The sequence below is a fragment of the Salmonella enterica subsp. diarizonae genome (assembly GCF_008692785.1).
Taxonomy (GTDB): domain Bacteria; phylum Pseudomonadota; class Gammaproteobacteria; order Enterobacterales; family Enterobacteriaceae; genus Salmonella; species Salmonella diarizonae.
The window spans coordinates 1-57,671 of the sequence record NZ_VXJV01000013.1 but is presented as its reverse complement, the minus strand read 5'-3'; the positions used below and the strand labels follow the sequence as shown (position 1 = coordinate 57,671).

43 protein-coding genes and 6 pseudogenes (1 of these 49 running past the window's edge) are annotated in these 57,671 nt (G+C 49.5%); 12 read left to right on the top strand and 37 right to left on the bottom strand.

The genetic code is table 11. The features are described from left to right. The 19 genes and pseudogenes from yjcO to F4V72_RS21610 form a co-directional block, all read right to left on the bottom strand. On the bottom strand, positions 1 to 317 hold the 5' portion of the coding sequence (gene yjcO / locus F4V72_RS21700; protein WP_023249500.1) for a Sel1 family TPR-like repeat protein YjcO. 373 nt of this gene lie to the left of the window's left edge; the window shows 317 of its 690 coding nt (coding positions 1-317); it begins with the start codon at positions 315 to 317; its stop codon lies off the left edge, out of view. 203 nt (positions 318 to 520) lie between these two features. Then, positions 521 to 2,668, bottom strand: a complete 2,148-nt coding sequence (fdhF, locus tag F4V72_RS21695) for a formate dehydrogenase subunit alpha (protein ID WP_077910253.1) — start codon at positions 2,666 to 2,668, stop codon at positions 521 to 523. Between the two features lie 181 nt (positions 2,669 to 2,849). After that, positions 2,850 to 3,353: pseudogene (locus tag F4V72_RS21690) on the bottom strand (TolC family protein); the annotation flags it as partial. Next, positions 3,344 to 3,640: pseudogene (locus tag F4V72_RS21685) on the bottom strand (MBL fold metallo-hydrolase); the annotation flags it as partial. The pseudogenes F4V72_RS21690 and F4V72_RS21685, both read right to left, overlap by 10 nt. A gap of 228 nt (positions 3,641 to 3,868) precedes the next feature. Next, a complete protein-coding gene (gene phnP / locus F4V72_RS21680; protein WP_023249503.1) occupies positions 3,869 to 4,627 on the bottom strand; it encodes a phosphonate metabolism protein PhnP in 759 nt (252 codons plus the stop codon). 7 nt (positions 4,628 to 4,634) lie between these two features. Further along, entirely contained in the window at positions 4,635 to 5,069 is a 435-nt protein-coding gene (phnO, locus tag F4V72_RS21675) for an aminoalkylphosphonate N-acetyltransferase (RefSeq protein ID WP_053529149.1), read from the bottom strand. Further along, a complete protein-coding gene (gene phnN / locus F4V72_RS21670) occupies positions 5,056 to 5,610 on the bottom strand; it encodes a ribose 1,5-bisphosphokinase (RefSeq protein ID WP_053509212.1) in 555 nt (184 codons plus the stop codon). The genes phnO and phnN overlap by 14 nt, the downstream gene beginning before the upstream one ends. A 2-nt stretch (positions 5,611 to 5,612) precedes the next feature. Next, positions 5,613 to 6,749, bottom strand: coding sequence for an alpha-D-ribose 1-methylphosphonate 5-triphosphate diphosphatase (phnM, locus tag F4V72_RS21665; protein WP_114049189.1), 1,137 nt, complete (start codon positions 6,747 to 6,749; stop codon positions 5,613 to 5,615). Next, positions 6,746 to 7,426 (bottom strand): phosphonate C-P lyase system protein PhnL, encoded by a 681-nt coding sequence (phnL, locus tag F4V72_RS21660; protein WP_023249507.1) that lies wholly within the window; start codon positions 7,424 to 7,426, stop codon positions 6,746 to 6,748. The genes phnM and phnL overlap by 4 nt, the downstream gene beginning before the upstream one ends. 9 nt (positions 7,427 to 7,435) lie before the next feature. After that, positions 7,436 to 8,194: a phosphonate C-P lyase system protein PhnK gene (gene phnK, locus F4V72_RS21655; RefSeq protein WP_023249508.1), complete on the bottom strand. Its 759-nt coding sequence runs from the start codon at positions 8,192 to 8,194 to the stop codon at positions 7,436 to 7,438. Further along, the gene (gene phnJ, locus F4V72_RS21650; RefSeq protein ID WP_053509252.1) at positions 8,191 to 8,982 is read right to left on the bottom strand and encodes an alpha-D-ribose 1-methylphosphonate 5-phosphate C-P-lyase PhnJ; all 792 of its coding nucleotides are present in this window, start codon (positions 8,980 to 8,982) and stop codon (positions 8,191 to 8,193) included. Before phnJ ends, phnK begins: the two co-directional genes overlap by 4 nt. A gap of 46 nt (positions 8,983 to 9,028) precedes the next feature. After that, complete coding sequence (locus F4V72_RS21645) at positions 9,029 to 10,096, bottom strand: carbon-phosphorus lyase complex subunit PhnI (protein WP_070804290.1); 1,068 nt, start codon at positions 10,094 to 10,096, stop codon at positions 9,029 to 9,031. Continuing rightward, positions 10,096 to 10,692 carry a phosphonate C-P lyase system protein PhnH gene (gene phnH / locus F4V72_RS21640; RefSeq protein ID WP_023249511.1) on the bottom strand — a complete coding sequence of 199 codons (597 nt, stop codon included), beginning with the start codon at positions 10,690 to 10,692 and terminating at the stop codon, positions 10,096 to 10,098. Before phnH ends, F4V72_RS21645 begins: the two co-directional genes overlap by 1 nt. Continuing rightward, positions 10,689 to 11,141, bottom strand: coding sequence for a phosphonate C-P lyase system protein PhnG (phnG, locus tag F4V72_RS21635; protein WP_053529147.1), 453 nt, complete (start codon positions 11,139 to 11,141; stop codon positions 10,689 to 10,691). Before phnG ends, phnH begins: the two co-directional genes overlap by 4 nt. 20 nt (positions 11,142 to 11,161) lie before the next feature. Then, positions 11,162 to 11,941 carry a phosphonate ABC transporter, permease protein PhnE gene (gene phnE / locus F4V72_RS21630; RefSeq protein WP_023249513.1) on the bottom strand — a complete coding sequence of 260 codons (780 nt, stop codon included), beginning with the start codon at positions 11,939 to 11,941 and terminating at the stop codon, positions 11,162 to 11,164. A gap of 69 nt (positions 11,942 to 12,010) precedes the next feature. Continuing rightward, positions 12,011 to 13,012 (bottom strand): phosphonate ABC transporter substrate-binding protein, encoded by a 1,002-nt coding sequence (gene phnD, locus F4V72_RS21625; RefSeq protein WP_136058554.1) that lies wholly within the window; start codon positions 13,010 to 13,012, stop codon positions 12,011 to 12,013. Positions 13,013 to 13,035: 23 nt separating this feature from the next. Next, entirely contained in the window at positions 13,036 to 13,824 is a 789-nt protein-coding gene (gene phnC, locus F4V72_RS21620) for a phosphonate ABC transporter ATP-binding protein (RefSeq protein ID WP_023249515.1), read from the bottom strand. 132 nt (positions 13,825 to 13,956) lie between these two features. Further along, entirely contained in the window at positions 13,957 to 14,400 is a 444-nt protein-coding gene (yjdN, locus tag F4V72_RS21615; RefSeq protein WP_136058553.1) for a VOC family metalloprotein YjdN, read from the bottom strand. A 119-nt stretch (positions 14,401 to 14,519) separates the two neighbouring features. Beyond that, a complete protein-coding gene (locus tag F4V72_RS21610) occupies positions 14,520 to 14,855 on the bottom strand; it encodes a zinc ribbon domain-containing protein YjdM (RefSeq protein WP_000056482.1) in 336 nt (111 codons plus the stop codon). A gap of 466 nt (positions 14,856 to 15,321) precedes the next feature. Here F4V72_RS21610 and proP point away from each other — a divergent pair, with 466 nt between their 5' ends. Together proP and pmrR are read left to right on the top strand one after the other, a co-directional pair. Then, complete coding sequence (proP, locus tag F4V72_RS21605) at positions 15,322 to 16,824, top strand: glycine betaine/L-proline transporter ProP (RefSeq protein ID WP_053509223.1); 1,503 nt, start codon at positions 15,322 to 15,324, stop codon at positions 16,822 to 16,824. Between the two features lie 69 nt (positions 16,825 to 16,893). Next, positions 16,894 to 16,983: an LpxT activity modulator PmrR gene (gene pmrR, locus F4V72_RS21600; protein ID WP_000844399.1), complete on the top strand. Its 90-nt coding sequence runs from the start codon at positions 16,894 to 16,896 to the stop codon at positions 16,981 to 16,983. An 8-nt stretch (positions 16,984 to 16,991) separates the two neighbouring features. Here pmrR and pmrB read toward each other — a convergent pair whose 3' ends face one another. The 7 genes from pmrB to melR form a co-directional block, all read right to left on the bottom strand. Further along, the gene (pmrB, locus tag F4V72_RS21595; protein WP_077918513.1) at positions 16,992 to 18,062 is read right to left on the bottom strand and encodes a two-component system sensor histidine kinase PmrB; all 1,071 of its coding nucleotides are present in this window, start codon (positions 18,060 to 18,062) and stop codon (positions 16,992 to 16,994) included. A gap of 9 nt (positions 18,063 to 18,071) precedes the next feature. Then, positions 18,072 to 18,740, bottom strand: a complete 669-nt coding sequence (pmrA, locus tag F4V72_RS21590; protein ID WP_023249519.1) for a two-component system response regulator PmrA — start codon at positions 18,738 to 18,740, stop codon at positions 18,072 to 18,074. After that, positions 18,737 to 20,380, bottom strand: coding sequence for a phosphoethanolamine transferase EptA (gene eptA / locus F4V72_RS21585; protein WP_023249520.1), 1,644 nt, complete (start codon positions 20,378 to 20,380; stop codon positions 18,737 to 18,739). The genes pmrA and eptA overlap by 4 nt, the downstream gene beginning before the upstream one ends. 131 nt (positions 20,381 to 20,511) lie before the next feature. Further along, the gene (adiC, locus tag F4V72_RS21580) at positions 20,512 to 21,849 is read right to left on the bottom strand and encodes an arginine/agmatine antiporter (protein ID WP_023249521.1); all 1,338 of its coding nucleotides are present in this window, start codon (positions 21,847 to 21,849) and stop codon (positions 20,512 to 20,514) included. Positions 21,850 to 21,988: 139 nt separating this feature from the next. After that, positions 21,989 to 22,750, bottom strand: coding sequence for an AraC family transcriptional regulator (locus F4V72_RS21575; protein ID WP_023249522.1), 762 nt, complete (start codon positions 22,748 to 22,750; stop codon positions 21,989 to 21,991). Positions 22,751 to 23,047: 297 nt separating this feature from the next. Beyond that, a complete protein-coding gene (gene adiA, locus F4V72_RS21570; protein WP_150342506.1) occupies positions 23,048 to 25,315 on the bottom strand; it encodes an arginine decarboxylase in 2,268 nt (755 codons plus the stop codon). Positions 25,316 to 25,547: 232 nt separating this feature from the next. Continuing rightward, entirely contained in the window at positions 25,548 to 26,480 is a 933-nt protein-coding gene (gene melR / locus F4V72_RS21565; protein ID WP_023249523.1) for a transcriptional regulator MelR, read from the bottom strand. 268 nt (positions 26,481 to 26,748) lie between these two features. Here melR and melA point away from each other — a divergent pair, with 268 nt between their 5' ends. Further along, entirely contained in the window at positions 26,749 to 28,104 is a 1,356-nt protein-coding gene (melA, locus tag F4V72_RS21560; protein WP_077944567.1) for an alpha-galactosidase, read from the top strand. A gap of 83 nt (positions 28,105 to 28,187) precedes the next feature. After that, positions 28,188 to 29,618, top strand: a complete 1,431-nt coding sequence (gene melB / locus F4V72_RS21555; RefSeq protein ID WP_114049186.1) for a melibiose:sodium transporter MelB — start codon at positions 28,188 to 28,190, stop codon at positions 29,616 to 29,618. An 88-nt stretch (positions 29,619 to 29,706) separates the two neighbouring features. Here melB and fumA read toward each other — a convergent pair whose 3' ends face one another. The 4 genes from fumA to F4V72_RS21530 all read right to left on the bottom strand — a co-directional run bounded on the left by fumA (position 29,707) and on the right by F4V72_RS21530 (position 35,854). Then, positions 29,707 to 31,353: a class I fumarate hydratase FumA gene (gene fumA, locus F4V72_RS21550; RefSeq protein ID WP_088734555.1), complete on the bottom strand. Its 1,647-nt coding sequence runs from the start codon at positions 31,351 to 31,353 to the stop codon at positions 29,707 to 29,709. A 95-nt stretch (positions 31,354 to 31,448) separates the two neighbouring features. Beyond that, positions 31,449 to 32,789, bottom strand: coding sequence for an anaerobic C4-dicarboxylate transporter DcuB (dcuB, locus tag F4V72_RS21545; protein WP_000899152.1), 1,341 nt, complete (start codon positions 32,787 to 32,789; stop codon positions 31,449 to 31,451). Between the two features lie 717 nt (positions 32,790 to 33,506). Further along, complete coding sequence (dcuR, locus tag F4V72_RS21535; RefSeq protein ID WP_000611307.1) at positions 33,507 to 34,226, bottom strand: two-component system response regulator DcuR; 720 nt, start codon at positions 34,224 to 34,226, stop codon at positions 33,507 to 33,509. Further along, positions 34,223 to 35,854, bottom strand: coding sequence for a sensor histidine kinase (locus tag F4V72_RS21530; RefSeq protein ID WP_023249527.1), 1,632 nt, complete (start codon positions 35,852 to 35,854; stop codon positions 34,223 to 34,225). Before F4V72_RS21530 ends, dcuR begins: the two co-directional genes overlap by 4 nt. A 249-nt stretch (positions 35,855 to 36,103) precedes the next feature. Between F4V72_RS21530 and F4V72_RS21525 the strand changes: the two are divergent. Beyond that, positions 36,104 to 36,373: pseudogene (locus tag F4V72_RS21525) on the top strand (TorD/DmsD family molecular chaperone); the annotation flags it as partial. A gap of 83 nt (positions 36,374 to 36,456) precedes the next feature. Here the strand turns inward: F4V72_RS21525 and F4V72_RS21520 are convergent. Then, positions 36,457 to 37,857 (bottom strand): DUF7594 domain-containing protein, encoded by a 1,401-nt coding sequence (locus F4V72_RS21520; protein ID WP_053509238.1) that lies wholly within the window; start codon positions 37,855 to 37,857, stop codon positions 36,457 to 36,459. 301 nt (positions 37,858 to 38,158) lie between these two features. Here F4V72_RS21520 and F4V72_RS21515 point away from each other — a divergent pair, with 301 nt between their 5' ends. Continuing rightward, positions 38,159 to 39,112 (top strand): SdiA-regulated domain-containing protein, encoded by a 954-nt coding sequence (locus F4V72_RS21515; protein ID WP_023249530.1) that lies wholly within the window; start codon positions 38,159 to 38,161, stop codon positions 39,110 to 39,112. 256 nt (positions 39,113 to 39,368) lie between these two features. Here F4V72_RS21515 and F4V72_RS24695 read toward each other — a convergent pair. The 3 pseudogenes from F4V72_RS24695 to F4V72_RS21510 form a co-directional block, all read right to left on the bottom strand. Further along, positions 39,369 to 39,506, bottom strand: a pseudogene (locus tag F4V72_RS24695) (hypothetical protein); the annotation flags it as partial. A 15-nt stretch (positions 39,507 to 39,521) separates the two neighbouring features. Next, positions 39,522 to 39,758: pseudogene (locus tag F4V72_RS24885) on the bottom strand (hypothetical protein); the annotation flags it as partial. Positions 39,759 to 39,809: 51 nt separating this feature from the next. Beyond that, positions 39,810 to 48,947, bottom strand: a pseudogene (locus tag F4V72_RS21510) (Ig-like domain-containing protein); the annotation flags it as partial. A gap of 234 nt (positions 48,948 to 49,181) precedes the next feature. On the opposite strand from F4V72_RS21510, the gene F4V72_RS21505 reads away from it, so the two are divergent. Genes F4V72_RS21505 through F4V72_RS21480 form a run of 6 tightly spaced genes read left to right on the top strand, consistent with a single transcriptional unit; the run spans position 49,182 to position 55,461 of the window. Then, positions 49,182 to 49,628, top strand: a complete 447-nt coding sequence (locus F4V72_RS21505; RefSeq protein ID WP_001271664.1) for a hypothetical protein — start codon at positions 49,182 to 49,184, stop codon at positions 49,626 to 49,628. Positions 49,629 to 49,632: 4 nt separating this feature from the next. After that, positions 49,633 to 50,640 (top strand): hypothetical protein, encoded by a 1,008-nt coding sequence (locus F4V72_RS21500; RefSeq protein ID WP_053509242.1) that lies wholly within the window; start codon positions 49,633 to 49,635, stop codon positions 50,638 to 50,640. After that, positions 50,630 to 51,847, top strand: coding sequence for a TolC family protein (locus tag F4V72_RS21495; RefSeq protein WP_023249533.1), 1,218 nt, complete (start codon positions 50,630 to 50,632; stop codon positions 51,845 to 51,847). Before F4V72_RS21500 ends, F4V72_RS21495 begins: the two co-directional genes overlap by 11 nt. 43 nt (positions 51,848 to 51,890) lie before the next feature. Then, complete coding sequence (locus F4V72_RS21490) at positions 51,891 to 53,084, top strand: HlyD family efflux transporter periplasmic adaptor subunit (protein WP_227005871.1); 1,194 nt, start codon at positions 51,891 to 51,893, stop codon at positions 53,082 to 53,084. Between the two features lie 8 nt (positions 53,085 to 53,092). After that, entirely contained in the window at positions 53,093 to 53,494 is a 402-nt protein-coding gene (locus F4V72_RS21485) for a hypothetical protein (protein ID WP_023249535.1), read from the top strand. Next, on the top strand, positions 53,491 to 55,461 hold the full coding sequence (locus F4V72_RS21480) for an ATP-binding cassette domain-containing protein (RefSeq protein ID WP_053529136.1): 1,971 nt from the start codon (positions 53,491 to 53,493) through the stop codon (positions 55,459 to 55,461). Before F4V72_RS21485 ends, F4V72_RS21480 begins: the two co-directional genes overlap by 4 nt. A 322-nt stretch (positions 55,462 to 55,783) precedes the next feature. On the opposite strand, the gene rtsB is transcribed toward F4V72_RS21480, so the two are convergent. The 3 genes from rtsB to F4V72_RS21460 form a co-directional block, all read right to left on the bottom strand. Beyond that, positions 55,784 to 56,071, bottom strand: coding sequence for a transcriptional regulator RtsB (rtsB, locus tag F4V72_RS21475; RefSeq protein ID WP_072158706.1), 288 nt, complete (start codon positions 56,069 to 56,071; stop codon positions 55,784 to 55,786). Continuing rightward, positions 56,068 to 56,943 carry an AraC family transcriptional regulator gene (locus tag F4V72_RS21470; protein ID WP_053509246.1) on the bottom strand — a complete coding sequence of 292 codons (876 nt, stop codon included), beginning with the start codon at positions 56,941 to 56,943 and terminating at the stop codon, positions 56,068 to 56,070. Before F4V72_RS21470 ends, rtsB begins: the two co-directional genes overlap by 4 nt. Positions 56,944 to 57,543: 600 nt before the next feature. Continuing rightward, on the bottom strand, positions 57,544 to 57,671 hold a 128-nt coding region (locus F4V72_RS21460), incomplete at its 5' end, for an IS3 family transposase (protein WP_150342504.1).

Below are 57,671 nucleotides of genomic sequence, written 5' to 3'. Positions count from 1 at the left end.
ATTTCCCCCGTTTTACTGCCCGCATTTACCGCCTTTTCAGCCAGCTTTTTCGCGTCGGGATAATCCAGGCTTACCGGATTAGTGATTTTGATTTGCGCCAGTAATGCGCAGGCGTCAGCATCGCCATTGTCGGCGGCTTTTTGCGCCCAGTATTCGGCTTTGTTCAAATCGCCATAGCTCAACCAACTGTCGGCCAGAAAATATTGTGCGCGTCTGTCACCTGCCTCTGCTGCCTGCAAATACTGGCTACCTGGCTCAGGATCTGCGGCATGGGCAAAGAATGTCATAAACAACATCAATGCAAGAAGTGGTTTCATTTTGAATTTTATTTAGGGTACGGAAAAGACAGTATAAAGAGATCGTATGGATAAAAAAACAGCCTCTTGGAATGGACTGTCCAACTTTATGGGGTCAGTCCAGAACGAGGCTGTTTTCAATGTTAAAGATGCCACCTATCCGACCTACAGTGAGATGTTCGCCTGTAAGCCTGATAAGGCGTAGCGCCATCAGGCAATTCTCATCACCCCATTGCGCTTTCGCGCAGGCGGGTTTTCAGCTTGTTGTACTCATCAATCACATACTGCTCGGCGGCTCGCTGATCGGCGATCGGCTCAACGCGTACGGCGCAGTATTTGTACTCCGGCGTTTTCGTAATCGGGCTTAGGTTTTCAGTCACCAGCTCGTTACAGGCGCCAATCCACCACTGGTAGGTCATGTAAATCGCCCCTTTGTTCGGGCGATCGCTGACCTGCGCGCGGGTGATGATTTTGCCTTTGCGCGAATGAACCCACACCAGCGCTTCATCTTCAATGCCCAGACGCGCGGCGTCGGCGGTATTGATTTGCGCATAGCCCGGTTCGTCCGCCAGCGCGGCCAGCGCTGCACAGTTACCGGTCATCGAACGGCAGGAGTAGTGGCCGACTTCGCGCACCGTCGACAGTACCATCGGGTACTCTTCGGTGAGTTTATCGATAGGTGCTACCCAGTCGCAGGTGAAGAACTGCGCCAGACCGTTGGGGGTATCGAACTTCTCTTTAAAGAGGTACGAGGTTCCCTGATCGGCATCCGAGGTGTCACGGCATGGCCACTGGATATAGCCCAGTTCACCCATTTTCTCGTAAGTGGCCCCGTAGAAATCCGGGCACAGATGACGCAACTCATCCCAGATCTCCTGGGTGTTGTTGTAGTGCATCGGATAGCCCATCCGGGTGGCGATCTCACTGATAATCTGCCAGTCGGTTTTCAGATCCCACTTAGGCTCAACGGCTTTAAAGAAGCGCTGGAAACCACGGTCAGCCGCCGAGAAGACGCCTTCATGCTCGCCCCACGAGGTAGACGGTAAAATCACATCCGCCGCCGACGCGGTTTTGGTCATGAAGATGTCCTGCACGATGACCAGTTCCAGATCTTCAAACGCTTTACGTACCGCAGAGAGCTCCGCATCGGTTTGCAGCGGATCTTCACCCATAATGTACGCCGCGCGTACTTCGCCATGCGCCGCACGGTGCGGCAGCTCGCTGATGCGATAGCCGGTATGCGCAGGCAGACTTTCTACGCCCCAGGCTTTAGCGAATTTCTCACGATTTTCCGGGAACTTAACGTACTGGTAGCCCGGATACGTATCCGGCAACGCGCCCATATCGCACGCGCCCTGAACGTTGTTCTGGCCGCGAACCGGGTTAACGCCCGCGCTTGGTTTGCCGAGGTTGCCGGTCAGCATCGCGAGGCTGGTCAGTGAACGCACGGTTTCCACACCCTGATAGAACTGGGTGACGCCCATACCCCACAAGATCGCCGCGCTTTTCGCGCTGGCATACATCCGCGCCGCCTGACGAATTTCCTGTGCGCTCACGCCAGTAATCTCTTCGACGGACTCCGGCGTATAGCCTTCGACAATCTTACGGTACTCTTCAAAACCTTCGGTACGGCTGGCGACAAACGCTTTGTCGTACAGGTTTTCTTCAATAATGACATGACCCATGGCGTTGAGCAGCGCGATATTCGAGCCGTTTTTCAACGCGATATGCATGTCAGCGATGCGCGCGGTTTCAATTTTTCGCGGATCGCAGACGATAATTTTCGCCCCGTTGCGTTTAGCGTTAATCACGTGATTCGCCACGATAGGGTGGGAATCCGCCGGGTTATACCCGAAGACGAACACTAAATCGGTGTTATCAATTTCGTTAATCGCATTACTCATTGCGCCGTTACCGACCGATTGGTGCAGACCTGCAACCGATGGGCCGTGTCAGACGCGAGCGCAGCAGTCAACGTTATTGGTACCAATAACGGCGCGCGCGAATTTTTGCATTACATAGTTGGTTTCATTTCCGGTACCGCGAGAGGAGCCGGTCGTCTGGATTGCATCCGGACCGTACTTCGCTTTGATGGCGCTCAAACGTTCAGCGACGTAATTGAGTGCTTCATCCCAGGAAACAGATTCCAGTTTGCCGCCACGCTGGCGACGGATCATTGGGGTTTTCAGGCGCGGGGTCAGGATCTGGGTATCATTAATAAAATCCCAGCCGTAGTAGCCCTTCAGACACAGGGTACCCTGGTTGGTTTTCCCCTGCGCCGCCTCAGCCCGGACGATTTTGCCGTTATCGACCACCAGGTTGATTTTGCAACCTGATGCGCAATACGGGCAAACCGTGACGACTTTTTTCATCGGTTTCGCTCCAGTTAATCAAATCGCGCATACGCGCTGTCGCCCTCAGTATGCATGTTTTATGCCACTTTTTTAGTGTGGACTTCCCCTGATATTACGGGCGAATTTTGCTCAAGACCCTGACGAAAAACAGGCTATCGTCAGTTTTGACGTGTCGAAAGAAAATGCCGCATGACATTTATCAGTCCTGCTCGGTTTTTGCGGCCTGATAGCCGCCGCCCGGTGATTTGATAAGCTGGATACTCTGAATAATGCGTAGGGTATCCAACATCAGCAGCGAAACTTGTTCGCTCAACACGGGAAGTCTGGCTTCGGTGGCCTGTAATCGACTTCCCGGCCCCTGTTTTAACGCCGCCTCGGCGGAGGCCTGGGTATAACGCGTGGCGTCTACCCGCTGTGCCTGTATGGCGCGCTGATCATTAAGCGTTTGCAGATGGGTGCCGTTGATCGCCACATTACGCACGGCGTTGAGTACGGACTGGTTATACCGTTCCATCAATATATTGCTGGTGGCCCTGGTGCTTGCCAGGTTGGCATTCAGGCGTCCTCCGTCGAAAAGCGGCAGGCGTAAGCCCGGAATGAAGTTGATTTGTTTACTGGTGTTTTTAAACAAATTATCCAGATGGATAGAATCAAGACCAAAGAAGGCTTTGATATCAAAGCTGGGATAGAACAGGGCGCTGGCGCGTTGATATCAAATTTGTAGTCTTCGGCACGATAGAATGGTTTCCCGCTGGCGGTTTTTAGAATACCCTGCCCCAGCAGGGGAGCGATAAACCCGCGCTGCACATCGGCAAAGTCCTGCCGATCGCTGAACGGCAGGTTCTTCGTGTATTATTGATTAACCTGTTGGGTATAGGCGGTAGCATCTTTCGCAGATTCAGCCGCGAAAGCGGTATGAATAAAAAGACCAGATGCGCAGATAACAGCAATAAACATCCTGCTTAAACGGAATAACTTCTCGTTATTCATATAAGTCTCCATTTAACATTTGTGTAGTGAATTTATTTATTCGAAGGGAATTCGGTCTGGTGGTCCCTGCTATCATAAAACCGAATTTATTATTTTTATATTCAATGTGTTTTGGCGGATTAACACCAGCACAGCGCGTATTTATTTTTTAAGATTAAAGCGTGAAAGCAAGAAATCTGTTTTTCAGATTGTGGCGAAATAAGGTATACCCGAGCCCGACAAGCGGGCTTACTCCAGAACGATTTCCATCCCGTCATAGCCAGCTTCAATACCATCAGGCAGCATGTTCGCCATCATCCACGTATCAAATTGATGGCTGATATGAGTAACAATGACCCGCGGGCAACGAATCACCTCCTTAATAGCAATAACTCTGTTTAAGTCGTTGTGGTTACGCGGCGGCGCGGGGAGTGGTTCATGGCTACAGTCGATCACGACTACCTGTAGGGCGTTGTTGAGGAGAAATTTTAGGGTGTTATCGGGTAAGCCAGCGGTATCAGATAACCATGCTACGCGACGGTGTGCCGATTCCAGCAGGTAGCCAAAGGTCAGTTTTGAGTGGTTGAGCGGTAGTGGCGTTACCTGCAATCCCTGTAAATCAAACGTTACAAAAGGCTCAACGGTGTAGCTGAAATCAAGGATGCCAGGGTGCTTAAACAGATCGTCGCACCCCTGCTCATCCGGCGGGCCATAAACCGGGATCGATGCCCCGACACCCCAGCGTAACGGAAACAATCCCTGCACATGATCCATATGATAATGGGTGAGCAAAAACTGCCGGAACGAGCCGGCGGGCCAGCGATCTGTCAGATCGTGGAGACCCGCATCGATCAAGGTGACGGCATCGTTGAATTTGACCACGCCGCTACAGGGGCGACGGCGAAACCGGGGCTGCATTTGCGCCCGACGGCAGGCAGGGCAGTCGCAGCCGTATGCCGGTACGCCCTGCGCGCCGCCGGTGCCTGTCAGCGTAATGATAAAACTCATCAATGCCTCACAGCATTTTGGTGAAGCGGAAGTGGCTCTGCGCATAACCTTCGCGTAGATAGAATCGATGAGCGTCGTGGCGCTTAATGCTGGTGGAAAGCTCCGTCATCTCCGCGCCCGCCCGACGCGCTTCCTCTTCCGCCCAGGCCAACAGTGTGCTCCCCACCTTCAACCCACGCGCCTGCGGCATCACCACCAGCTCCTGAATTTCGCCGATCCAGTTCGCATGATGAAGGTGAAACTGTATATGCAGGCCGATCATGCCAACCACCTCTCCATTGTAAAGCGCTAAATGATATCGAAAATGGGGGTCCTGCAAGTTAGCGGCGAATCCTTCTCTAAGGGCTTGATAATTAATTTCATCTTGCTTCAGCTCACAGATAAGCGCGTAAACGGAATCGATATCCTCTGCCGTTGCGCGACGTAATTCACAGACTGGCATAATGTTCCTCCTTACGTCCCATCAAAATGAGCAGTCTTTCGACAGACTGTAGCAAACTTCCGTCATTATTAACGGTAGGACAGTTAAACGGCGGATAATGCGCCGCTCGCTCCAGACGGGCGGCGATTTCGGCGTCATTTTCTCGCCCGCGCATCTGCAGTCGCTGGCGTAAAATATCGGGTGAAACCGTCAAGCAAACCGGTAATAGAGAAACGCCGTAGCGCGCCTGCGCCTGCGGCAGATGTGCGCGTGAACCGTTGACCACCACGTCAAAACCGGCGTGCAGCCAGAGATCGATTTCAATACCGAGACCGTAATAAAAACCGTTAGCATACCAGCTCAGCGCCAGCAGGTTTTGTCCCGCACGAATGAAAAACTCTTTTTCACTCAACGCGATATGGTTTTCATTACCCGCATTGGCCGCCCGAGTAATGTAGCGGTGAGCGATAAGCAACTGTTCATGTTCCTGCTGACGAAGTTCCGCCAGCAAACTGTCTTTACCGGAGCCGGATGGCCCCATTAACCAGATCAGTTTTCCCATCGTTAAAACACCCTTTTCCCCTGACGCCAGACATGATCGATATGGACGTGATCGCCTTTACGGTGCGCCAGCACCAGATCGGCGCGTTTCCCTTGCGCGACGACGCCGCGATCATCCAGCTTGAGCGCCCGCGCGGGATTGCGTGTTACCAGACAAATGGCCTGCGGCAGGGTAAACGTGTTACTGGCGTCATCCGTGACGCGAAACGCCGCATCCAGCAGGCTGGCGGGGTAATAGTCGGAAGAGAGAATATCCAGCAGCCCCAGTTCAGCCAGCTTATGGGCTGCCACGTTGCCGGAGTGCGAACCGCCGCGCACGATATTCGGCGCGCCCATCAGTACATTCATCCCATGCTGACGTGAGGCTTTTGCGGCTTCAAAGGTGGTAGGAAATTCGGCGATTACGCTGCCCATCAGATGCGATTCATGCACATGTGCGTAAGTGGCGTCATCGTGGCTTGCCAGGGCGATATGACGTGCCTGACACATCGCGGCGATGGACTGACGATTCGGGGTGGACCATCGTTCGGCCAGCGCGATCTGTTCCGCTTCAAAACGATCCATTTCGTCGTCGGTCAGATGATATTTTCCCTGGTAATACTCGCGATATTTCTCAAGACTGACGTACTGGCGCTGACCTGGCGAGTGATCCATCAGCGACACCAGGGTGACGGCGTCGCGATCGGCTAGCTTTTCAAACAGCGGCAGGGTGGTGTGATGCGGTAGCTCGCAGCGCAGATGTAAACGATGTTCGGCGCGGTTGAGTCCGCGTTTTTGCGTCTCTTCCACGGCATTGATCATCTTCTCCAGGTTTTCCAGACGGTCGCCGCCGTCGCGCACATCACCAATGGCGACAGCGTCCAGCACGGTAGTAATGCCGCTGGCGACCATCAGCGCATCATGGCTGCTCATCGCCGAATGAGCAGGCCAGTCGACCTTAGGACGCGGGGTGAAGAATTTGTCGAGGTTATCGGTATGCAGCTCTATTAACCCCGGCAGCAGCCAGCCGCCTTCGCCATCCAGCGCTGCAGGAAGGCGGCTACGGCTTTCAGCGAAGGCACGGATAACTCCGTCCTGCATTTCCAGCGAACCCTGTACCACATCATCTTCCAGTACCAGTTTTACATTATTGATAATCATGAGGTGATTCCCATCGCATGCAAACGATCCGCCACGCGGTCGCGCACGGCCTGGTCATGAAAAATACCGACGATGGCCGCGCCGCGCGCTTTGGCTTCGGTAATCAGCGTGACCACAGCGGCACTGTTGTTGGCGTCCAGCGAGGCGGTAGGTTCATCCAGCAACAAAATCGGATAATCGACGATAAATCCGCGCGCGATGTTCACGCGCTGCTGTTCGCCGCCGGAAAAGGTGGAAGGGGCTAGATGCCATAGCGGTTCCGGCACATTCAGACGGGTGAGCAGCCGGGCGGCTTTGGCGGCGCAAACGTCACGCGGGACGCCCAGTTCCAGCAGCGGCTGCATGACGACATCCAGCGCGGAGATGCGCGGAATGACGCGTAAAAACTGGCTTACCCAGCCGATGGTCGAGCGACGGACTTCCAGCACCTTACGCGTCGGCGCCTGCACCAGATCTACCCACTCATTGCCGTGACGAATCCGGATATGCCCCTCATCGGGCAGATAATTGGCGTACAGCGAGCGCAGTAGCGTCGATTTACCGCTGCCGGAGTGACCGTGGAGCACCACGCATTCGCCGCTTTTCACTGCCAGAGTGGCGTTTTTCAGTACCGGCAGACGCACGCCGTTTTGCTGGTGGAGCACGAAGGTTTTACTGACGTTTTCAACGTGAATCATGTTGGCCTCTTAATTTTGCAATACCGACGACACGAGCAACTGGGTATACGGGTGATGCGGATCGTCGAGTACCCGGTCGGTTAACCCACTTTCCACCACTTGTCCCTGTTTCATCACCAGCAGACGATCCGCCAGCAGGCGGGCGACCCCTAAATCATGGGTGACAATTACCACCGCCAGATCCAGCTCCACCACCAGACCGCGCAGCAGATCGAGCAGACGCGCCTGTACGGAGACGTCCAGCCCGCCGGTGGGCTCGTCCATAAATACCAGTCTGGGGTGGGTGACCAGGTTACGGGCAATCTGCAAACGTTGCTGCATCCCGCCGGAAAAGGTGGTGGGTAGGTCGTCGATGCGCGAGGCGGGAATTTCAACCTCCTCCAGCCAGCGCCGGGCGGTAGCGCGGATTTCTCCGTAGTGACGCGCACCTGTCGCCATCAGACGCTCGCCGATATTGCCGCCCGCTGAAACCTGACGGCGCAGACCGTCCAGCGGATGCTGATGCACCACGCCCCATTCGGTACGCAACAGACGGCGGCGATCGGCTTCACTCATGCCATACAGCGAACGGTTCTGATACTGAACCTCACCGGACTGCGGTATCAGACGTGAAGAGATCGATTTCAGCAGAGTGGTTTTGCCGGAGCCGGACTCCCCGACGATACCCAACACTTCGCCAGGCCACAGATCAAAAGAGACATTGTTGAAGCCTTTGCCCGGCGCGTAGAGATGCGTCAGGTTATTGACCGAAAGCAGCGGTTGCGTCATGGGTTGAGAGCCTCGCTCTGTTGGCGGCAGTAATCGGTGTCGGAGCAGACAAACATCCGTTTGCCGCTATCATCCAGCACCACTTCGTCGAGATAGCTGTGCGTCGAGCCGCAGATAGCGCAGGGTTCGTCCCAGCTCTGTACGCGGAACGGATGGTCGTCGAAATCGAGACTTTCCACCCGTGTATACGGCGGTACGGCATAGATGCGTTTTTCCCGTCCCGCGCCGAACAGTTGCAGCGCGGGCATCCTGTCCATCTTAGGGTTATCGAATTTCGGGATGGGCGATGGGTCCATGACGTAGCGCCCGTTCACCTTCACCGGATAGGCGTAGGTAGTGGCGATATGGCCGAAGCGGGCGATATCTTCATACAACTTCACCTGCATCACGCCGTACTCTTCCAGCGCGTGCATGGTGCGGGTCTCCGTTTCACGGGGTTCGATAAAGCGCAACGGTTCCGGGATTGGTACCTGATAGATAAGGATCTGATCTTCCACCAGCGGTGTTTCCGGGATTCGATGACGGGTCTGGATCAGCGTCGCGTCTTCGGTGCGCTCCGTCGTAGCTACGCCCGTGACGCGCTTGAAGAAGTTGCGGATAGACACCGCGTTGGTGGTGTCGTCCGCCCCCTGGTCGATCACTTTCAGCACGTCCGCTTCGCCAATCACACTGGCGGTTAGCTGAATACCCCCAGTACCCCAGCCGTAAGGCATCGGCATTTCGCGACCGCCAAACGGCACCTGATAGCCAGGAATCGCCACCGCTTTTAAAATCGCGCGGCGGATCATGCGTTTAGTCTGCTCGTCCAGATAGGCAAAGTTGTAGCCAGAGAGATTAGTGGTCACGGACGGCCTCCTGTTGCAGGCGTTTGAGCAGTTCCAGCTCGGCCTGGAAATCGACGTAATGGGGGAGCTTGAGATGCGAAACAAAACCCGCCGCCTCGACGTTATCCGCATGCGCCAGTACGAACTCTTCGTCCTGCGCCGGGCCTGTGACCGCTTCATCGTAGTCGGGCGCCTGTAGGGCTCTGTCCATCAGCGCCATTGCCATTGCTTTACGTTCGCTCATGCCGAAGACCAGTCCGTAGCCGCGGGTAAAATGCGGCGTGTCGTTTTCCGGCGCGACAAAGCCGTTCACCATTTCGCATTCTGTCATCAGCAGTTCGCCGACGTTTACTGCAAATCCCAGCTCTTCTGCTACCGTTTCCAGCGCCACATAACCGCTGCGGATCTCCGCCGCGAACGGGTGGTTGCGCCCGTAGCCGCGCTGGGTGGAGTAGGCCAGCGCCAGTAGGTAACCTTCGTCGCCGCGCATGAGCTGTTGCAGACGCGAGGCGCGGGAACAGGGGTAAACCGGCGGCGTGCGGGTGATATCATCCGGCTCTGCGCCGTTATCTTCTTCGCGCTTCGCCAGGTTCTGATTCGCCAGCAGTGAAAAGACATGCGGAGCGGCTTCTGATGCGTTATCGGCGGTGCGTAGCGGCGGCGTTTCACCCTTCGCCAGCAACGTAAAATCTAACAGACGATGGGTGTAATCATACGTTGGGCCTAATAACTGCCCGCCAGGAATATCTTTGTAGACCGCGGAGATGCGGCGTTCCAGGCGCATGTTTGCGGTATTCATCGGCTCGCTCACCGCCAGCTTCGCCAGAGTGGTGCGATAAGCGCGCAGCAGAAAAATAGCCTCAACGTTATCGCCGCTGGCCTGTTTCAGCGCCAGCGCCGCCAGCTCGCGGTCAGCAATGCCGCCTTCGGTCATCACGCGATCTACGGCGAGGCCCATCTGCTGCTCGATTTGCGCCACGCTGAGTTCGGCGATGGCGCTGTCGCCCCGGCGGCGGTTCTCCTGTAACGCGTGGGCGTTGGCTATCGCTTTTTCGCCCCCTTTGACAGCGACGTACATCAGCACACCTCCACATGGGTGGTTCGCGGGATGGCCAGCAGCCGTTCGCCGCAGGTAAGGAGTAAATCGACTCCCAGCGGGAAGGGATGCGGACGCTCGGTCAGTTCGTGAAGCAGGCAGTCCGGCAACTGCGGGGCAATCATCCGCTCTTCGGCGATCCCCGCGCCGGTCAGGCGCAACATCCGGCCACCGCTCAGAGCGGAAAGCTGGACAATCAGCGTGGCGCTGGTTTCCGGCGCGACGGCGGAACCGGCGGAAAGCGCGTTAAGCTGCTCGCCGCTGATGCGCGCGTCGGCGACGGCGAAGGTGGCCTGCTGCGGTTGTTCAACCAGCAGCGCGTTGGTGTGGAAGCGCAGGTTCTGGCGGGCGATATCGTTATTAACGGCAGGCGATAGCCAGACCGGGGTGTCGCCGTCAACCAGCGTCAGCAAGACGCTGGTCGTGGCAAGATTTAGCGGCTGCCAGCCATGGTTCAGTTGATGCAAGCCAACAATCACGCCCGGTTCGCTCATCGCTTTCAGCAGGCGGCGAAAGCTCTGTTGCGCGTCCTGGACGGGCAGGTTAAAGGCGGTCTGTAGTGCCGTAGATGGTGTCATGCGTTATCCCCGCGTACCAGCGTGAAGAAGTCGACCCGGCTGGCGTTGACTTCGGCAGCACGAGCGCGAATTTGCGCCTCACGCTCCGCCTCCAGCGGGGCAATTAAGGTTTCCATCAGCGTCTGAAAATGAGACGGCTCCTGAAGCAGGGCGTCGATGACGGCACACTGTTCGGCGTGCGGTTTGTTGCGACCCAGCAGATAGCTGTAGCCCAGCGTGCCGCTTTTCAGGCGCACGACTGCCCGCGTCAGAGTGGTGTCGCCAGCAAAGAAGCGGCTGCCGGTGCCGCCCATTCGCGCCTGAATCTGCATCAGTCCGGTTTCCGGGGCGCGAATCAGTTCATAGGTTGGGGTCAGTTTTAACGCCTGCATACGGGCGTTCAGCGCATCGGCATTGCTGTAAGCCAGCGCGCGCATCCAGCGCTGGCGGGTGGGGGTATCGAAGTGCATGGCAAGCAGTGCCTCGTTAATCAGATAAAATGTTTACGTAAACGCTGAGAGAGAAAGTCCAGCAGGCTGACGGTGACGATGATTAACACCATCAGGGCGCAGGTTTGCTGGAATTGAAAGCCGCGAATCGCTTCCCACAGGGTGACGCCGATGCCGCCTGCGCCGACCATTCCAACCACCGTCGCGGAGCGGACGTTAGATTCAAAACGGTATAACGAGTAGGAGATCAGTAGCGGCATTACCTGCGGCAGTACGCCAAAAAGAATTTCTTCGAGCTTATTAGCGCCGGTAGCGCGAATACCTTCAACCGGGCCGGGCTCAATGGCTTCGACTGCTTCGGAAAGCAGCTTGGAGAGCACGCCGGTGGTGTGGATAAACAGCGCCATCACCCCCGCGAACGGGCCGAGACCGACGGCGACGACAAACAGCATGGCGAAGACCATTTCATTAATGGCGCGACAGGCGTCCATCAAGCGGCGTACCGGCTGATAAATCCACCACGGTACGATGTTATCGGCGCTCATCAGGCCAAAAGGAATCGACAGAATGACGGCCAGGGCAGTGCCCCAGACGGCGATTTGCAGAGTCACGGCCATCTCGCCGAGATAGTCCTGCCACTGGCTGAAGTCCGGCGGGAAGAAGTCGGCGGCGAAGGTCGCCATATTGCCGGAATCCTCGATTAGCGTGAATGGGGCCATTTCGGCGCCCTTCCACGACACGACCAGCACGGCAAGCAGGATGGCCCAGCTTAGCAGCGAGAACCAGCTACGCTTTGGCGGGGCGACGGTGATGGTGTGCATATTTGGCTCCGTAAGAAGGATTGTTTACCGGTAGGCCGGGTAAGGCGCTGCGCTTACCCGGCCTACGCATTACTGAACCACTTTATTTACGCTGGTCATCGCGCCGAGGGCGGCGGTCAGGCGGTCGAGATCGTCAAGTTGCGCTTTCAGCGCCGAGGTTTTGCTGACTTTCTCTTTCTCGCTCAGCCCTTTGTTGTCCTTTATGCTCTGCATTTCTTTAAACAGCGTTAGCTGGCGAATCGGTACCAGTTGCAGGTCGCTGGAGGGGCGGAACGGCGCCCAGCCCAGACGCTCAAGCACGGTTTTTTCTTCCGGCGTTTTGCCGTAGTTCATAAAGAAGTCGTACACCTTATCTTTGGTGGCGTCGGGGAGATTTTTACGCCAGACGATAGGATCGCCAGGGATCAACGGCGACTTCCAGATCACCTTCAACGCTTTCAGCTTGTCCGGCGCGGAGGTTTTTAACTTATCGAGGTTTTCGGTGTTGTTGGTGGCGACATCCACCTGCTTGTTGGCGACCGCCAGCGCGTTGGTTTCGTGTCCGGCATTAACGGTACGTTTGAAGTCGCTGGTAGAAATCCTGTTTTTGGCGAAGACGTAATAGCCGGGAACAAGGAAGCCTGAGGTGGAGTTAGGATCGCCGTTACCGAAGGTAAGAACTTTACGTTTGGCGATCAGATCGTTGAGATTGTTGATCGGACTGTCTTTGTTGACGATCAACACGCTCCAGTAGCCAGGCGATCCGTCCGCCGCAACGGTCTGAGCGAAAACCTGGCCGTTGGCGCGATCCACCGCTTCCATCGCGGAAAGATTGCCATACCAGGCGATATCGACTTTGTTAAAGCGCATCCCCTGAATAATGCCCGCGTAGTCCGGGGCGAAGAAGGCATTCACTTTCACACCCAGCGTCTTTTCCATATCCTTCAGGAACGGGTCCCACTGTGGCTTCAGATTTTGCTGTGATTCAGTCGAGATAATGCCAAAATTCAGCGCCTTTTCCTGCTCTGCGGCGTGGGCAGAACTTAGCAATATGCTGGTGAAGGCCAGCGCGGCAACGGTTTTATAGCGCATTTCCATTCCTCACTAAGGGGACGTTAAGCAGCCTGCGCGTTCTGTTCGACGCGATTAATGCTGCGGTAAAGATGGTCAAATCGATCGTTATCAAAGTGCTGGCTGCCACCGTCGTAAAAGACGTTTCCCTGCCGCAGCGCGACAATCCGTTCGCAGTAGCGCAGGGCGTAGTCCACCTGATGTAGCGTGACGACCACAGTGATGCCATCTGTCTGGTTGATATCGCGCAGCGTGTCCATCACGATGCGCGCCGACTCCGGGTCCAGCGAAGCGATGGGTTCATCGGCGAGAATGACTTGCGCCTGTTGCATTAAGGCACGGGCGATGGCGACGCGCTGCTGTTGACCACCGGAGAGCGTAGAGACGCGCTGATACGCAAAGTGCGTCATACCGACGCGGGTCAGCGCCTGAAATGCTCGCTGTTTCTGTTGCCGGCTGAACCAGCGAAAACAGGTACGCCAGAGCGGCGTACTACCGAGCGCGCCAATCAGCACGTTTTCCAGTACCGTCAGGCGGTTGACCAGGTTGAATTGCTGAAAGATACAGCCGGTATGGGCGCGGCTCTTACGAATGTCGCGCGCCAGTCGGCCCTCGCGCTGAACGGTACGGCCCAGTAGCTCAATATGGCTACCCGGCGTTTTATCGCCGGTGATAAGCCCGCTCAAATGACGTAAAAGAGTGGATTTGCCGGAGCCGGACGGCCCAAGCAGCGCGACCATTTCACCGGCGGCGATATGCAGATCAACCGCATTAAGCGCCCGATTTTGCTGGAACGTTTTGGAGAGTTTCTCGACACGAATAATCGTTTGCATACTGCGGCCTCCCTGGAAAAGTGGCCCCATCGTGGCGGATTTATGTGACGTTTTAGTTAATGACTGGTTACTTCAAGATGAAGAATTAAGGGGGATTTGATGACACTGCGGGAGGCTGCGCCTCCCGGGGAGTTAGGTGGCAGGCTGCTGTTTAACAACGTTAATCATCCACGGTACACCGAACCGATCGCTGGCCTTGCCGAAACCATGCGCCCAGAAGGTCTCCTGCCAGTCTATTTCGATTTGCCCTTGTGCGGCAAGGTTATCAAACCAGCGTTTCCCTTCTTCCACATCGAGGGTATCAAGCACCAGCGTAAAGCCGGAATAATGCGCCGTTCCCGACGCGATGGCATCGCTCATCATGATGTCGCTGCCCGCAATGCGCATGTTGGCGTGGGCGATAGCGGTATCGGGAAAGTGCATTCCTGACGGGCAGCCCTCTTCGTTATCCGCCGCCGATGGGGGCATTTCACCGAAGCTGAGTTTATGGAGCAGTTTTGCGCCTAACGTTTGTTGGTAATACGCGATGGCGTCGGCACAGTTGCCGGCAAAAGAGAGATAGGGACTTAACGGCATGATGGTTACCTCAGGTAAGAGACGCTCGTTAAGTATAGTTCGAAATTTGTACAATATTGTCGGTGGAAGGGCGGCTCATGCCCGGTAAGCGAGGCGTTACCGGGCAATGACACGGTAAATCAGTTCTTTTTCACGAACTCGGATTTCAGTTTCATCGGGCCAAAACCATCGATTTTGCAGTCGATGTTATGGTCGCCTTCAACCAGACGAATGTTCTTCACTTTGGTACCGATTTTCAGCATGGAAGAGCTGCCTTTTACTTTCAGATCTTTCACGATGGTGACGCTATCGCCGTCCGCCAGCAGGTTGCCGTTAGCGTCTTTGACAATCAGTTCATCGCTCTCCTGAGCAGGCTCCGCATCGTTCCATTCGTGGGCGCATTCCGGGCAGATGAACATGCCGTTATCTTCGTAGGTATATTCGGAGTTACATTGCGGGCAGTGGGGTAATGACATGTTGGTTTCCTCAAAAAGTCAGCGGGGGCAAACGCGCCCAAAAATGGCAGATCGCCGAAAAAGGCCGCAATTATACACAAAATCCTTAGCGTTGTCGGGACTATTGCCGCTTTTATAAAAGCGGCTGCGCAACGCCAGTCAGCAATGGTTTACAGCCGAATAACCGCTTTTTTCCTGTCACCACAGCGCATGAGGGCGTCCTTGTTTACACCTTTTGACCAGATTGACATATATGTGTGAAGTTGATCACATATTTAAACACTGTTAGGGTAAAGAGGTCATTAACTGCCCATTCAGGCGTCAACAGGTTCGGTTGTACAGTCCGTAACCGGACAGTGTAAGTAAACCTGCTACGCTTGTATGAGGGATAGCGTTCGCGCTCTCCCTCCGCTCGACGGCGACGCTGGCGCGGTATGCCGGTGCCCGCCGTATATAGCGCTACAGGGCTTAGCCTATGAGGACAGCTATGCTGAAAAGGAAAAAAATAAAACCGATTACACTGGGCGATGTGACCATCATTGATGACGGTAAACTTCGCAAAGCGATTACCGCCGCCTCGCTGGGCAACGCGATGGAGTGGTTTGATTTTGGTGTTTATGGATTTGTTGCCTATGCGTTGGGTAAAGTCTTTTTCCCCGGCGCCGATCCCAGCGTCCAGATGATTGCCGCGCTGGCCACGTTTTCCGTTCCCTTCCTGATTCGACCGCTCGGCGGGTTATTCTTTGGTATGCTCGGCGATAAATACGGGCGCCAGAAGATCCTGGCGATCACGATTGTGATTATGTCGATCAGTACCTTCTGTATCGGGTTAATTCCTTCTTACGCGACGATCGGTATCTGGGCGCCAATATTATTGTTGCTGTGTAAAATGGCGCAGGGCTTCTCGGTTGGCGGGGAATATACCGGCGCATCGATCTTTGTCGCTGAATATTCGCCGGACCGTAAACGCGGGTTTATGGGAAGCTGGCTGGATTTTGGTTCCATTGCAGGGTTCGTGCTGGGCGCGGGCGTGGTGGTCTTAATCTCGACGATTGTCGGTGAGGAGAATTTCCTGGAGTGGGGCTGGCGTATTCCGTTCTTTATCGCCCTGCCGTTGGGGATTATCGGTCTCTACTTACGCCATGCGCTGGAAGAGACGCCAGCGTTCCAGCAGCACGTGGAGAAACTGGAGCAGGGCGACCGCGAAGGGCTGCAGGATGGGCCGAAAGTCTCTTTTAAAGAGATCGCCACCAAACACTGGCGTAGCCTGTTGTCGTGTATCGGTCTGGTGATTGCCACCAACGTGACCTACTACATGCTGCTCACCTACATGCCGAGCTATCTGTCGCATAACCTGCACTATTCTGAAGATCACGGCGTGTTGATTATCATCGCTATTATGATCGGGATGCTGTTTGTGCAACCGGTGATGGGGCTGTTGAGCGACCGTTTCGGTCGTCGTCCGTTTGTGATTATGGGCAGCATTGCGCTGTTTGCGCTGGCAATTCCGGCCTTTATTTTGATTAACAGTAACGTTATTGGCCTGATTTTTGCCGGTTTGTTGATGCTGGCGGTGATTTTGAACTGCTTTACCGGGGTGATGGCCTCGACGTTGCCGGCGATGTTTCCGACGCATATTCGCTACAGCGCGCTGGCGGCGGCCTTTAACATCTCTGTATTGATTGCCGGTCTGACGCCGACGCTGGCGGCCTGGCTGGTGGAAAGTTCGCAGGATCTGATGATGCCGGCGTATTATTTGATGGTCATCGCGGTGATAGGCTTGATTACCGGTATTTCCATGAAAGAGACGGCCAATCGCCCGCTAAAAGGCGCAACGCCAGCGGCGTCGGACATCCAGGAAGCGAAGGAAATTCTGGGCGAGCATTACGATAATATTGAGCAGAAAATCGACGACATCGATCAGGAAATTGCGGAGTTGCAGGTTAAACGTTCGCGTCTGGTACAGCAACATCCGCGCATCGATGAATAAATGTCGCGCTTAAGGTTCGCTTAATCTCTCGCTGGCACACTCTCCTCCATACCTTTGGAGGAGAGCGTCATGAAAAGCTATATTTATAAAAGTTTGACGACCCTGTGTAGTGTGCTGATTGTCAGCAGTTTTATCTATGTGTGGGTCACTACGTATTAAACGCCTGTTTATACCTTTTTCAACAGCACCCAGGCACGGGTGCCTGTTCTGTCCGTACGGTTTTGCAGGAAAAACTGTCCCTGATGCAGTTGGGTGATGCGGCTGACGATACTCAGCCCCAGTCCAATTCCGCCATAACGGCTGTCCATTCGCACGAACGCTTCGCTTAGCTTCCCGCATTTGCTTTCATCAATACCCGGCCCCTCGTCTTCGACCGCCATAATGGCGTCGGGGGCGGCGCTAATGTGGAGAGTGATATGGGTTCTTTCAGGGCTATAGCGATGCGCGTTTTCCACCAGATTTCGCAGCAACATACGCAGTAACGTCGCGTCACCGCGCACCACCACGTCCGCCGCGCTTTCCGGCAGCAACAGAGTTTGTTGGCGCGTTTCCAGCATGGTGTTCAGCTCATCGTAGGAGGGGAGGATCACATCTTCCAGCAGTTTTACTTCCTGATAATTCCCGGAAGAGAATGACTGGCCCACGCGCGCCAGTTGCAGAAGCTGGGAGACGCTATCCATCATCTGGTCAAGACGGGCGATAAGCGGCGCGACATCAATATTGTGGGTTTTTGACAATAATTCCAGATGCAAACGCACCCCCGACAGCGGCGTGCGTAGCTCATGGGCCACATCGGCGGTAAAAAGGCGTTCATTGTCGAGCGTGGTGGTCAAACGCGTAACCAGTTGATTGATCGCCGAGACGACGGACTCAATCTCAAGCGTGGAGCTGTGAATGGCGATCGGCGCCAGATTATCCGCCGTCCGCGCTTCCAGCTCTTTTTGCAGTTCGGCGAGCGGACGGGTAATACGCCGTACCGCCTGGTAGCAAATCAGCAACGTCAGGCTAACCATAAATACGCCGGGGACGATCAGGCTGGCGACCGCCTCGCGAATTTCGTGCATGATATGGCGATCGTTGTTGCGATTATCCCGCAGCGCCTGCTCGAACAGTTGGATTTGCTCGGTGCTTTCATGCCATAGCCAGAAGGTACTGATTAACTGGAACACCAGCAGAATAAGACCGATTGTCAGCATTAAACGCTGGCGAAGGGTCATCGCTCTTTGCCGAAAACGCATCAGGCTCACTTAGCTTTCCTCAGTGGCAACCAGCATGTAGCCAAACCCGCGAACCGTGCGAATGCGCGACTTGCCGACTTTGTCGCGTAAATTATGTATATGCACTTCCAGAGTGTTGGTCGAGGGTTCGTTATCCCAGTTGTAGATATCGTTATAAAGAATTTCCCGGTGCACCGGACTGCCTGCCTTGAGCATCAACCGTGAGAGCAGCGCGTACTCCTTAGGCGTCAGGGTCAGTTCCTGTCCGTCCCTCCACGCCTGATGTCGACCCATATTGAGCGTCAGATTGCCAACCGTCAGTTCACTTTCACCCTGATTATTATGGCGGCGCAGCAGGGCGCGGATACGGGCGTGCAACTCCTCCAGGGCGAAGGGTTTAACCAGATAATCATCTGCGCCGACATCCAGCCCGGTAATACGGTCGTTGAGCGTATCGCGGGCGGTCAGAATGAGTACCGGCAGGGTATATTTTTTCTGCCGCACTCGCGTCAGGAAATGCAGGCCATCTTCATCGGGCAGCCCTAAATCCAGCACCATCAGACTGTAATGACCTGACTCCAGACTATGCTCGGCGGCACGTGCTGTCGAAACGCCATCACACGCATAGCCTTCGGTTTGCGCGGCGAGTATTAACCCCTGTAATAATAGCGTGTCGTCTTCAACAATCAGAATCTTCATTCGCTTAATCTCCTGCACGGTTGCAGAATATCATCTGCGGCCTGGTAATACTTCGTTTGTACGCCGGTTAATCCCAGCATGGTTGAGAAAAGATTGTCCTGTGAATAATCCAGCGTGCTCGCCCGTTTTTGTAGACAAGATTGATCTACCTGATAACGTTGTTGATAATCTTTGGAAAGCCAAATAAGCATCGGGACATGTTTTTGCGTGTCCGGCGCAATGGAATACGGCAGACCGTGTAAATAGACGCCATTTTCGCCCAATGATTCGCCGTGATCGGAAAGATAGACCAGACTGGTAGTAAATTTATCCTGTTTGGATTTCAGCAAGTTAATGGCTTTATCCACAATATAGTCCACGTACAGCACGGTATTATCATAGGTGTTGACCAACTGCTGTTGGGAACAGTTCTGAATTTCGTTAGTGTCACAGGTTGGGGTAAATTTTTTAAACTGCGGTGGATAACGGTTGTAATACGTCGGGCCGTGGCTGCCGATGGTATGCAGTACAATAACGCCATCGCCTTTCAAATGGTCGATATAGTCTTCCAGCCCGTGAAATAGCACCTCATCGTAGCACTCGCCGTCGATACACTGGCCGGGCAGGTTTAGCTCGGTGACATTTTGATGCGGAACGCGATCGCATGCGCCTTTACAGCCGCCGTCATTATCATTCCACAGTACGTTAATCCCCGCGCGCTGGATAATATCCAGTAGCCCTTCCTGGTGATGCGCCAACTCTTCGTCATAATGTTTGCGCGGCATATCAGAGAACATGCAGGGAACGGAGATCGCGGTCGCCGTACCGCAAGAGGTGGTATGCGGAAAGTAGATCACATCGTCTTTTGCCAGCCGCGGATTGGTGTCGCGCGGATAGCCGCCAAGAGAGAAATCATCGCCGCGTGAGGTTTCGCCAACGATGAGGATCGTCAGGTTTCTGCGATCGCCTTTCAGCATTAATGGATTGCGATGGGCATCCTCGCCAATGCGTACCAGCGGCAAATTCGCCAGCCGTTGATGCGAATACCATGACCAACTGGCGACAATACTGTTCGATGGGCTTAACGCTTTGATCAACTGTTTATTATTTCGAAATAGCGAGGCGTAATCTTTATAGAAAAAGGCGGCGACCAGAATAACTAATAAAATAGAGATCAGGACGCTGGCCAGGCGGTAAAGCCCGCTACGTAAGCGCGGCATCGCGGGGCGAATTTTAATCCAGCAGGCAACCATGGCTGCCAGAATGCCGCTTAATCCCAGCGTCAGCACCATTTGCGGCGTCATCAGCGCAAAGGTTTCCGCAGGCGTGGTATCCACCATATTGGCGATCATGGAGCGATCGATGATGATGCCGTAAGTCAAAATAAAATACTGCGCGGCAGCACCGACCAGAATAAAAATGCAGGCCAGCAGCCGGTTTAGCCAAATAAATGAGGCCAGCGTCAGCACACTATTGACCACGCTGAACGCGACGACCGGCATGGAAATAAACACCAGCACATTGCGCAGCGAGTTTAACGGTAGGTCTTGTAGTACCTGCTTATAGAACGCAATGTTCAGGCAGACGGCAATATAAAAGGAAAAAAGCAGAAGCCAGGCGATTTGCCCAAGAACAGGTCTTTTAAGAAAGCGTTTTAACATGTTGATGCGTCCATCGATTCAGTGACGCTAATCGTGACAAAGTAAAATTAAGTGAACCTTAAGAACTTAATGTTAGTGGCGACCGGATAACCTGCGCTATCCGGCCTGTTACGATAACATTAACGACGTGGTTAATCCTGTTTAACCGGCGCATCCAGAGGATACGGGTTTTTGTGAATGCGATTGTAGTTCAACGCATACAGTGCGGTGATCACCATCAACGTGACGAACGACCACATCACCTCTTTGGCACCGGAACCGATGACCGCCCAGATGCAATACACAAACGCGACGAAGGTAATCAGTAGATACAGCGGGCGTGCTTTACCAAAGTGACCGTGGCCCAACAGCAACAGCGCGGCACAGGTGTAAAGATAAGGCACCAGGGTGAAGATAACCGACACGGAGGAGACCAGACCAAACTCTTTCGCGGCGTTCGGCGACATGCTGCTGAATTGGAAGATAGTCATCAGCACGCCGACGATAAGCAATCCAGCCACTGGCGTACCGGCTTTATTCACCCGGGCGAAGATCGGTGGGAAGAGACCATCGTCCGCCGCCGCTTTTGCGGTTTGACCGGCAAGCAGCGTCCAGCCGCCGAGAGAGCCCAGGCAGCCCGCTGCCGCACAGAAGGAAACGATAGCCCCTGCGGTATCGCCCAGCGCCATACGCGCCGCGTCACCAAAAGGCGATGCCGATACACGCAGCGCCGCGTTGGGGATCATCCCCATAATCGCCGTTGTGGAAAGCACGTAGCAGACGGCGGCGATCAGTACCCCGCCGATGGTGGCGATAGGCACGTTGCGTTTCGGATTTTTCACCACCCCGGCCGCAACGGAGGCGCTTTCTACCCCGATGAATGACCATAGCGTGACGTTCAACGTGCTTTGAATCGCGCCGAAGGTATTCATGCCGCTCACGTTCCAGGCCGCCATATAGGTTTCGCCTTTAAACCAGAACCAGCCGAAGACCGCAATCCCTACGATAGGCACCAGCGCCAGTATGGTGGCGACGGCCTGTACGCGGGTAATCATTTTCGGCCCGACGATGTTCAGCAGAACAAAAATCCACAGCACCGCGACGCAGGTAAGCGTTAATACCAGCGGATCTTTCAGAATCGGGAAGAAATAGCTCAGATAGCCGACGCCGATAACAACCATCGCGATATTACCGATCCAGCATGCCAGCCAGTACAGCACGTTCGTTTGATAGCCTAAAAACGGCCCGAAGCAGCGGCGTGCGTAGGCATAGGAACCGCCGGGACTGGGATCTAAGGACGACATTTTGGCATAAACCATCGACAGCGCCAGGGCGCCGATGATAGTGACCAGCCATCCGTAGATTGCAATCCCGCCAGTGGCCGCCAGGTTGGCAGGGAGTAAGAATACCCCTGAACCCATAATATTCCCCGAGACCATTAAGGTGACGGGGATTAGGCCCACTTTGTGAGCATCAGCATCCGAAGACATAATTTGGACTCCTGAAAAGGTGACTTCGTTACGATAAATTACGTCGTATCATACCCCCTTAGAATGCTGCTGAATTATATCGGAGACAGGTTATCGCCAATGCTGATATTATCGTGTCTTATCGTTGAGTGTGTAAAAATTAGGCGGCTGATCGTTCCCGATGTTGGCTAACATAATGCAGGGGGGTCATACCATAAAACTCTTTAAACACGGAAATAAAGTACGACGTGCTGTTATACCCACAAAGCTGTGAGACTTGCGAGATATTCTTTCCATCCATTAATAATTGGTTTACGGCATAACGCATTCGGCAGGTGGTGATTATTTGGCTATAACTGGTATTCTCATTTTTGAGTTTTTTCTTTAACAAACTTGGGCTCAGACATAGGCAACTGGCGACGGCGCTCAGATTCCAGTCTTTATGAATATCGCTCTGGATGATGTGATAAACGCTGTCGCTGATGCGGCTACGCAGCATATGCATTAACAAAGAGATGAATTTTTTGTGGTCAAGAAAGCGGGATAAAACGGTGAAAAGGAGAGAACGAGTACGTTCAATAGCAATTTCATCCTGTGTTTCCATCGCGCTGTAGCGGACGGCGACCCTGAAAATATCTGGCGTCAGACAGGTGGCGGTCAATAAGGGATCTGCGTTGCGTTGCCAGATGGGTAGGTGTGAGAGATCTTTATTCAGGAATTGTAAATAGTCTTTAATATTATTGCGACTCACTTGTATTACTAGCACGCTATTTAATGATGAAATATCGATAACGTTATTTTCACAAGCCAGAATGGCCATATGATTCGCTTTTAAACTGATTGGCTCCTTACCATTTACTCGTAACCATGTGTCTTTTTCGGTTAATACCACTATGCAAGGCTCGTTGCTGCAAATCCTCATACCCGAACTCCTGGAATATGAACATAAAAGACCGGATCTCGCCAAACGGGAGAGATAACGGGGGTTGAGTCAATTGTGTGATGAATTGAAACTGCATTAAAATAACTTTCCTGAATAATATTACAATATTTGTACGATGAATTAGGGTGTACAAAAATTTGTACGCGAGTGGCAACCTGTAATTTTTGTATAAAAAAAGCGCGGGATGGGGCCCGCGCAAAAAAGGTATGACAGTATTATTGTTTTGCAGCAATACTCAGGGAATACATGCCATCCTCAAAAAAAGACTCTCTGTGATTAGGCTTTCACGCACATAACGTGATATACGCCATCAATAATTTCCGTGCCTTCGGTTTCATGCTCAAAGCCAGGGAAGTGATGATCCCAGGATTGCAGCGAGCGTAAGTAACCCACCTGCGGACTGTTTTCATCGCCAAAGTTTTCGCCGGAGAGGAGCATCGGGATTCCTGGCGGGTAAGGAATAACGGAGTTCGCCGCAATGCGACCCGGCAGATTTTCAATCGCCACCATTTCAATATTGTCGTTCACGATCGCGTTGTAGGCGTCGCGCGGGGTGATTTCCGCGGCCGGCAGGGTGGAATAAGCGGCGTTGAGACGGGCGCCTGGGTTATTTTCACGTAGCCAGGCAAACATTTTATCGCCCAGATCATGAATACCCATGTTCGCGTAAGTGTCAGGATAATCCTGCACCAGTTCCGGCATCACCTGCGCCAGCGGCGTATTCGCGTCGTAATGGTGTTTGAAGGAACACAGTGTGTTGATCAACGTCCCCCATTTCCCGCGAGTGACCCCCATGGAGAACAGGAACATAATCTGGAAGTCGGTGGTGCGGGTCGGCACGATACCGTGGCGGCCAAGCCATGCCGTGACCAGCGCAGCAGGTACACCGGATGCTTCCAGTTTGCCATCGTCGCCCATACCCGGCGCCAGGATACTGACTTTGATCGGGTCCAGCATACTCCAGTTATCCGGCAGGTCTTTAAAGCCGTGCCAGGTTTCCCCGGGGCGCATGACCCAACAGTTCTGGTCGGTAGCCAATAGTTTTGCCGGCGCGTCAGCGAAGTCATACGTTTTACCGGTTTGTGGATCGGTGACGACATCTTTATTCCACGGTTTAAAGAACCAGTCGCCTTCGTCAGTAAACTCTTTATAAAGACGCGCCATCGCCTGACGGAAATCGACCGCTTCGTCAATCACCTCCTGAGTGAGCGACAGGCCGCTGTTGCCGTCCATCATCGATACCGCCACATCGTTGGATGCGCAGATGGCATATAACGGAGAGGTGGTGGCATGCATCATATACGCCTGGTTGAAGCGGGAGAAATTCACCGCGCCGCGGCCTTCACGAACGTGGATGTAGGAGGCTTGTGAAAGCGCGTTCAGCAGTTTGTGAGTAGAGTGGGTGGCAAAAACGGTCGGACCGTTATGGTCGCCTGGCTCGCCGCGCATCGCGTAGTGATCGCAATAAATCGGGTTGAAGCGCGCATAGCCGTACCATGCTTCGTCGAAGTGAATGCGATCGCTGGTTTTTGCCAGCAGATCCTGCGCCTCTTTGGCGTTATAGCATACGCCGTCATAGGTACAGTTGGTCACCACGCTGTAAGAAGGTTTCTGTCCGGCTTTGGTTTTGGTCAGCGGGCTGGCGCTGATTTTTTTCTGCAAGGTTTCAGGCTGCATTTCCTGCGGGTAGATTGGCCCGATAATGCCGTAACGGTTACGGCTTGGCACCATATATACCGGTTTGGCCCCGGTGAGGATCAGCCCCTGTTCGATGGATTTATGGCAGTTACGATCCAGTACGACGACATCATTATCCGTCATACAGGCCTGCATAATAGTGCGGTTAGAGCCGGAGGTCCCGACAACCACGGACCAGGAGCGGTCGGCGCCGAATACGCGGGCGGCGTTTTTCTCGCTTTCGCCAAACGCGCCGGTATGGTCGAGTAGTGAACCAAGCGTGGTACGCTCAATCCCCATGTCGCTGCGGAACAGGTTTTCGCCATAATAATCGTGATAAAAGCGACCGGCAGGCGTTTTAGTGAAGCCGACGCCGCCCTGGTGTCCAGGCGCCGCCCATGAGTATTCATGAATGTCGCTGTATTTCATCAACGCGTTAAACAGCGGCGGTAACAGTTGCTGGCGATACCGGGTCATGGCGGCAACGGCGCGTCCGGCGATAAAGTCAGCGGTGTCTTCCAGAATCCAGGCGAACTCATCGACAAGCTCCAGCAGGTCGCGGTCCAGCGATGCCGTCGCTTTTTCCCTGTCGCCTAACAGGAAAACGGGTACGTTTTGCTGACGCTCGTGAAGCTTACCGATCAATTGCCTGACACTCAGGTGCTCATCCGGTTGTTCCATTTGATAGCTGAACATCAGACAGTCAATGGCTTCGTTCGCGGACAAGATGGCATAACCGTCATCGAAGGATGTCGATTTAATGACGGTAATATTTTGTTGGCTCAAGGCATCCGCCAGACGCTCAACCGCGTTGCCAACCCAGGTGTCCTGATGCAGAAACTCACTTTCAACAATTAATACTTTCATCATCTTTTACCCGGTTGTGGAGGCCGTGCAATTTACGCCTTGCCGACCCGCCGTATGAATGTGACGTGGGCAAGTATTACCCCGTCAAATAGGGGGTGTAAAGTGGTTAAACAATAGCCTGTTATTGATATTATTTTTTAATAAACAATTAGTTAATTATTTATAGCGTGCCATTTCACCCACGGTTTATCGACAGGTGAATTATTTTTTTGGCTGATAGTGGTATCCGGTTTCAGCCGGGCATCGTCTGGCGCCGTTGCTGGCTTAGCTTGCGGTATTGTTGCGGCGACATGCCGACAAATTTGCTGAAAGTACTGTAAAAACGGCTGCTGGATCGGAATCCGGCAGTCAGAGCGACATCGAGGATCGTTTTGTCAGTATCGCTCAATAAGGCGCGTACGTGATTGATGCGCATCGCCGTGATGTACTGCTTCATCGTCAGTTGCATGACCCGCTGGAATATTCCCATCGCGTAATTAGCATTGAGTTTGACATGCTCCGCGACGTCGTTAATGGTTAGCGCCTGATCGTAGTTATCGGCAATAAATCCCAGCATCTGGCTTACGTAAAACTGCGCATGGCGTGAGACGCTATTCTTGTGGGTGCGTGATGTTTTATTGAGCAAAATGGGTTGCCAGCCGGAAAGGCTAAAGCGTTTAAGCATCAGGCCGATCTCATCGATCGCCAACTGACGAATTTGCTCATTCGGGCTGCTTGTTTCCTGTTGCCAGCGCAATACTTCAAAGGTACTAAGTTGCTGGGTCGCCAGCGATTTTACCACCATCCCGTGCGTGACGTGGTTGATAAGATCGCGAGCCAGCGGCCAGGAGAGAAACAGGTGCATCGGCAAACTGAAAATCGCCATCTGTCGGCAATTACCGGGGCGGGTAAGCTGGTGCGGCGTACAGGCCCAAAACAGGGTGATATGTCCCTGCTTTATCTGCACGACTTCATTGTTGATTAAATACTCCACATCGCCGTCAAACGGAACATTCACTTCCACTTGCCCATGCCAGTGACTGCTGGCCATCCTGTGCGGCGGCCTCAGTTCAACGTCCAGCCGTTGATATTCAGAATAGAGCGACAACGGGCTACGGGTTTGCTTTTCATCACCGTTGCACATGTGCGGGTCGGGCGGGAGAAAGGTTATTGGCTGCGTACTCATCGTCACTCCATTTCCTGAATTATCAGAATTATGCGCGTTTAGCAGGGAGGAAACCGGGAATCCGGACACAGAATCCGTCGGTATTGTAGAGCGTAGTCTGACTATCAGGCCGAATACTCTGCTTTTTACGCTATTTTGTCCCAAAAACTCAGATCTTCCGCGCGTCAGCATACGATCTGAGTTTTCGGGAATGCTCATTGGGGAAGACGGAGGTTTTCACCGGGAACGCGTGCCACCATGAAGGTGTTCACTACTGTTCTGGAGAGTCATGATGGCGGCACCCAAAATTACCTTTATCGGCGCAGGTTCTACGATTTTCGTCAAAAATATCCTCGGCGATGTGTTTCATCGCGAGGCGCTAAAGTCAGCGCATATCGCCCTGATGGATATTGACGAAACCCGGCTTGAAGAGTCGCACATTGTTGTACGAAAACTGATGGACTCAGCGGGCGCTTCTGGCCGAATTACCTGCCATACCAAACAGAAAGCGGCGCTACAGGATGCGGATTTCGTGGTGGTCGCCTTTCAGATTGGCGGCTATGAACCCTGCACCGTGACCGATTTTGAGGTCTGTAAACGTCATGGCCTGGAACAGACGATCGCCGATACGCTGGGGCCGGGCGGCATTATGCGCGCATTGCGGACCATCCCGCATCTGTGGCGGATTTGCGAAGACATGACGGAAGTCTGTCCGAAGGCCACCATGCTCAATTACGTCAACCCGATGGCGATGAATACCTGGGCGATGTATGCCCGCTATCCGCATATCAAACAGGTCGGCCTGTGCCATTCTGTACAGGGAACGGCGGAAGAACTGGCGCGCGATCTGAATATCGATCCCGCCTCGCTGCGCTACCGTTGCGCCGGCATTAATCACATGGCGTTTTACCTGGAACTGGAACGCAAAACGGCTGACGGGACTTATGTCAATCTCTATCCTGAATTGCAGGCGGCCTATGACGCCGGACAGGCACCGAAGCCCAATATTCACGGCAATGAACGCTGCCAGAACATTGTGCGCTACGAGATGTTCAAAAAGCTGGGTTACTTCGTCACCGAGTCATCAGAGCATTTTGCCGAGTACACACCGTGGTTTATTAAACCGGGACGCGAGGATCTGATTGCGCGCTACAAGGTGCCGCTGGATGAATATCCGAAACGCTGCGTAGAACAACTGGCGAACTGGCATAAAGAGCTGGAGGAGTATAAAACCGCCGAGCGTATCGATATCAAACCGTCCCGCGAGTACGCCAGCACCATTATGAACGCACTGTGGACCGGCGAGCCGAGCGTGATTTACGGCAATGTGCGTAATGAGGGGCTGATTGATAACCTGCCGCAGGGAAGCTGCGTGGAAGTGGCTTGTCTGGTGGATGCCAACGGCATCCAGCCGACGAAGGTGGGGACGATCCCTTCTCATCTGGCGGCGATGATGCAGACCAACATCAACGTGCAAACGCTGTTGACCGAAGCCATCCTCACGGAAAACCGCGATCGTGTGTATCACGCGGCGATGATGGACCCTCATACCGCGGCGGTGCTGGGTATCGAAGAAATCTATGCGTTGGTTGACGATCTGATCGCCGCGCATGGCGACTGGCTTCCGGCCTGGTTACGTCGTTAATCTCCAGCCGCGCTGGACGGCAGATCCGGCGTTTAACCTCTACTAACAGAAGGCGGGCGCTGGTAACAGCGACCCGGTACCCTATGAGCATCTCTCTGACAACAAAGCTGAGTTACGGGTTCGGTGCGTTTGGTAAGGATTTCGCCATCGGCATCGTGTATATGTACCTGATGTATTACTACACCGATGTGGTGGGACTCTCGGTCGGCCTCGTCGGCACCCTCTTTCTGGTCGCGCGAATCTGGGATGCGATAAACGATCCCATCATGGGCTGGATTGTCAACGCCACGCGTTCGCGGTGGGGGAAATTTAAGCCGTGGATATTGATCGGCACCTTAACCAATTCGCTGGTGCTTTTTCTGCTGTTCAGCGCCCATCTTTTTGAGGGAACCGCGCAGGTTGTATTTGTCTGCGTGACCTACATCCTGTGGGGCATGACGTATACCATTATGGATATCCCATTTTGGTCGCTGGTGCCGACCATTACGCTTGATAAGCGAGAACGCGAACAACTGGTGCCGTTCCCGCGTTTCTTCGCCAGTCTGGCTGGCTTCGTCACTGCCGGTGTAACACTGCCGTTTGTGAATTACGTTGGTGGAGCGGATCGCGGATTCGGCTTTCAGATGTTCACGCTGGTACTGATTGCGTTCTTTATAGCCTCGACTATCGTGACATTACGCAACGTACATGAGGTGTACTCCTCCGACAACGGCGTAACGGCTGGTCGCCCACATCTGACGTTAAAAACAATCGTTGGATTGATATACAAAAACGATCAGCTCTCTTGCCTGTTGGGAATGGCGCTGGCATATAACATTGCCTCCAATATTATCAACGGCTTTGCGATCTACTACTTCACCTATGTGATTGGCGATGCCGATCTTTTTCCCTATTACCTTTCTTACGCCGGCGCGGCGAATCTGCTGACGTTGATTCTCTTCCCCCGGCTGGTGAAAATGTTATCGCGGCGGATATTGTGGGCGGGTGCCTCCGTGATGCCCGTTCTGAGTTGCGCAGGGCTCTTTGCGATGGCGTTGGCGGACGTCCATAATGCCGCTTTAATCGTGGCGGCGGGTATTTTCCTTAATATCGGGACCGCGCTCTTTTGGGTGCTTCAGGTGATCATGGTGGCGGATACGGTCGATTATGGGGAATTTAAGCTCAATATTCGCTGCGAGAGTATCGCCTATTCCGTACAGACGATGGTCGTGAAGGGCGGCTCGGCGTTTGCGGCGTTCTTTATCGCTCTGGTGCTGGGGCTGATTGGCTACACGCCGAATGTGGCGCAGTCTGCGCAAACCCTGCAGGGGATGCAGTTTATTATGATTGTCCTGCCGGTACTGTTTTTCATGATGACGTTAGTTCTCTACTTCCGCTACTACCGTTTGAACGGCGATATGCTGCGCAAGATTCAGATCCACCTGCTGGATAAATACCGGAAAACACCGCCATTCGTCGAACAGCCGGATAGCCCGGTGATTTCTGTGGTAGCGACCAGCGATGTAAAAGCGTGAGCATGGTCTCTCGTCCAGGCCGGATAAGCGTAGCGCCATCCGGCAATTAACCGATAACGCGGCCCGGGAGAATGCCGGGCCTGCCAGGTTATTTCGCGCAGTTAGCGCACTGTTTGCTGACAATCTGCTGGAAGAAATCGTTGCCTTTGTCATCCACCAGGATAAAGGCCGGGAAATCTTCTACTTCAATTTTCCAGATAGCTTCCATGCCGAGTTCCGGATACTCGACGCACTCCAGATGCTTAATGCTCTGCTGCGCCAGTACCGCCGCCGGGCCGCCGATACTGCCCAAATAAAAACCGCCGTGTTTTTTACAGGCATCCGTGACCTGCTGGCTACGGTTGCCTTTCGCCAGCATGATCATACTGCCGCCGTGGGATTGCAGCAGATCGACATAAGAGTCCATTCGGCCTGCGGTGGTGGGGCCTAATGAGCCAGATGGATAACCTGCCGGGGTTTTTGCCGGACCTGCGTAATAGATGGGATGGTCTTTAATGTACTGCGGCAGACCTTCGCCGGATTCGATACGCTCTTTTAGCTTCGCGTGGGCGATATCGCGACCCACGATAATGGTGCCCGTCAGCGACAGGCGAGTCGAGACCGGATACTGTGATAGCTGGGCGAGGATCTCTTTCATCGGGCGGTTGAGATCGACTTTCACCGCGTCGCCTTCGCCCGCCTGACGCAGCGCTGGCGGAATATACTGGCCCGGATTGTGTTCCAGTTTTTCGATCCAGATGCCTTCGCGGTTAATTTTCGCTTTAATGTTACGGTCTGCCGAGCAGGAGACGCCCATCCCCACCGGACAGGAGGCGCCGTGACGCGGCAGGCGAATCACGCGAATATCGTGGGCGAAATATTTCCCGCCGAACTGGGCGCCGAGGCCAAGTTTTTGCGCTTCTTCCAGCAGTTCCTGTTCCAGGTGGAGATCGCGGAATGCCTGGCCGTGCTCGTTACCTTCCGTCGGCAGCGCGTCGTAATAGTGAGTGCTGGCGAGTTTTACGGTTTTCAGCGTGCTTTCCGCCGAGGTGCCGCCAATGACAAATGCGATATGGTATGGCGGGCAGGCCGCGGTGCCCAGCGTGCGCATTTTCTCAACGAGGAAGTTTTTCAGCTTACCAGGGGTGAGCAGCGCTTTAGTCTCCTGATAGAGATACGTTTTGTTTGCTGAACCGCCGCCTTTCGCCACGCAGAGGAACTTGTACTCGTCGCCGTCGACGGCATAGAGATCGATTTGCGCTGGCAGGTTGCTGCCGGTATTAACCTCTTTGTACATATCCAGCGGCGCGTTCTGCGAGTAGCGCAGGTTATCTTCGATATAGGTATTGAATACGCCTTTGGAGAGTGCGGCTTCATCGCCGCCGCCCGTCCAGACACGTTGGCCTTTTTTACCCATGATAATCGCCGTGCCGGTATCCTGGCAGGTTGGCAGAACGCCTTTGGCGGCGATCTCGGAGTTTCTCAGGAATTGCAGCGCCACGTATTTGTCGTTTTCGCTGGCTTCGGGGTCGTGGAGAATGGCGGCGACTTGCTGCTGGTGTTCAGGGCGGAGCATGAAAGATGCGTCGTGGAAGGCTTGCTGAGCCAACAACGTTAACGCCTGCGGCTCAACGTTGAGGATAGATTCTCCGTTGAATTCACTGACGCTGACATAATCGGAGGTGAGCAGATAATACTCTGTTTTGTCCTCTCCCATCGGGAAAGGCGCCTGATAGATAAACTCTTTTTTCGACATGTGCTTCCAGCCTAATAGTAAGAAAATGTATTAAGAGCCTAATGGGCCAGACTCTAAGTCGCGCGCCGCGCATAACCGGGCGGCGCGCGCTGCCATTACAGGAATCCGTACATTGCGGCAAAGATCCAGCCAAAGACGCAGGAGACGCTTACGCCAATCAAACCCGGCAGAATGAAGCTGTGGTTAATGACGAAGCGGCCAATATGGGTCGTGCCGGAACGGTCAAACTGAATCGCCGCCAGATCGCTTGGGTAGGTCGGCAGGATGTAGTAGCCATAACATGCCGGCGCAGAGGCCACGATATACGCCGGATCGACGCCGATAGCCAGCGCGACGGGAACAATCGCCGCCAGCGCTGCCGCCTGGGAGTTAACAAACTTGGAGACCAACAGCAGAACGATGGCGTAGGCCCACGGATACTCTTTGACCATTTCACCCAGCACGCCCTGAATTTCCGACATGTGCGCGCCGAACATGGTTTCCGCCATCCAGGCGATCCCGTATACCGCGACAATCGCAATCATACCGGAACGAAAGACTTCATTTTTTGAGATAGACGCAGGATTGGTTTTGGTCAGGATGATAATGAGCGCCCCGGTCAGCAGCATGAACATCTGAATGACCAGCACCATCGACAACGGTTTGCCGCCGAAGGTAGGGCGTAAGTCGGAGTCTGCCCCCAGGATAGCGACCACGGCGATAGCCGCCAGGAAGATCCACATCGCCAGCCAGTTGCTTTTCGGCAGTTTTTTATCCAGCAGCGTCGCGGTATCGCCGTACACGTACTGACGGTTTTCCGGTACGGAAATAAATTTCTGAAACGCTTCGTCTTTATCCAGATCTTTACCGCGGAACCAGCTAAAAATGCCTATCGCCAGGATGCCGAGCAGGGTAGAGGGGATGGTGATAGACAACAGATCGAGGAATTCCAGATGCCTGCCATCAAAAGTTACGTTGCCCAGCATTGCCACCAGAGAAACAACAGCGACGGAAACCGGACTGGCGATGATGCCCATTTGCGCGCCGATAGAACTGGCCGCCATTGGACGTTCCGGACGGATATTATTCTTGATCGCTACGTCGTAGATAATCGGCAAAATGGTGTAGACCACGTGGCCTGTACCACACAGAATCGTCAGGGTACAGGTGACGAACGGCGCCACAATAGAGACATATTTGGGGTTGCGGCGCAGCAGCTTTTCGGCAATCTGCAACATCACATCCAGACCGCCTGACGCTTGTAATGTTGCCGACGCGGCGACTACCGCGATAATTACCAGCATTACGTCAACGGGCGGTTTACCTGGCTGGAGATGGAAAACAAACACCAGAATGACCAGACCGATACCGCCCAGCAACCCGAGCGCGATCCCTCCCTTTCGGGCGCCATAAAACAGACATATTAATATTATGAGAAGCTGTATACTAAATAACATTTTTATTTACCCTCGCGATAAACCCAGTCAATTTTGATAAATGGATCACAGCCATCTTCTGATTTGTATGAATGAACATCAGGAAGTGGCGAATATTCAATGCGCCAGTGGCGACGATTAACGGTTAAGCGTTTTACAGAGTTGCTTTAAGTAATTATTTTCTTACGATGGTGATGTTCAGAGGGAATCACCCTCTGGCGATGGGCAGGTGAAACGAATGAGAGCAGGAGGTTAAAATATATCTGTTTGAAAAACAGGTATATTTTATTTAGTTTTCGCGTCTCGTCAGCGTATAAATCATACAGAATGTGACTTGTGTGATCATTATCACGCCATTTTTCTAAATTATTCGTATGGCGTCTGGAGACGAGTTTCTGCTCACAAATATACGTATTGTCCATAGGCGTAGCACGAGCTCCATTGCTACAAACGTAATTTTATTTAAGTGTCAGGAAAATTCCGGACCAATCCCTTTTTTAATAAAAATACACACTCTCGGCAGGGGATAATACTTAATTAACTTTTGTTAGCGTTTTGAAATTAAAAACAGCGCATGGCGCTGTAATTATAGAAAATAACGTTAACTGGCCTACGTTGGGTATATTTGATCTGACACAATTTTCCTGATTTGTTATTAATGTGATAGCGTTTTTATTTATATTGTTATAATAATTGTTACCAATATATAACGCTTCGCGTCAGATTTATGCTGTATCCTTACTGACAATATTGTTTAAGTAAAGAGTAATGTTCCGGCTGAACGCGGTAGCGGTAAACCGGTCTGCCGGTCACGCCGTAATGAATGCTGGTAAACAAGATATGGCAATTCACCAGCCAGATAAGATATTTACGGCAGGAGACGCGAGAGATATTCACTTCGTTGGCCAGCTCGTCGGTAGAAAACTCCTGCTCCTGATGCGCATCAATCCACTGGCATAAGGTGCGTAGCGTTTGCTGCGTCAGCCCTTTTGGCAGCCGGCGAGGCTCCTGCTCGCTGGATGAATTGCCGTGAATGAGCAGATCAAGCTCAGACTGTTCGTAATACTGGCGTTTTTCCATTGCCGTTTTCTTACGTAGCCAGCCAGTTAGCGCTTCTTCAAAGCGCGTGGCCTGAAAAGGCTTGATCAGATAATCCACTACGCCGTAGTGAAGCGAATCTTTAATGGTGGCGGCGTCAGCGGCAGAAGAAATGACAATAACGTCGCTTTTGCAGCCTGCGCTGTGCAGGACAGGCAGCAGATCCAGTCCATTTTCCTGCTGCATGTAGATATCCAGCAGGATCAGGTCAATGTGATTTTCACTGTTGAAGATAAACTCTTTCGCTTTTTCCAGCGTCGAAGCGGTTCCACAGCAATGAAAACCGGAGATTTGCGCGACGTAGCGGCGATTTAGCTCCGCGACCATCGCATCGTCATCGACAATTAATACATTGATCATAGGCTGGTCCTCTCCCCATCCCAGGGTAACTGTACAAAAAATTGTGTGAAGATCCCAGGTTCAGATTCCACGGAAATTACGCCGCCAAGCGCTTCAACCTGCTGTTTAACCAGCGCTAAACCGACGCCGCGTTCGGCGCCTTTTGACGAGACGCCTTTTTCAAAAATCGCGTCGATGCGCTCAGGTTCGATACCGGGGCCATCATCGCTCACTTCGCAATGCAGCCAGCCATGACGGTAGTGTAACGAGATGCTAATTTCGCCGCCGGACTCCTGGCCCAACGCTTCCAGCGCGTTTTCAATCAAATTACCCAGCGCCGTAATCAGCACCGTGACCTGATCTTCATTGTTATTATCCGGTAATTGGCTGTCACTGCTTATCACCAAGCTGTGCCCGAAATCAGAGGTGCGATTAATCTTACTGAACAAAAATCCAGCGATAATCGGCGATTTTATTTTACCCAGCAGCAAACCGATCTCTTCCTGATAGTTATTGGCCGTCTTGATAATATACGCTTCAAGCTGCTTATAACTCTTCAGGTGCAATAATCCCAGAATCACATGTAATTTGTTCATGAATTCGTGGGATCGTTCACGGAGCGCATCCGCGTAGTTCACCATCCCGTCCAACCGTTGCATCAGTTGGCGAACTTCTGTTTTATCCCTGAAGGTGGATATCGCGCCGATAATTTCGCCGTTGCTGCGCACCGGAACGGTATTCACAAGCAGCAGACGGCCTTTGACGATGATCTCTTCATCGCGGCGCGGCGTACCGTCACGCAACACTTCGCTAATGTCTACCACCTGCGACCAGGCATGGCTCAGGGTGGATAATCTGGCGTCATCCTGCGTTTTTCGATAATCGAGCAGCGCCTGCGCCGCATGGTTAATCAACGTGACTTCGCCGCTATCATCGACGGCGATAACGCCTTCTTTGATCGACTGTAGCATAGCCTGACGCTGTTCAAAAAGAGTGGAAATTTCATACGGTTCGAGGCCAAACAAGATTCGTTTTAGCACCTTGACCAGCGCATACGTGCCTAATAACCCCACCAGAGCGCCGAACAGAATGGACCAGATAATACTGCCGCGGCTATTGTTGATCTGTTGCGTAACGTGACGGAGTTCCAGGCCAATCGCTACAACGCCGATCTGCCGGTGGCGTTCATCATAAACCGGCGTAAAAACGCGCAGCGCTTTGGCGAGAAAGCCGCGATTAATGGCGACGTTTTCCTTTCCCTGCAGCGCGAGCAGAATATCATCGCCTTTGAACGGTTGACCGATTCGCTGCGCTTCTGGGTGCGAATAACGGATGCCCTGCATATTCGTCACCACAATAAACAAAAAGCCGTTATGCTGGCTCACCGCTTCGGCGAGCGTCTGAATGCCGCTTTCCGCAGGCGGTTTTTTCAGCCCCTCGCGAATTGTCGGAGAGTCCGCCAGCGAGCGGGCCACCGCCAGCGCTTTATCTGCCAGCGCGTCGCGCGTCATGCTGCTGATTTGCGAGAAATAGATCAGATGGACCACAACGAGCACCGAGAACAAAACGGCGCTGACCATCAGAATGACGGTCGTGCCGAGTTTCATGGGGCGTTTGCGTAACGCCCGGCATGGCAGGGAGTGTTTCATAGCGGACCTGAACTGATGAATTGTAAGGTTATTATCCCTGATGAAGCGTCTAATTCAAAGGTAGTAGGCGACGTTGCACGGTTGCACCAATGTTGAAAAGCTTGTCTTGTCTTGTCTTGTCTTGTCTTGTCTTGCCTTGCAGGGCACTCTACCTGCTCGTCTCGACTGGCAAACGTCATGTCGTTAATTAATATCGCTGTATACCGTGATAGGTAATTTATTTTCATCAAAATTGCATAAAATAATTCTTACCCCTGGCGCGAACTCGGACATAGTGAGCCGCTGTGCGCGTCATGGTCGCTACCGGATGATGATGCTCTTACATGGCAATTTTCCGTGTTGTTTGAAGGCCAGGGAGAGATGACCGTCTCGCCCTGGGGATTCCGCTATCTGGACCTGCTGCAATGTAATACCATTAGTGCGTTCTATGCCCGACTTGCCGTCGTGACGACATGCTATCTGCAGGACGTTCAACAGAAACAGGGGCTACAGCCTGCGACTAACCGATTGTTTTTCTGAGATATCTATCAGGTTTTGATGACGCACTGTAATGCTTATATCGCCATCGTGCCCGCTGTCGCGCCAGCGGGCACAGTCTGACATTACAGTTCCGGCGTCTTTTTAAAACCGGTCAGCATCAGCACCAGGCTCTGTTTTGAGTTCGCTGGCGTGAAATCGTAGTGATTTCCCTGACGGTCGCCGCCGATATACCAGGATACTTCCGTTTTCCCTTCTGCCAGCGCTTTGCGCACCGCTTTATCGACATCAACCATGCGGTATTCATGCGAGTAGTTTAGATATAACACGGCATCGGAACGGTAGTTGATCGCCGGTTTATTGTTCCATGACACGGTACTGGCGTGCCAGTCGTTGTTGGTTGGGTAAAAGAAGATCTGATCGGCGCCGTTCGTTTCCGTTTTGCCGCCAAAAAGGCGAATACGGTATTTGAATAGCGAAGCGTCCATATTGGCAGGTAGGGGCGGGATCTTAAATTTCACCAGCGTGAGCGTTTCCGGATGCTGCGTGCGTCCGCCATTTGTCCAGTCATCCTGTACATACAAGGTATCGACGTTGGCATGAGGCTTGTCGTCTTCGCTGCTTACCCAGGTATTTTCTTCCGCTTTACTGTAGGCGTAAGGAACCGTAGTGCCGCAATCCAGCCCCTGATTCATACACAGATCCGTCATAAACTGCGCGCCATCTTCCGTCCAGCCATTCATAAAATCGGCATGGGCGGTATAAAGACTTCCCCAGCGCTCTTCCCGGGTTTCGCCATGCATTACCGGGTCCATCGACAATTCCACCTTGGACGTATCCAGCGAGGAGATCTGCGGGAGTACCCAGGCGATGTTCATATTAACTGTCGGGATTTTGACCGGATATTCTGCGGAACATTTCCCGTGGTCAGCATAGGTCGCATTATTGTGACTATGGGTCGGCTTCAGGTTGACGCCATCCCAACAGTTGGGGAAAGCGATCCCGATATTAAACTGGACGGCATCGCCCGCTTTACGCAGACCGCATATTTCGCCTGTTGTTTTGGTGTAACCTTTACCATTGGAGCATAAGAAGGTAATGGCTGAACTGGGGCCGGTTCCGTGATGATCGCCTGCCAGTAGTTCCAGCCCAGCCGGGAACGGATGGAGCGGATATTGCGCTACATTTGTGGATTGATAATAGGTCTTTTGGTAGGCCGGTTTTACGATTTCGCCATTGGGTAATTTCATGGACGGCGCCCAGTAAGCGGAGCTGTCGGCTTTATTATCGCAGGTGGTATCTGGTTGCGCGCGCAACGTCTGGTAGGTAGAGACCGCGTCGGTGTGGGTGTTGCCAAAAAAATCATGCCACATCGCCTGATTCGCTTTACCAAACATCATAATCGCGTCATCGCCTAGTGTGTGGTGATAGCCGCACACGACGTGCGCCTGAGGGCCGGCATGAGCCGGGAGTGCGCCAGCGGCAACAAGCGTTGTCAGGCCGGCGGTAATAAGGTTGAGTTTCATTTTTTGCTGTCCGGTTGAATAGAAGTAAGAGCAGCAATAGCAGATCCGATCGCGGTGTTGCATATCATTAATTATCACTTTTTGTCATTCGCCCTGCATAGCGGCGTTAATTTACAGACTTAATATTTAAATAATTAGCCGGAACTACCTTCCTCTTGATTATGTCAATTTACAAAAAAGATACATTAGTGATTAAAACAGGTCTTTTTGTGATAACGCTGACCATTCCATTTTGTCTATGCTGGTGGCAATCGCCATAACCGGATATCGATTCTATCGGGCACGGCTTTATTTTTAAGAAATGCGTTACGGCATCAGTCGTGACGTGATCTGCTATGGATTTTTTATGAGATTACTAAAACGCTGTATTGTGGTTGTACTCTTTGGCGTGATTTTATTTATGGTCAGGGACGATATTCGCTATGTTTATCAGCTAATTCTGAAATATGGCGATAAACCTTCGGCGCTGACACTCAGTGGCTATAAAGCGGTTATTCAGGAAAAACCAGTCGCAGGAATTAAGAGTAACCTTTCAGGTCTGACCTACTCCGCCGAAGACAGGATGCTTTTCGCCGTTATTAATAATCCCCCTGAACTGGTCTGGCTAACGACAGAAGGGCAATTAGTGGGGCGGATGCCGCTCCAGGGAATCTACGACCCTGAGTCTATTGCGTGGAGTGGGGGCAACCAGTTCCAGATAGGCAGTGAGAAAGAGGGCGCGGTATATAAAACGCAGGTTGATATTCAGCGCGGCACTATGCAGATAATCTCCATGGTTAAGCTTGAAGGCTATAACAAAACAAAAAATAAAGGGCTGGAAGGTACGGCATGGGATGCGAAAAATGAGAGATTGTATGCCGCTAAAGAAAGAAAACCCATTGTGATCAAAGAAGTAGAGATGAGCAAAAATGGTATCACCAGTGTGTTGCCTTCTACCGTCACCGCGAGCATTAGCGATGTCTCCGGGCTGGAATATTATGCCCCAACGGATTCGCTGCTGGTATTGTCGGACGAGTCAAAAATGATTCTGGAGATCAGTTCCGAGTGGCGGGTGCGCGATCGACTATTCCTGACGGCGGAGTGGTCAGGGCTTAGAGACGATATCCCTCAGCCAGAAGGGATTGCCATGGATGATGAAAATAATTTGTATATTGTGAGCGAACCAAATCTGTTTTATAAGTTTTCCCGTGATATACAGAATGACCAAAATGTATTTTTACTGTCACATCATGCTAAAACAGTACAAGGCTATTAATGCCATGATTTGCAGATTACTTGATTCGTTGATTCATTGTTTGGGGAAGTTATGTTTTACTTACCTCAGTAACGGATTACTTTGTGGTGTAGCGTAACGGTAATTGTCCTCCTCATATTTGCGGCAGCGTAGTCTGCCGCTTTTTTTATTCTTTTAATAAACTAACTGTCTTCTGTAATAATTAACAGACAATAAATATTATTATTCTGTTTTTATCAGGAGGCCTCCGAAGAGGCCTCGTCATGGTGTTGTTTAGTTATAAGGCATAATATTCTTCCTCAACGCTTACCGAATGCAAAGTCGCCTCACTAAGCGAAATCATTTCATCTGCGCCGGAACTCTTGTTAACTGGATTTTCCGTTGGTGATGTACCCGTAAATGTTCCACTGGCAACAGTACTATTACCGGCGGGATCGGTGGCCGTTATGGTGTACTGATTCTCCCCCGACAGAATAACGGATTGCGGAACAGAAACATGCCAGTCACCAGAATCATTATCGACGCTAGCGGGATATTCCGTACCGTTAACCGTGACCTTCACCTGAATATCCTGATTGGCTTCCACCGTTCCCTGGAGGGTGACGGTACTATCAACACCGTCAGCCGTCGATCCCAGTGTGGGTTCGGCGGGCGGTTGCGTATCGATGGTCAGCCGCTCGTTCAGCGTATTTTCGTTCCCGGCAGCATCTTTAGCGGTAAGGGTATATTCATAAGCGCCGTCATTGAGGGACTGGTCAAGGGTAATTGTCCACTTCCCGGCGCTGTCAGCGGTTGTGGTGAACACCTTACTGTCGATGTTCAGTGTGATCGTCGCATTGGCTTCTGAAGTACCGGTAAAGGTTGGCGTATTGATGCTGGTGATATTATCACCTGCCGTCCCGGTATCACTGTTATCTTCCAGGGAAAGCACTGGCGGCGTAGTGTCGATTGTTAGCCAACCGGCAGACAACGAAGAGGTGTTTCCTGCTATGTCTTTAGCCTGTACGGTATATTGATAAATACCATCATCTAACGCATTAGCAGCCGGTAAGGTAAAGTGCCATCTACCGTCATTCCCCGCCTGGAAGGTATGTGTTTTCTTATTGAGCGTCAGAATAACGGTCGCTCCGGGTTCCGTTGTGCCAGTGAATGTCGGCGTTTTATCACGGGTGACATTATCTCCTTTGTTGCCGGTATCTGAATCTTCGGTAAGCGTGCCAGCGGTAGGCGCGGGTGAGGTAGAATCAACGGTGAGCGAACCGTTGGTCGGCGTAGACGCATTTCCGGCGGCGTCTTTGGCCTGTACCGTATAAATGTACGTATCGTCAGGCAGCGCATTTTCCGTCGGCAACGTGAAGCGCCATACACCGCTGCTATCGGCCTGGAACTCATACGTTTTGCTATTGATAGTGAAAATAATGGTTGCGCCTGGATCTGTCGTACCGGTAAAGGTCGGGGTGCTCACACTGGTGATATTATCGCCAGTGATACCCGTATCCGTATCGGCAGTCAGTTCCCCGACAGCCGCATCGGGCGGCGTTGTATCGATAGTTATTGATCCCGTAAAGGCATCAGATGTCGTACCTGCCGTGTTCTGGCCTTGTAGCGTGAAGTTATAAGAGCCGTCATTCAGTTCATCTCCGGCAGGTAAGGTAAAACGCCACGTGCCATCATTATTGACCGGTACGTCGTAACGTTTACCGTTGAGGGTCAAAATAACGGTGATATTAGGTTCTGCCGTACCACTGAAGGTGGGGAGATCCGTACTGGTAATATTATCACCGGGCGTACCCGTATCAGACTCGGTAGCAAGCCCACCATTTGGAATGGCAGGAAGGGCGAGATCGATTGTGATATTACCGTTAGTGGTTGCGGAAACATTTCCGGCGGCGTCTGTGGCTAACACTGTATAGGCATAGTTACCGGTTGCCAGCGCATCGGCCGAAGGTAAAGTAAAGGCCCATGTACCGTCGGTCGCCGTAGGGCATTCATATATTTTGCCGTTAATAGAAAGCGTGATAGTCGTTCCTGGTTCCGCTTTTCCAGTGAATTTGGGGGTTGTAATGCGCGTGATATTATCGCCCGCCACTCCCGTGTCATAACCGGGCGCAAGCCCGGCAGTGGGAGCTGTTGGCGGCATAGTATCAATAATGACCGAACCTGATTGTTCTGCGGATGTATTTCCGATAGCGTTTTTGCTCTGTAAGGTATAGGCGTAAGTCCCATCGGTGAGGATATCGTCTGCCGGCAACGTGAATTTCCAGGCGCCATCATTCCCTACCTGGATCTCATACGCTTTACCATTGATACGTAGAATAACGATGCTGTTGGGGTCAGCCTTACCACTAAATGTCGGTGTCGTTACGTTGGTGATATTATCTGTGCCGGTAGTGGCGTCGAGACCTCCGCCAGGGATAGTTGGCGCAGTGGTATTAATCGCCACCGATCCGGCGGTGGGCGCTGATATGTTCCCGGCGGTATCCTGAGCTAAAACAGTGTACTGATACGTTCCGTCTGGCAGCGAATGACCCACAGGTAATGTTATTGTCCAGGCACCGTCGCTCCCGGCTTTGGCCGTATAGTCTTTCCCGTTGATCGTCAAGATCACGGTAGCGTTCGCTTCCGCTGTTCCTGTAAAGGTCGGATTCTTTATATGCGTAATACCATCGCCTGTGACGCCACTGTCCGCACTTTCCGCCAGAGCGGCTACAGGAGCGTCCGGAGGGGAAGTATCAACAGTAAAATCGCCGTCATAGCGTGTTTCGTTTCCGGCATTATCCGTTGCCAAAACCTGATAAGAGTAGCCGCCATCCGTTAGTGTACCAGGGAGACGGAATGCCCAGTTTCCAGACGCATCGACTGCCACAGGATAAGTAGTGCCTGCAAAAATAACGACAATAGACGCGCCGGGCGCGGTTTTGCCCGACAGCGTGGGCTGGGTGTTGTTGGTTATCTGATCGCCCGTAACCCCGCTATCGCTTCCGGCGTGTAATCCAGCATTTGCTGAGGGCGGCGTATTTTGAACGGTAACATTACCGTTCACTTGTACGCCGCTTACGTTACCGCTGGCATCCGTCACTGTAATCGTGTATGGGTAGCTACCATCTGCTAATTTACCGGCCTCCGGCAGGGTTATGTTCCATTTACCATTATCGCCTGCAATAGCGGTATACGTTTTACCGTTAATCATTAACGTGACGGTCGCGCCGCTTTCTGTGGCTCCGCTAAAAGTTGGCGTAGTCTGATTCGTGAGATGACTGCCGAGCGCCCCGGTTTCGCTGGCGATATCCAGCCCGCCGGTTAAATAATCGGGAGCAGTGGTGTCAATCGTGATGGTCGCCGTAGAGGATGTCGTATTGCCTGCGCTATCAGTGGCAGTGACCGTGTAATGATAATCCCCATCCGTTAAGGCATGAGTCAACGGTATCGTCCATGTTCCGTCTACGTTAGCTGTGGTGGTATACCGATTACCGTCAATCGTGAGCGTAATCGTGGCATTGGCCTCAGCGGTTCCCATGAGTGTGGGCGTGGTATTGTTAGTGACATTGTCCGCTTTGGCGCCGGAGTCCGTATCGTCACTCAGTCCATTTATCTGGAGGTGAGATACACTGTCGATTGTGATCTTCCCCATTATCGGAGGGGATTGATTACCTGCCACATCTTCGAGCGAGATAGAGTAATCATGATCGCCATCGCGTAATGGACTGGTAATGGCGAGTTTCCAGTTACCATGCTGATCGGCAACGGTTTTATAGGTTTTACCGCCAATCGTGACGATAACCGTGACGCCAGTGGGCGCCGTACCAGAAAAGTTAGGTTTTGTATTACTGGTGATGGTATCTCCGGTATCGCCAGTATTGCTATCAATATCCAGGCCGCCAGTCACTAAGCCCGCCATATTTCCACTCTGAATATTCAACTCGCCGTTGAGAGGCGTGCTGACGTTTTGCGCAAGGTCAGTAATGGAAACAGTATAGTTATGCGTACCACTATTTAATGGCGTGTTGACAGTGACTTCCCAGTTCCCCTGGTTGTCCGCTACCACCGTATGCGTTTGCCCGCCAATCGTGAGCGTTATCGTGGCACCAGGTTTTGTTTTGCCTGTAAAAACCGGCGTTTCATTGTTAGTGATAAAATCGCCTAATACCCCACTGTCCGTAGCAGCGCTGAGTCCTACCGTTGTGGTTGGTGGCGTGTTATCAATGACGAACTGCCCGCTAATGGTCGATGATTTTCCTGCGGTGTTAGTCGCTGTCACGGTGTAGCTGTAACTATTGTTTGATAAGCCGGGGAGCGCCAGAGTCCAGTTGCCATCAGCGGTAACGATGGGGGTATAAGTCATGCCGTTGATTGTCACTATCACCGTTGCGCCTGGTGTGGTCGTGCCTTTTAACGTTTGATCGTTATGATTACTCCAGCCATTGGCGATATTCGGATCGGCAGTAGTATCCAGTCCGCCTGTTAGCGCTACGCTGGAGTTATCGACGGTAAGCGTTCCGGTAATCGTAGGGGAAAGATTACCCGCCTTATCGACAGTCGATATGCTGTAGTCATAATTACCGTCCCGCAACGTTTCCGGCACGGTAAAGCTCCATTTACCGGCGTTATTGGCGGTTACGGTGTAGTTTTGCCCATTAAGCGTAATCGTGACTTTCAGACCGGCTTCCGTGCTTCCGCTAAACGTAGGCGTGGAGTTGTGAGTAATGTTATCGCCCTCGATGCCGGTATCGCTGGCGTTGTCCAGCCCGCCGGTCAACGTCGGAGGAACGGAGTCGCGGGTGATTCTAACGGTGTAAGTGGTTTCCAAACCATAACTATTGGTTACGGTAAGACTCCAGGTGAAGTATCCGCCCTGGGGCGTATCTGCCGGGAATTCTGACGCAGGCAACTGGATTTTCCAGTTGCCATCCGCGTCAACGACGGTGGTTAAAGGGCCTGACCCGCCTGAGTTTTTTCTGATGGTAATCGTATCGCCTGGATTACCGCGTCCGACGATAACCGGCGAGGTGTCCGTATAGAAAATACTGTTAGTTGAGCCAGCAGTGCCAATGAGATAATCTTCATGACCGCCAAATTGTGCATTAGGCGCGGCGACGACATTGCTAATTGTGCCATGAAATACGCCGCTATTCCCCGCAGCATCGGTAGACGTTATGGTGTAATCATAACGTGTATTGGGAAGAAGATTTGCATCCTGTAACCAGATTTGCCAGTTACCATTACCGTCTGACATGGTTGAGTAACGTTTTCCGTTGATCTCTACAATAACTTCCCGATTAGGTTCTGCTTTTCCATTAAACGTCGGCGTAGCCCACCGGGAGGCTGAAGGATCATTCGGTGTCGCATCGCCAGGACGAAGTCCCCCGGTAATTTCCGGCGGCGTATGGTCTATGGTGAAGGAACCGTTAAATGAGGTGACCGAGTGTCCGACAATCTCTGTCAGTTTGTAGTGATATTCCCCTTCAACGAATGGCCCTCCCGGTAATGTAAACGTCCAGGTGCCATCGGCATTAACCGGAATAGTATATTCCTGCGCATTAAACTCAATACGTAATGTGGAACCGATACTCGCTTTGCCGCTTAATGATGGTGAGGCATTTTGTGTCTGGTTATCGCCGACTACGCCAGTATCATCTTCGGGGGAAAGAAATCCGATCAGAGTACTGATTGTCACCGAGGCGGAGTGGGTGGTTTCTGTACCAAATTTATCCTTGAAAGTCAGCGTATAATCATGTGTTCCTGAACTCAGCGGCGCGCTGCCAGGCACCGTAAACGACCACTTTGTTCCCCCGGCGGTAATCGTTAACGGATAGGTTTTACCGCCGATGGTAATGGTGCCGCGCAAGTTGTCGCTAGGCTGGCCTCCGGCGATGGTGCCTTCCAGCGTCGGTTTGGTTACTGATGTCAGGTTATCGCCTTTGGTATCGCTATCCGTCTCGTCAGAGAGCCCGCTAGTGATGGTCAGTTTACGCTTACAAATATAGATGGCGTCAGACGTAGTGGTGGTATTACCGGCCGCATCGGTCGCTGTGACAGAAAAACGAATGGTGTGATAATTGCCATTATCCTGAACCAGGCCCGCAGGAAGGGTGAATTTCCATGTTCCATTGCTGGCGATATCTGTGACGTTATAGGTTTTATCATTAATGCGAATGGTCACTTTTGAGCCTGCTTCGGCTCTACCTGTGAGAGTGGGGGTAAGGTCATTAGTCCAGTATCTGTCTTTGTCGCCCGTATCGCTGCTGCTGTGTAATTCAGAGCTCGTTAACGATGGCGCTGTATTATCAGTAGTAACACTCCCTTTAGTGGTGGTTTTATTTCCGGCTTTATCCGTGACGATAATTGTATAACCGGCCTTATAATTAGGCGGCAAACCCCAGGTTGGACCTTGCAGTGTCCAGTCCCCTTTATGGTCTGCCGTGGTGTGTCGTATCTGACCATCTATATGCAGGGTGATCGTAGCGCCTGGTTCGGTTTTGCCGGTAAAAACGGGCCGGGTCGTTTTAGTGATCATATCCCCTTTGATGCCGGTATCTGAATCGCTCGTTAATCCCACTGTCGATAGGGGGTTAAGGGTATCAATAAAAATATTATTCGTGGTGATGGCGGATAACCCGGTACCGGTATCCGTTGCAGTCACCGTATATTCGCTAAACCCTTCGTTCAGTGCGTGGGTTACATCAATGGACCAGGAGCCGTCAGCCGCCGCCGTTGTGGTATAACTTTGCCCGGCGATGGTCAGGACGATCACCGTATCCGGCGTGGCCTGTCCGACAATTTTCGGCGTATTGTCATTTGTAATATTATCGCCCTTGATGCCGCTGTCGCTATCAGCATCCAGCTGCGCTGTAACTTTAGGCGGTACTACGCCTGATGGGACATAATTAAAATTACCTGTAATTGTTGCCGTGTTTCCGGCGAGATCTTCTGAGGTTACGGTATATTCATTCAGGCCGGGCTCCGCATCTTTGGGCAAGGTCAGTTTCCACCTTCCGGTGTCATCTACGGAAGCCGTATAGGTCATGCCTTTGATGGCGACGGTGACAAGGCTGCCAGGTTCCGCCATGCCGCTGAGCATCGGGCGGACAAGCTGGGTAGTATTATTCCCCGCCGTACCTTCCATTACGCTGGAAAGATCAAGCCCGCCGCTGAGTTGGGAAACGGTATCAACAGAAAACAGATGTTCGCTGCTTGAGGTGTTGCCCGCTTTATCAGTAGTGGTGACCGTATAAGTGTATGTTGCATCAGGAAGGTCGTCCGGTATTGCATAGTGCCAGGTACCATCAGCCCCAGCTTTCAATGTATGGCTCACGCCGTTAAACATAATTTCTATGTCAGCTTCGGGCTCCGTCGTACCGGTAAGAATGGGGCGGATAACATTCGTGATATTGTCCTGAGTATTCCGTCCGCTATCCGATGCTTCGTCTAAACTTGCTTCAGATGAAGGAGGGGTTGTGTCCACGGTAATGCTGCCTGATGCCGTCGCGCTGGTGCCCACCGCATTTTCAACTTTTACCGTATATTCATATGTCTCATCCGCAAGCACATCCGGGAGCGTTAAAGACCAGTTACCGTCTGTATCGGCAGCGACACGGTATTCCACATTATTGATGGTCAACACCACGGAGGTATTTGGCGTTGCTGTACCGTGGAAGGTTGGCTGATTAATGTGTGTGATACCGTCACTGTTACTCACGCCGCTATCATCGCTTTCACGCAGGCTTACGGTGATTTCCGGGATACTGGTATCAATAACCAGCGTCATATTCCCCGTGGTTTCGCTCATATTTCCCGCATTATCTTTTGCGGCCACGGTAACGTCATAGCGGCCATCTGCCAGCGGCGTATCCAAAGTGAGCTGCCAGTCGCCATTTTCATCAGCCTGAAGAGAATAAATATGGTCATCAATAGTGACGAACACTTCCGTATGAGGCTCTGATTTTCCGCTCAGAGTTGGGGTAGTAATATTGGTGATGTTGTCGCCGGAATCGCCGGAATTGCTATCGGCGTCAAGGTACACCGTGGGGGCAGACGGAGGGGTGGTATCAAGCGTAAATTTACCTTCTAATGGCGAGGAAGCACTATTACCTGCGGCATCCGTTACCGAAAGCGTATAAACATGCTCGCCATCATCTAATACCAGGTCTTCTGGCACTTTCCAGGTCCATAGCCCATTTTCATCAGCCTGGACAGAGAACGATTTACCGGCCAGCGTAACGGTAATGATCGCTAAAGGCTTGGTATTTCCGGTTAATAGGGGATGTGGGTTATTGGTAACGCCGTCAGTGTTGCTGCTACCTGTATCTGATTCTGTCGATAATGTTGCCGTTATTGTCGGAGGCTGGGTATCAATTGTCACTTTACCGGTTTGCGTAGCGCTATTCCCGGCAATATCGGTCGTTTCAACGGTAAATTCATAGCTACCGTCGTTGAGCGCCGGAGTGATTTCAAGTTTCCACTGCCCTTGTCGATCGGCAATGACTTCATAAACGTTGCCATCGAGGGTCAAAATAACATGGGCACCGGGTTCCGTTTTTCCTGTCAATACTGGCTGGGGAATATTCGTCAGAAAATCGCCCTGCTGTCCGGAATCCGTGGCGGCGGATAGCGCAAATGTAGCATCAGGCGCGGTCGTATCGATAGTTACGGTGTTATTCACCGTTGCGGTATTTCCTGCCTCATCGGTAGCAGTAACCTGATAATGATATACCCCATCTGGCAAATTCGTACCTGGAGATAAATACCACTGACCGTCTGCATTGGTAACGGTGGTTAACGTCATGCCGCCAATAATAACATTAATGATGGAACCCGGTTCGGAAGTGCCCTGAAGCACAGGTTTGGGATTATTGGTTATCGAATCACCGACAATGCCGGAGTCTGACGCAGGGGCAAGTGAGGCAGTGAGCCCGGAAACTTCACTATCGATTACGACGGTGGTAGTAGATTTCACCGTTTTGCCGCCGCTATCGGTGATAGTAAAGTTTATCTCATACTGCCCATCTGGTAGAGGAGAAGAGAGTTGTAAGGTCCATTTACCATCTTTATCAACAGTTAACGGGTAGTGCGTCTTGTCTATTATAAGGCTTGCCGTCGCGCCTGGCGTAGCATTGCCGGTAAAGGTTGGTGTAGTAATATTGGTAATACCGTCTCCTGTTTTGCCGGAATCGGCCTTCGCATCCAGTTGACCGGTAATAAAAAGAGGAACCTCTGGCGTAGGTAATGGCTCCAGGGCCTTTTCTGCCTGCTCGCTTGATGAAGAACTTGATGACGCCGGTGGGACTGGCGGTGTAGCGGGTGGTGTGGGAGCGTTATTCACGACCTCTTCTTCGGCAGGTTTTAAATTTTTAGAAAGTTCTTGCTTTGCTTTTTTGTCAATAATTTCTTTCTTTTGTGATAATTGTTCGTTTTTTTCGAGCTGTATATTTTCTTTTAAATCTGTAGTCTGCTGTTTGAGGAGTTCCTCATACTCTTTGATTTTTTGCTGTAAAGATTCTTCCAGAGCTTTATTTATATCAGCAAAAGTATCTTTTACCTGTTGTTCTGACTCATCCTTTGTAGTTTCTGGTGTGGATTCATCGCTTACTAACTTGTCAGCCAGGTAGACTGTATCTAACCCAAGCTGATAAGTTTTTATAGAAGAGATAATATGATCCTGATTAATTGTTTTTCCCGTGGTATCACGTAACTCAACATTTCCCAAAACCAGGTTGGTTAAGCCATCTTTTAAAGTTGTGGTATTACCATTAGAGGTCGTAACTATCAAGTCAAAACCACTTACTTTGTATGATTTTATATCAGAAATAGTTTCTGGCTTAAGGTTGGTATTATCTGTTGAGGAGGTGTTTTCTTTCATTGTCATACTGCCTATTTCCTAATGATAGTTGAACGGGTAGCTGAAAAAATAATAATTTTAATAGTGTGCTAACTTGTTTTTAGCGAAGTTTAATTTTACATTCCTGCCAGTTCGAAATAAATCAAGCAATATGCCAATGGTCTAAAGTTATAATATGTCAGGCCTATGCTTATATGTCTGAATAGTACTTATTAATTATAATTAAATCATGTCCAACAATACCAAGAAAAAGCTATGAGTGCAGAAGAAAATAATAGTGATGAAGAACTGGCGCCAATGGTTGATGGGCTAAGCGGAGCGCTTTGTATTCTGATACTTGTTTCTACAGTATTCATACTCTCAAGCACTGATTCAATTGTGACATCTGATGGTGGAGCATTAAAGTTCAGAGACTCATTTACTAATCTTAGTAAAAATACCATTTACTATAGTGGCGCTGTTTCACTTTCATCGTCTGATCTTTATCAAACCCGCAAGCACTTAGTTGACTCTGGGAAAAAGAAAATCACGCTCTATGGCGCAGTATCTAAATCTGTAGAAAACCATAAAGCAAAAAACACGTTTAATTTATTGAAGATTTATACAGACTTAAAATTACCTTCTGATATAGAAGTGGAGTTCAAAGAAGGGGATTCGTCTGCATGTGAAAAAAGTCTATCTTGTATTTACTGGAGTAATTAAATAAATGTATTTTCTGGGTCTGGTTTTTTATATATTAACAGCGGTATGCTACTTATTATTTCCTGCCATTAAAAATATGGTCAATCAGGCCGCTTTTCTGGCACCGCAAATTACGTATGCATGTGGAGTATTATTTATATTACCGCTGCTCCTTTTTTTAACGCATTGGGTATTCCGATTAAAGGCAAGGAAATACTACGCTTTACTGGCAACGCAAACTAAACTCGCGGCTTCAGTGGCCGTCTCCTTAGGCCTGATTGGTACCTTTATGGGATTAACCGACATGGTTTCGGCCATTTCCGGTTCTCTGGGGGGAGAAGGCGATCTTGCAGCAAAAATGGGGGCAATGATTTCATCCATTTCATCGGCACTGACAGCAATGTCATTTGCGTTCCTGACATCTATATTAGGTGTTACGGTATCAGTATTACTTTTGGTAAGCCTAAATTTTTGGGAATTTTATTACGAGACGGAGAATAATACTGGAAAAAACCCAGAGAAAGTACCTTCAGAAAATGAGCTCCACGCTTTACTCAACAGAATAACGCTACTGGAAGAAATTAATACTAATATCGCAAATAAACTAGTTTATATTCCAGAGAATACAGACCTTTCAGAGTTATTAGTGGTAAACAGCAATACTATGGCTGAGAATTTATTGCAAATAAATACCACTGTGAAAAATATTGAAAAAGTAACAAAAGCATTTGCTGAGGTAAGTGATAATGCGCTTGTTAGTATTAATGCATCGCTAATGGATGTTAATCAAAGCAATATGGTAGCGAGTGAAAAAATTATTGCTGGTAATGAGCATTTAATGGATTTAAATGTTGGTGTTAACGCATTGCTGGCATTAATGAAGAAAAACTCTGAGTTTAACGAGGAAATGGAAAATAAGAAGACTGAACAGCTTAAAGTCATTATTGACAGGCAGGAAAGTTATTTCCATGAACAGTATAAGTTTAAGAAAAAAATGAAGCAGATTGTAGAGGTGCTGACTAATGAAAACTAATTTTATCATCATGGGGTGCCTGTTTTTTAGCCCATTAGCTTTGGCTGGTCAGGACACTTTACACTATGCAGATTTTATTAATGAGATGTATAAAGAATCAGATATGATCAAGGCTAAGGCCCTGGAGCTTGAATCAGAATTGTTACGTGCGAAACAAACTGACCTCTATTTTATGCCTAAAGTTTCCGCAGAAAGCAAGTATAAATCAGATGCCTCTCGCGGTGACATAACTGATTCAAAAATAACTGCTAGCTCTTTGATTTTTAGTACAACTATTGTTGACCGTTTTAAAGAGAAGAATAGTCGAATTCATAGTGCTGAACTGTCGCTTCTGAAGGAAAAAGAAAGCTTGTATAAGTCACTGGTAGAGAATTTAATTGGTATAAAATATTATAATAATCTTGAGGTAAAGGCGACTAAATTAGAACAGACAGCCATTGATTTATACCGTCAAATTGAGGGGCGATATCTATCTGGTATCGCTAAAGCAAGCGATGTTGAGCAGGCTCGCCTTTTGATCCAGAAAATAAAGACTGAGTCAGAGAGTATTAATAAAGAGATTGAACTACTTAAGTCTAATATAGAATTAGCTACCGGCATTGCTTTTCCTGAGCGGGGTGTTAACTTACCCGATAGTATAATTAATAAAATTAACGGCTATAATATTAATGAGAAAGAAATTTATAATAATATTGATTATAAATTATTGAACGAACAGGCTAATGCTGCAAAATTTAACGCCTGGCAGCAAGATTCATTAGTTCAGGTTAGTCTGGTCGCAGAGGAAAGATATAATAATAGTCAAAGGATTGATAAAGATTCATGGGGGGGCATTCAGGTTTCGGTAAACCTATTTGATTATGATAAAAAGATTGCTAGTCAAACCGGTATAAAATCATACCAGGTATTAAAGACAAGGATGGATTTTAAATATAAAGAATTGTTGGCAAAAATGAAATCATTACAACTGACGATAAATTCTAATCAAAAGGAACTTAAAGGATTAGAAGAGCAAAGCAGAACTACAGAAGTGATTTTAGCTAATCAGAAAAGAGAATATAATATCTCACAATCATCTTATTATGAAATGTTAAACACGCAATACGACTATTTTGCATTAGAGCGGAAAATGGTTGAAATGAAAATTAGTGATGCTATCAACAAGATATCTTTGCTACAGGTATCTGGCGAACTGTTAAGTTTGTGATATGAACAATAACCTACTATCGCGAAAGATGTTAGCGGTCTTTATGACCGTTGCTGTTTTGATTGTTTATATTTGTGTGGCGAAAATTGATATTGTCTCTCCTGGTACTGGCGTGATAACCGGTGCTTCAGATAAACTAGTAATAGTCAGTCCTGATTCAGGATTTATTAATAAATTTGATTTAAGAACTGGCTCAAAGGTTAATATCGGAGATATACTTTTTTCGTATACGAACCTTGATGTCTTTCACCAGGAAAAAACACTTAATGAGTTAGTATTATTTGCAGACAGACGGATCGTTAGCCTGGAAGAGGATCAGCGATTGCTTAAAATACTCCTGGCTGGAGAAATATCCGAGGAAAGTGAGTTTAGTACGGAAAATAAAGATTTCTTCAGTCAGGAACTTAGTGCTTATAAGCTTTTGAATGAGTATTTTTCTTTAAGAAATGAAGAAAAGAATTTAAAGCTCAGAGAGGAGAAGATGATTGAAGAAAAAAACGATCTTCACGATCGATTGCTTCTTTTGAAAAGGAAAGGAAATTTACTTAAATCGGCCCGTGCGCCAGAAATAGAGATAATAAATAATAAAACTGAAATAAGTCAAATTATATCTCAAATAACTACAGGGGAGATCAGTTTACTCTCATTACAAAATGACATTAAGCTGGCAAACAATAGGTTTCGTAGTAGCGTCCTTGAGCAACTCAATAACAATGCTGAACAACTGGAACAGTTACGTAGAGAACGTCTTGAAAATCGGGGACAATTGGAACTACTAAGAAATAAAATTAAGGCTAATAGTGTTTTATCACCGACGAATGGCATAATATTAAGTATTGAACGTAGCTTTGAGAAGGGTTCTTATGTTGAAAACTCACAGCCAGTAATGACAATAAAGAAAAGTAATGAAAGTAAAGTCATTGATGCTCGTATTTTAGCAAAATACAGGCCTTTTATCTTTATGGGCACAACGGCAAAAATTACTGTGAATTCACCTGGCTATAAAAAAACACTCTCAGGTGAAATTACGAGGATAAGTGCTGATTCGTTCTCAGATGATGAAAAAAATGGTGCTGAACGTTATTACAAAGTTGAAATAAAGCCAGATGATAAAATTATAGTCCCTCCTGAGTTAGAGGGTGTCCAGGTTAATGTATATGCGCTAAGTAAGAAAGTGACTCTGTTAAATTACATTACAGCGTTAGTCGGCGATAATATTGTATTTAATGTATGGTAACGTAAACTATGCTTGGATTTGTTTCTGCATTATCTTCCGCTGTGGCAGTAATGATATTATTACTGTCTGTATTATTAGCTAATTTGCTATCTGTAGCTATAACGAAAGACAATAAGCTTGATTCGGCAAATCTAACCTATGAAGCTGATAATAAAGATCAGACTGACGTTGTCATGGGTAAAGGATTTTCTTTGTCAGTCAAGGATCTCTTGCCGTTACGTTCATCTGATGCTGCAGTCAGACTATATTGTACATATGGTAATAATTTAAGTCTTGAGGTGGCCAAAAAATACACCACTTATAATTATATCGTTGCCAAATCAGCCTTAGGAGATAAAGAAATTATTGTAGAACAACCGATCTATGAAACTAAAAAAAATAATTGCATTGTAGAAGAAGTGAAAAAATGAATAGTAACTTTTTTGAAATTATTAGGAAATATTGTCTTGTTGAAGACATTGATTTTGTTTTTAAAAATAAAAGCAAAGATATGTGTGATGTATTACAGAACTTTAATGATTATGTAAATAATCACTTCTTTGACTATAAAATAACCACTGATAATTCTTACGATTATACTCATCTACCAAAAACATTTATAGTAGAGTGGACTGAATCTTATTTTTTAATTATACAAAAAGAAAAAAATAAGCTAATTAATTTAACATCTACAGATATCGTCACACAGGACGACTTACTTAGTAAACGAATATTTTACTTGTCAAAAGAATTAAAAAATATAAATGATGTGGATGTTTTCGATGCTATCAAAAAGATGACACCTGGGGCGAGTTATTTTGCTCTTGGTTTGATTTTCTTTGCCTTGATGACGCCACTTTATTCAAACTTGTTTAATACTCGTTTGATTTACAGTGATTCTTATCATTCTGTTTTCTTTGTTACCGGAATATTTATAATTTTTGTTATCTTTGAGCTTATTTTAAAAAGCATTATTTATGACAAAGCGTCTTCTCAGATTAAAAGTAACAATATAAAATGCAATGCTTTTTTTTTATATGCTTTAAAAATTTCAAACTGCAGAAATGCGGCAGTAAAGATACGTACTATTGAATCTTCTGTAGCATCATTTTGGGAATCTTATCCTTTAATCTCAGTAGATTTCTCATTAACATTTTTGTTTATTATATGTCTTTTTGTAATGATGGGGGGGTATGCTTTCCCCTTGTTTATCTATTATATAGCGTTAGCTTTTCTTTGTGTTCATATCCGTTTTTCTGCATATAAAAAAACGTTGCAAACAAATAGCGTCAGTTATGAAAAAATGTCTACATTAATATCATTAGAAGAAAAAAGAAAAGAGTTGAAGTTTCTACGCAGCACCTTTTTTGAAAAGCTATTGATGGATAAAACTAATCGTGACGAATATACCAAAATGGAAATGAATATTGAAAATCATCATTGGGCTGAAATGATAAAGGCTAACTCTTTTGTTTCTATGATTGTGATGTTTATTTCATCCTATTTTGCTGTCGTCAATGGTAGTTTGACGACAGCCTCTATTATTGCCATTATGATTATCAACTCTCGGCTCTCAGGGGCTTTAGTTGGGGGCGTTAATAAGTTATATTTATCACGATTACATTCGTTTCACATCATGAATAGTTTAAGCGAGCTATTAAAAGATAAAGATACATTTGTATCGCATAGCGGTATATATATATCACGGATTCAACAACTATCAGTTGAAAAATTATCTATTTCGTTTGCCGAACGAAAACTGATCGAACCGCTCTCATTTACGGCTGTTCCTGGAGATTTTATTGGCATTGTTGGTGCATCAGGAGCGGGTAAATCATCTTTAATTAAAGCACTGTCAAACTCTATTAATTGCTATACAGGGTCAGTTAAGCTAAATAATGTTGATATAACACACATTTCTGAAGAGTATATACAGAGCTGTATCGCTTATCACTCTACAAACAGCTCTTTTATAAAGGGCTCGCTTCGTGAAAATTTCATGATATATGGTGTTGTTGATGATAGTGATATCATAGAGATATTAACTTTATGCTGTAGAAATCTTATTCTTTCGAAAGAAAACGTAGACGAAAAATTTGTTGATGAGCTAAACCTTTCCAATGGGGAAAAACAAAAAATTTTATTATGTCTCGCATTATTTAAAAAACCGGAGATGGTGTTCTTGGATGAATCGACATCTTATCTTTCAACCGCTGACGCTTTAGATTTTCTGGAAAGAATAAAATATCTTTACTCAGATAGTATTGTCATTTTTGCGACCCATGATATATCACTACAAAGGTTATTTACTCGAAAGATTGAACTCTCACATGAACATTTAAGAACTGTAAGTTGTAATACAACGATAAGTATTCCGAAAATGAAACTGAATGGATGAAAAGGTTTAGGTTAGTATGTATGGGATTAAAACGGTAGTGTTTTTGGTAGTGGCGATTTAAGCCAGATTATATACAATATGTAAATGTAAAGCGGTGATATGAATATTACCGCTTATAAAACTATTTGATCATTTTCTGGCTCAATGAATCTATTGACGTCACGAAAAAACCTATATTATAAATAACTATTGTAGTGAAATCATAATATCTGAAACTGTAAGATTACTGACATGACTGCACCTCCAATAGAACGTTACTATGTGACCAGTACTTTACTGTTAGTCTATTTTAATCATGGTATTTCTGAATTTTATGATCAAATCAAGTTATCTCTAATGAAATAGAAAACTCAGTTAACATTAAATGAATTAGTTCCACATCAGTAGTGATAGCCATTTTTCTATAAGCTGATCTTTTTTGGGTTGAAATGGTCTTGATGTTTCGATCTAATAAGTTTGAACAGCTTTTTACCGATAACCCTGCTGCGATATAATAAATAACCTTTTTTTCGCTCAACGTTAAATTAAACTTTTCAGCGAGTAAGAGGATGCCATTTTTTATGTTAATATGCTTTAACTTATTCTTATACTGCATTGCTATATATCTCAGTTGACAAATTGATATTGAGAGGAAGACAAAAAAGATAGGAATTCTGATGGCGTTGTTTTAAAATGTTTTTTAAAAACACATGTAAAATAAGAAGCACTATCATAGCCACACATATACGCCACACGAGTAACATTATACTCACTATTGCGTAGAAGCTTTGCCGCTTTATTCATTCGCGCATTAAGGTAAACCTCGCTGAATGAGGTGTTCTCTTGTTTTAGTTTCCTTTTTAATGTGGAGCAACTCATATAAAGTGAATCAGAAATATCCTTGAGTGTCCATTTTCGACTTATGTCACTTATAATAATATTATAAATATTTTCGGCTACTGAATTTTGCGATAGTTCTCTAAAGAGATAAAATGCTTCAGGTTCATAGATGAACTCTGAAAGTAGAAATCTTATTAAATATTCTCTTTTATCTTGTGGCAACTTCTGGTTTTTATTTGAAGAGTGTAAGAGGTTGAATACTCTTGCCACTCCTGTTTCTATTGGCGCTAATAAATGCTTTGTTGTCGGTTTTGTCGGGGGGGCCGAAAACTCTGCATGTTCATACAGAAAAAAGTTATAAGCATTTTTGATTGATGCTGAATCTAATTCAATTAAATTATAATTTAACTTTTCATTGGTCTCTTCCAGGGTGATATGAATAGTTTGCTCTTTAGCCAAAAATATTAACATTGGTCCTGTTGTTGTAATATACTCTCCGGACGATGACGTAATTGAAATTTTACCTGTGGTGAGCTTGATGAGCACGGACTGCAGTAAATTTAACCCCTGAAGAGATAAGGACTTCCGCTGCCAATTTTGTGCTGATTGTAAATATTCAATGTTCCCCACCGGGATAGGTGAGGAATTAAACTCTTTTAGCATGATAACTACCTTTTATTAAATGTGTGTAAATTAAAATTTATGCTAACAAATATAAAAGAGAACTGATGAATATAATTATGTGTGTTGGCTATCTTAAAGTTTCAGGCTTTGATCTTTTCATTTTCTATTGAAAATGGTATTTTATATTCTATTGTTATATATTATAATATCGTTAAAAAATTATGTCGCGTATAAAAAAAAGATGAAAATTTACAAGAATTGGCTCATATTATTATAAAGTCATCTCTTTAAAATTTGAATTAAGTAATAATCACACTTGATTTTTAGAGGTGATCTCTTTAATTTCATGGGAACGGTTAGCATGAGGTACGGGATCTGGTGTTAATTTGAGATAAGTTTTCTCTGAGTTGTAAATATTAACGATCTCGATTGGGAAAGGGCATACAAAGCGGTAAAGATATATTGCGATGGGCAGAGGGCGTAGAGATATCCGGGAGTTTGCGGGGATGGGAAGGATTGTGTTGAATGGCTGGCTTCGTGAACAATCGTGTAGCGCGCTATTAGGTTTTTTTACTGTGCGTATCCGTTAGGTTTATGCTTTTACTGGAGTGACCACGCTCCGGTAGACAGTTTCTGTCCTCACGGTGAGGCCTTTTCGAAGGCCTCTGGGCTGACGCCACCGAGGTGGCTGTGGCGTCGGGTACGGTTGTAGAACACTTCAATGTAATCGAAGATATCCGCCCGGGCTATGTCCCGGGTTTTATATA

What these genes read in the sequence shown, in the direction of transcription:
- phnG (WP_053529147.1), bottom strand. Translation starts at nt 11,141, where the DNA reads ATGCACTTCGATACCCCCACCCGCCAGCGCTGGATGCGCGCGCTGGCT.
- F4V72_RS21470 (WP_053509246.1), bottom strand. Translation starts at nt 56,943, where the DNA reads ATGCTAAAAGAGTTTAATTCCTCACCTATCCCGGTGGGGAACATTGAA.
- F4V72_RS21485 (WP_023249535.1), top strand. Translation starts at nt 53,093, where the DNA reads ATGCTTGGATTTGTTTCTGCATTATCTTCCGCTGTGGCAGTAATGATA.
- F4V72_RS21505 (WP_001271664.1), top strand. Translation starts at nt 49,182, where the DNA reads ATGAGTGCAGAAGAAAATAATAGTGATGAAGAACTGGCGCCAATGGTT.
- adiC (WP_023249521.1), bottom strand. Translation starts at nt 21,849, where the DNA reads ATGTCTTCGGATGCTGATGCTCACAAAGTGGGCCTAATCCCCGTCACC.
- F4V72_RS21520 (WP_053509238.1), bottom strand. Translation starts at nt 37,857, where the DNA reads ATGAAACTCAACCTTATTACCGCCGGCCTGACAACGCTTGTTGCCGCT.
- adiA (WP_150342506.1), bottom strand. Translation starts at nt 25,315, where the DNA reads ATGAAAGTATTAATTGTTGAAAGTGAGTTTCTGCATCAGGACACCTGG.
- dcuR (WP_000611307.1), bottom strand. Translation starts at nt 34,226, where the DNA reads ATGATCAATGTATTAATTGTCGATGACGATGCGATGGTCGCGGAGCTA.
- phnM (WP_114049189.1), bottom strand. Translation starts at nt 6,749, where the DNA reads ATGATTATCAATAATGTAAAACTGGTACTGGAAGATGATGTGGTACAG.
- melA (WP_077944567.1), top strand. Translation starts at nt 26,749, where the DNA reads ATGATGGCGGCACCCAAAATTACCTTTATCGGCGCAGGTTCTACGATT.
- pmrR (WP_000844399.1), top strand. Translation starts at nt 16,894, where the DNA reads ATGAAAAGCTATATTTATAAAAGTTTGACGACCCTGTGTAGTGTGCTG.
- F4V72_RS21490 (WP_227005871.1), top strand. Translation starts at nt 51,891, where the DNA reads ATGACCGTTGCTGTTTTGATTGTTTATATTTGTGTGGCGAAAATTGAT.
- fumA (WP_088734555.1), bottom strand. Translation starts at nt 31,353, where the DNA reads ATGTCGAAAAAAGAGTTTATCTATCAGGCGCCTTTCCCGATGGGAGAG.
- pmrA (WP_023249519.1), bottom strand. Translation starts at nt 18,740, where the DNA reads ATGAAGATTCTGATTGTTGAAGACGACACGCTATTATTACAGGGGTTA.
- phnH (WP_023249511.1), bottom strand. Translation starts at nt 10,692, where the DNA reads ATGACACCATCTACGGCACTACAGACCGCCTTTAACCTGCCCGTCCAG.
- F4V72_RS21500 (WP_053509242.1), top strand. Translation starts at nt 49,633, where the DNA reads ATGTATTTTCTGGGTCTGGTTTTTTATATATTAACAGCGGTATGCTAC.
- melR (WP_023249523.1), bottom strand. Translation starts at nt 26,480, where the DNA reads ATGAGTACGCAGCCAATAACCTTTCTCCCGCCCGACCCGCACATGTGC.
- F4V72_RS21495 (WP_023249533.1), top strand. Translation starts at nt 50,630, where the DNA reads ATGAAAACTAATTTTATCATCATGGGGTGCCTGTTTTTTAGCCCATTA.
- eptA (WP_023249520.1), bottom strand. Translation starts at nt 20,380, where the DNA reads ATGTTAAAACGCTTTCTTAAAAGACCTGTTCTTGGGCAAATCGCCTGG.
- phnE (WP_023249513.1), bottom strand. Translation starts at nt 11,941, where the DNA reads ATGCACACCATCACCGTCGCCCCGCCAAAGCGTAGCTGGTTCTCGCTG.
- proP (WP_053509223.1), top strand. Translation starts at nt 15,322, where the DNA reads ATGCTGAAAAGGAAAAAAATAAAACCGATTACACTGGGCGATGTGACC.
- F4V72_RS21575 (WP_023249522.1), bottom strand. Translation starts at nt 22,750, where the DNA reads ATGAGGATTTGCAGCAACGAGCCTTGCATAGTGGTATTAACCGAAAAA.
- phnJ (WP_053509252.1), bottom strand. Translation starts at nt 8,982, where the DNA reads ATGATCCGCCGCGCGATTTTAAAAGCGGTGGCGATTCCTGGCTATCAG.
- F4V72_RS21530 (WP_023249527.1), bottom strand. Translation starts at nt 35,854, where the DNA reads ATGAAACACTCCCTGCCATGCCGGGCGTTACGCAAACGCCCCATGAAA.
- F4V72_RS21610 (WP_000056482.1), bottom strand. Translation starts at nt 14,855, where the DNA reads ATGTCATTACCCCACTGCCCGCAATGTAACTCCGAATATACCTACGAA.
- phnP (WP_023249503.1), bottom strand. Translation starts at nt 4,627, where the DNA reads ATGAGTTTTATCATTACGCTGACAGGCACCGGCGGCGCGCAGGGCGTA.
- melB (WP_114049186.1), top strand. Translation starts at nt 28,188, where the DNA reads ATGAGCATCTCTCTGACAACAAAGCTGAGTTACGGGTTCGGTGCGTTT.
- F4V72_RS21480 (WP_053529136.1), top strand. Translation starts at nt 53,491, where the DNA reads ATGAATAGTAACTTTTTTGAAATTATTAGGAAATATTGTCTTGTTGAA.
- yjdN (WP_136058553.1), bottom strand. Translation starts at nt 14,400, where the DNA reads ATGCCGTTAAGTCCCTATCTCTCTTTTGCCGGCAACTGTGCCGACGCC.
- dcuB (WP_000899152.1), bottom strand. Translation starts at nt 32,789, where the DNA reads ATGTTATTTAGTATACAGCTTCTCATAATATTAATATGTCTGTTTTAT.
- pmrB (WP_077918513.1), bottom strand. Translation starts at nt 18,062, where the DNA reads ATGCGTTTTCGGCAAAGAGCGATGACCCTTCGCCAGCGTTTAATGCTG.
- phnO (WP_053529149.1), bottom strand. Translation starts at nt 5,069, where the DNA reads ATGCCAGTCTGTGAATTACGTCGCGCAACGGCAGAGGATATCGATTCC.
- phnK (WP_023249508.1), bottom strand. Translation starts at nt 8,194, where the DNA reads ATGACGCAACCGCTGCTTTCGGTCAATAACCTGACGCATCTCTACGCG.
- F4V72_RS21515 (WP_023249530.1), top strand. Translation starts at nt 38,159, where the DNA reads ATGCGTTACGGCATCAGTCGTGACGTGATCTGCTATGGATTTTTTATG.
- phnN (WP_053509212.1), bottom strand. Translation starts at nt 5,610, where the DNA reads ATGGGAAAACTGATCTGGTTAATGGGGCCATCCGGCTCCGGTAAAGAC.
- phnC (WP_023249515.1), bottom strand. Translation starts at nt 13,824, where the DNA reads ATGCAAACGATTATTCGTGTCGAGAAACTCTCCAAAACGTTCCAGCAA.
- F4V72_RS21645 (WP_070804290.1), bottom strand. Translation starts at nt 10,096, where the DNA reads ATGTACGTCGCTGTCAAAGGGGGCGAAAAAGCGATAGCCAACGCCCAC.
- phnL (WP_023249507.1), bottom strand. Translation starts at nt 7,426, where the DNA reads ATGATTCACGTTGAAAACGTCAGTAAAACCTTCGTGCTCCACCAGCAA.
- phnD (WP_136058554.1), bottom strand. Translation starts at nt 13,012, where the DNA reads ATGCGCTATAAAACCGTTGCCGCGCTGGCCTTCACCAGCATATTGCTA.